Raw genomic sequence first — 57,671 nt, 5'->3', positions numbered from 1 at the left:
AAGTTAAACTATCGGACTAAAGCCGCATTCGGCTTTGATCCTTTTGACTATAAAGCGCTGTATTCTTTTGGAAGAATCCCGAAGTGTCTCCGCAGTAAGAACGACATATCCAGCCGTGACATCATCCCTGCCTGTTGAATGATTCATTAGCCGTTTAAGCTTGTAGCTTCCCACATCTAAGCTTTCAGCTGTTGTAGCGAATGTTCTTCTAAGATCATGAAAGTCACAGCTTGTACATGATAGCTTCTTAACTTTTGCCACAACCTTCTTCGGCTCTTGTATTCTTCCGTATTCATTTTTCGCTGCAAATACATACTCTGAACTTCGATCCTGTTGTTTTAAAACTCGATTAACATATTTGGTTATCGGAAGCTCTAACGGCGTCCCATTCTTGGTTTCATGGATAGTAATTATTTTCGACGCCAAATCCACATCACTCCACTTCAGCCTAAATATTTCCCCTCTTCGCAAGCCTGTTAGAAGTGCGAAAAACATTGCATTACAGATTGATTTCCCTGTAAGGGTTTCAGAATTTCTTATCTTTTTCATCGCCAAGTAGAATTTTGAAAACTCACTTGGTCTAAGGTGTGTCTGTCTACGACGGACATTATTCCACTGCTTTCGATGGGACAGGATGCCCACGGGATTCTCAGGAAAGATTGGACTGCCATCTTGGTAGCAATATTCATATTTGGCAAAATTAAACAAGGCTCGAAGAACACGCATCGTAAGATCCGCCTGAGCTTTTGACTTAATGCTAGAGTGAATCATGACCACCTCTTGCCTACCAATTTCTTTTAGTGGTCTTTTCATGTGTTTCTTCAAGTGGTTTCTCATCACACCGTCATATCCGTTCAAGGTAGTTGCCTTTAAAGGCTTCTGGTCCTTGTACGCTTGATACACACTGTCTAGAGTCAATTGAGACATCTCTTTGACACGCCTTTCTTCGTTGAAGTTAATACCAATGCTCAAATCAGATAGGTGCTTCAAGGCTATACTACGGGCCCTTGCCGGAGATACATTAGGGTACTTTCCAATTGTAATTCGAACTGGCCTTCCATTGGACACACGCTTAAATACGGAGAAGCTCCTAACGCCACTCATTGAAACACGAAGTCTTAGCTCTGGAATTTTTAGATCTCTATACTCAACCCTACCCTTGAGAAGAGGCAGAGCTTCTATCGCTTGTTTAGTGAAAGTGAACTGCCGCTCCATGTGTGCTCCGGGGTTACAGCGGGGTTACAAAGTAAAATGACTGTACATTACCTAAAGCAACAAGGGACTATATAAAGTTCTTTTAAAGCAATAAGTTAATTAAACAGTCTGATTTAGCGATCACCCGGATTATATGTTCAGATATTACTCATAATCGATAGGTCCGCGGTTCAAGTCCGCGAGGGCCCACCATCCTTCCCTAAAACTTAAGCAAACGTGCTAAAGCACTCGACTCGCCTTCCATAAACCCCTGATAGGTCCGCGGTTCAAGTCCGCGAGGGCCCACCATTCTCCTCTTAAATTCAAATAAACGTGCGAACGCACTCGTCTCGCTCTTCATAAACCCAAGATAGCTCCGCAGTTCAAGTCCGCGAGGGCATTTATGCCCATGGGTGCACTATCCTCCCTCAAACTTCAACAAACGTGCTAAAACACTCGTCTCGCTCTTCATAAACCCAAGATAGCTCCGCAGTTCAAGTCCGCGAGGGCCTTTATGCCCTGCGGAAAACAGGGGTCAGAACCCTTGGGTTCTGACCCCGATTCGGAGCCAATAAAACTTCAGCATTTACAGGGCTTTCCGAATAGAATAGCTCTAAAAAATAAACTGGAATCACAATGGAAGACCTCGCACTAAAAATACTCTTGGCTCTCAATGCCCTCTGGTTTTTCGGTGGGTTTCACACCTTTGATATTCGAGGGCGAATCTTCGCCAAAATAGTCGTACCCAAAGAGCATAGAGACACCCCCGTAATGGAAACACTGATCATGTCGGGGAAGTTTGTCGGAGGATTTAATTTAGCCTTTATGGCTCTTAATCTACTACTGATATTCAATACGGAATTGTTTGATAGGGCAGCGCAATGGTCAGTTTTACTATGCACCATGTCGATAGCTCACGGGACTCAGTTCGCACACAATGTGCCTGTAGTTATTCAAAATCGACGCGGAGAAGGTGTTTGGCAGGTAAAAGGCTTGATGCTTTTTATTTTCCTTACTGACTTCACCCTAATGATATTGAACGCCGCCATGGCTTTGTATTATCTAATTTAAGACTCTAGCTGTGTCATCGATCCAATAGCCTTTTTATTAAAGGCTATTGGCTTTTCGATCCTTGAAGTAGCGAATAATATCATTGGATTCATACAGCCATTTTGTCGGCTCGCCTTTACGCTCAATACGCAAACAAGGTACTTGCCCTTTACCACCACCACGAGTCAACTCTTGCTTTACCTTGCCAGATAAACCAACGTCCTTCATCGCTACTTTCATGTCCAAGTTTTTAAGGGCTTTTCTGGTTTTAACGCAAAACGGGCAAAGCAAACTTTGGTACAGCGTTAAGCCTTCTATTTTTGTAGATCTAGCCATCAAGTTGATCTCCATAATTTAAAACGCTGACATTTTTGGCAAGTTTCATCTATAAATCATCACAAATTGTTCAAGACCACTAACAATATAGCCATATCCTTAGCAGCCTTAATTATAGGGATAACTTAAGTCAGATACCTCTAGAGCCCAGGAGATAATCAATAGTAAATAAAAGACGAGGCGCCACCGCGATCACAATCTCTTGATGGGAATGATTTGCATTAACATGTCATTTGGGATATGTTATATCATACTATTGATATCCACGGTTTGATCCTCATGAAAAAGCACATACACCCCCAATACGATTACGTCATTTTTCGCGATACAAGTTGCGGACAGGATTTCAAGATTCGCTCAACGTGTACATCTAGCCAAACCATTGAGTGGGAAGACGGAAAGACTTACCCATTGATACACCTAGATATCTCTAGCGCATCCCACCCCGTGTATACCGGAGAACAACGCCAAGCCAAAGCTGAGGGGCGTATCGCTCAATTCAATAGCCGCTTTAAAAAGCGTAGCTTGAAATCTAAACAAGAGTAGAAAGCAACAAGGTAAGTGCAATGCAAGTATTGAGCTCATTGAAATCGGCCAAGCTACGCCATAAAGACTGCCAGGTCGTTCGGCGCAGAGGCCGTCTTTATGTTATCTGCAAGTCCAACCCTCGCTTCAAGGCCCACCAGAGAACAGTAAAGAACAAACACTAACTTTCCTCACCCGGGTCTGTTCTCTAGGCCCTTTTTAATGCTTAGTGAGTTTTTATCCCTGCATGAATAGCTGGCAAGCACATGCACCCAACAGCCGACTCGCGTAAACTGTTTAAAACACTAATATTTGAATTAGAACATGCTAAACAGCCACTTTGATAAGCAACTCGTCGATGCAGAAATACTGCGCTTGATAGCAGGGCAATCTAGGCGGGTTCCCTACCCAATCATCTTGGCCATGGCCTTAATTGCAAGTTTTGCTTGGCAATATATGGCGGCTGAGCTTGTTATTTCCTGGCTATTCTTTTCAGGTTTATGCTTGCTGGTTCGTGCCTTGGTACTTCCAAAGATTGCCTCATACCAAAACGTACAAAAGGCCAATGAGATAGCCATCATGCTCAGTGCTGTGAACGGCATCGCACACGGTAGCTCATGCCTATTCTTCCCCTACTTTTCAGTGTTAGAACAGGCTATTCAGACAATGATCCTGTTAGGAATCTCTGCTGGAGCCGTGGCTACAACTTTTGGCAAACGCGATATATTTATTGCTTATCTACTGCCCAGCTTGCTACCCATCAGCATTATGTGGGCTCTGCGCCCGCATCCTGAAAACCTATTCGCTGGCTATATAGTTTCAGTGCTTTGCTTGATGTTCGGGGTAATTCTACTGAGCTTAGCAAAAGACATGTTTAAGAGCTTCAGCTCAGCTTTTATCGCGCAACAAGAGCAGGCCAAGCTCAACAAAAAACTGCAAGCGAGCCTAACGAGTGAAGCCTCTGCAAATCGGGCTAAAACCCAATTTTTGGCCGCAGCCAGCCATGACTTGAGACAACCACTACATACCGTATCTATCTTTTGCGCTGCCCTTGAGATGCAAAATGAGCAAGAGTCCAACAAAGAAATCATTGAACATATGAATGGCGCTGTAAGCACTCTTAGCAAACAATTAGATGCTCTATTGGATATTTCCAAACTAGACGCTGGCATTACTAAGCCGCAGCTTAAGCAAGTAAATATTAATGCGCTATTCTCGGAACTCGAAAGAGAGTTTAAGCCTGTTGCAAAAGACAAAGGCATCGAAGTTGAATTCATAATAGATAAATCTATAGACATTATGAACGATGAAGTGCTGCTTATCCGAATACTGCAAAACTTGATTGCCAATGCCATTAAGTACAGCGACGAAGGCACTGTTCAGGTTGCATTAATCGAATCTGACAACCTGTGCATTTGCGTTTCTGATAATGGCCTTGGCATCCCTAAAGAAGAGCAGGAAAGAGTATTTGAAGAGTTCTACCAACTACACAACAGTGAACGCGATAGCAGCAAAGGCCTGGGCCTAGGCCTCGCTATTGTAAAAAGGCTTTGCTCTTTGTTAAATATTGATCTGCGACTAGAGTCATCAACTCGTGGAACACAGTTTTATCTACACTTTCCACAACAGGTCGGGCTAAAACCAGAACGCGGCTCAATGATAGAGCAGCCACCAAGTGATGATTTGACGAGAGATATAAAAATTTTATTGATCGATGATAATGTTCAGGTTTCTCGAGCGACTCAGCTGCTTTTAGAAAACATGGGCTTTAACGTTGCTCTCGCTGAAAATAAACAGCAAGCTCTTGAGCATTGGGAGCAACAGAGTATCGATTTTGTGATAGCTGACTTACGCTTGCGCCAACAAGAAACCGGCATCAATATTATTCAAGAGTTACGCCAGAAGAACAGCAATTTGCCCGCCCTCTTGGTCAGTGGCGACACCGCCCCGGAGCGCTTACAGCAAGCCAAAGATGCCGATATTAAGCTTTTACATAAACCACTAGCCAGTAACAGCTTACAAAAAGAAATGATAGAGGAGCTGCAACGCAATAAAAATTAAAACTAAGCCGGTGACATTGAAAATTCTTTCGCCGGAATTAATGCCAGTGCCGCTGTTGCGTATACCGCTTCAGTTCGATTATCAACTCCAAGCGCTTTATAACAGGCGAACAAATGGGATTTAACCGTTCCCTCGGCAATATCTAACTCGCGAGCAATGACTTTATTCGCTTTACCTTGAACAGCTTTCATTAAAACCGCCAATTGGCGGCTAGAAAGATCTGACAAGATCTCTTCTCGCTTAGCTTGGCTCTCTTCATTCCACTGCTTAAGCTCATATTGCCCTAAAACACCGGGGGGCAAATATACCCCTTGTGCCAACACTAATTTAAGGGCCGCCACCAATTCTTGCGGGGATGAGGCTTTTGGAATGTAGCCTGCTGCCCCCTCGGCAATAGCATTGCGAATAACAGAGGCCTGATCTTCGCTTGAGATGAGCACTACAGGGCAGTCAAAATGCTCTCTGACAATATTCAAAGCGCTTAAGCCATCTTGACCAGGCAAGTAATAGTCCAACAAAACAATATCAATTTCGTCAGCATCAAATAACAAAATTGCCTCATCACAGCTACCCGACTCTAGGAACTGTGTATTGAGTTTTAGCCCAGCCAGCAAGTACTTCAAACCACTGCGGAACAAGTGATGATCATCGATGATCAGTACACGCACTTTGACAACCTCTCTGCACACAAACATTTTTCAGCCCTAATGGGAGCTGCAAGAGATTAGAATAAATTGAAACGCCAAATAAGGCTATGATGGCCAGCGAAATTTATTACAAAAATCAGTAATATTCCTGAGTTTTTTATATAAAAATCAGCCTACAGCCGGATTTCTGAAGAGGATTGTTAAAAGCGGGCCTGCTTAGGAGTTAACAATCAAAAGTGAAAAGAATGGCCCCCGTGGAAGGAGAAGGGGCCATTTTGAATTACGCTACTGATTGTAGGTAATTCTGAATACCCATACGATCAATAAGACCCAGCTGCTGACGCAACCAATACTCGTGATCGACTTCAGTATCATCTAGCATCTGCAACAAGGTATCACGCGTTACATAGTCCTTAACAGACTCGCAATGGGCCATTGCTTCTTTCAATTCATTACCCACATGAATCTCGAGGTCCAAGTCACTTTGCAACATAGCCGGGACATCTTGGCCGATGTTCATTGGCGATCGCTTGGCCATATTGGGTACGCCACCTAGGAATAGAATACGGCGAATCAATAAATCCGCATGGCCTAGTTCATCATCACGCTCATGACCGATTCGCTCATACAATTTGGTCAAGCCCCAATCTTCATACATGCGGGAGTGGATAAAGTACTGATCTACAGCCGTAAGCTCATATTCAAGCAGTTTATTCAGCCATTCAATAACTTTGTTATCACCTTGCATAGCGCAAACCTCAGAAAATTTAATTCAGCCCAACAATCATAGCGCCAAAGGAAAACCGCGTCCAGTTTTCCTTATAAATCAATCACTTAGAATTGATTATTAGGCGCATTCAAGAGTGTGTCGTATTCGCTTTCCGGTTTCGACAAATCGATTTATCGCTGCAGTAACTCACATACCGTATTCGTTCCCTCTACAGCGACCACCTTTACTTCGGCCTGATCAAACAAGCTGGCATCGGGTACTATTCCCCACAAGGTATCTCCAATTTTTACCTTTGCGGCTTCTCCGGCTGGCATCAATACAACTCCGTGTGCGCCTAACAAATTGTCCATACGATTATTTAAGTTTTGGTGGTCTGACTGAAAATCCAATACGCCGCGCATTTTTGTCACCGCTAAAAAACTAAAAGCGACAGAACTCACCGAGTAAATAGTAAGAGCTAATTGCCAACTCATCTCTGGCATCAAGATATGAATTAGGCCCGTAAACAAAGCACCTGCTGCTGCACCAAGAAAAAAACCTCCTGGCAAGGCTATTTCCGCAATAAGTAATACGGCGGCTAATGTGAGCCAGTGGTAGAAATTCATATCGGCTATAAATTGGATCGCTTCCATGGTATTACCTCTAATATTTAAGTTTGTTTCTTTGGGAGGCGAAGGGCTCTTTAAAAGAACCCTTTTCAGCTATTTAACTTCTAGGCGACCGTTTTGCTGCTATCTATCAGGTCTTTGATTCCAGCCACTGATCCGATAACGCTTGAGGCTTCTAATGGCATCATGATGACTTTGGAGTTATCCGCACTGGCGATCTCACCTAAGGCATCGACATATTTTTGGGCTACGAAGTAGTTAATCGCCTTCGCATCACCTTCAGCGATAGCGGCACTCACCATTTGGGTCGCCTTCGCTTCAGCCTCAGCCTCACGCTCACGCGCTTCAGCCTCTAAGAAAGCAGACTGACGCTCACCTTCAGCTTTTAAAATCTGTGAACGCTTTTCACCTTCAGCTACATTAATCGCCGCCTCACGCTCACCTTCAGCCAATAGGATTTGAGCTCGTTTTTCACGCTCAGCTTTCATCTGGTTGGCCATCGAATCAATTAGATCTCTCGGCGGAGTAATATCTTTAATCTCGATTCGGTTTACTTTAATGCCCCAGGGGTTAGTCGCTTCATCTACCTTAGTTAAGAGGGCCGTATTAATCGTATCCCTGTTTGAAAGCATGGCATCTAGCTCCATTGAACCCAAGACCGCACGAATATTGGTCATTACCAGATTCTGCATCGCGCGCTCTAGGTTATTCACCTCATACGAAGCTTTTACTGGATCCAACACCTGATAAAAACAAACAGCGTCGGTGGTCACCATGGCGTTATCTGCCGAAATCACTTCCTGAGGCTGCACATCAAGCACCTGCTCCATAACAATTTGCTTGTGGCCAATATTGTCCACTAGCGGGATGATCAACTTCAAACCTGGTTTCAAAGTCCGGGTATATTTCCCAAAACGCTCCACCGTCCATTCCTCACCTTGGGGAACCTGTCGAACCCCTTTAAAGATAAGAACGACACCAAAAGCCACAACAGCCCACACAAACACATTCACATCAAACATAACATTCACCTGTTATTAATCTTTTTTGTTACATATTCTTAACGCAAAATGAATATTATGAGAAAAATAATTTAAAAGCAATTATTGTTACGTATAATTAACAAATATTGGCGCGTAGAACAGCAAACCACTCAAAGAGCGATCAAATAATGAGCAAGATATTCAATAGCCCAGAGATGACCGAAACAATTCGACGCTACTTTGCCATGGAAAAGAATGTGCGCGGTTTGGATTACCGAGAATTGAGCCGCCGACTAGCAGAAGCCGGAGTTGAGCAATCAGAAGGAAACTTGAGAGTTAAAATGACCACTGGAAAGTTAGGCACGCCGCTGTTTTTGCATCTATTGATGGCAATGGGGGTCAAACAGTTAGATATGGAGCAAATAGACACTATTTACCAACAGGTGTGCACTGACCTAGCTGATAATTAGTCATACGGCTTTTAACAGTAAGCTTCGAAATAAGGCGCGAATTAGGGCCAATGGCGCCTAATTAACTTTTATTAACCTTCGGCGATTAGACTTTTTATTTATAAACGAAATTAAAAATAGAAAATAAAGTTATTCTGGGCCTAATTTATAGGTCAATTCCGACCATTCTCTGTCAATTTCTACCTTTTTCATTAACCCTAACTATACTCATCAATAATTAATGGTGATAACAGGAAATAGCTCGTATTCACTGCCTTATGCTTTTATTACACTGATTGCATTGCAGTACCACCTGTAATAGTCATCTCACGATGAACTCGCTACATAAATATAATAATTGCGGAGGAAATCCCACGTGTTGATACACAATCACGCCCGTAAAAAGTTGCTGCCATTGGCAGTTTCAATGATTACCCTTGGCCTTTCTCAAACCGGCATAGCACAGGACCAGCAGTCTGCCGGCGAAATTGAAGAGGTTATGGTTACTGGTTCCTATATTAAAAGCAGCCCAGGGGACGCCGTTGTTCCCGTTCAAGTCATGGGCCGCGAAGATTTAGATGCTATTGGAGCCACCACAGTTGCTGATGTTATTGCTAAATTAGCGATCAGCTCTGGCTCTGAAAACCAATCAGATTCATTCACCCAAGGCTCGACCCAGGGTACCTCAAACGTCAACTTACGCGGCCTTGGCTTAAGCTCTACGCTGGTCTTGATTAACGGCCGTCGCCAAACCATTTCCGGCTCACTAACCAACGACGGCAGTGTGTTTGTTGATACCAGTACGATTCCTGCAGAAGCTTTGGAACGTGTTGAAGTATTAAAGGAAGGTGCAGCATCGACTTATGGTTCTGATGCTATTGCGGGCGTTGTGAACTTCATTCTCCGCAAAGATTTTGAAGGCTTGGAGGTAAATCTAGGCTATCAAACCACTCAAGATGACGACCAAGAAGATAGAGATGTCGGCTTTATCTGGGGCGGCGGTAACGATAAAACTCATGTGACCATCTCTGGCCACTTTTTGGATCGTACACCGCTCAGTGTTGCTGATCGGCCAGAGCTGGCTGATAACGCCATCAGTAGCTTGGGTACGACCTTCTTACCTGTAGCACCGGTGACGGTACCTGATGGCCCTTATGCTGGCAGCTATAGCCCATTTGAAAACGTGCCATTGGCGGGTTGTACGGATACCGCAGGAGGCGTATTAATTCCTCAGCCTAGCGGTCAACGTTGCGGTTTCCACTATGGTCCACGCTTTAACTTGGTTAATACAGAGCATCGTCGCCAGCTGTATACCAATTTAACGCATGAGTTTGACAACGGTATGGAGTTGTTTGCCGAAGCTGGCTGGGCTAACAATAATGTGGAAGACAACCCACAGTCACCGAGTTACCCTTATCTATCTTTCCCGGTAATTTTACCGAATCATCCTGGTAACCCATTTGGTGCTCCAGTTGTATGGCTAGGCCGCCCTCTTGGTGCAGGTTTCCCATCACCTAATGCACCGCGCGAGAATGACAACCGTCGTTTCTCGGTCAATCTAACTGGTGAGTTCGATAATGGCTGGTCATTCGATACCGCGTTGACCTACTCCCAGAACAAATACCGTCAAATTCAGCCAGATACTATTCAGTCTCGCTTAAATGCCGCTTTAGCTGGCCAAGGGGGGGCAACTGGAGATCAATACTTTGACCCATTTAACCCAGCCAATAACAGCCAAGAGTTGATCGACTATCTGTCTTACGATACCGATACTCAACGTACTACAGACTTGATGGTATGGGATGCTGTTGTTGCCGGTGAAATGTTTGAAATGTCTGGCGGAACAGCCGGTTTCGCTTTCGGTGTTCAAGCCCGCCAAGAGAAATATGAAGTTGAAACCGATGATCTTTACGAAATCACGTTTGACGCAAATGGTAACCCAATCCCAGTTGACCTAATCTTCTTGGGTGGTGTTTCTGAGGTTAAAACGGATCGCAGCAGCTACGCAGTATTTGCGGAAACCAAACTTCCAGTCACCGAAGATCTAGAAGTCACCGCTGCCTTGCGTTACGAAAAACTTGATAACGATAACAGTCTTGATCCTAAGATCGCCATGCGCTGGCAATTGAGCGATCAGTGGATTGCCAGGGCTTCTGTTTCTACGTCTTTCCGTGAGCCATCACTGTCTCAGTTAAACGCTACCGCGGTAAGCTTGCAGGGTATCCAAGACTTTAACCCAGACGGAACGCCTAAAGGTGGTGTTGCCTTTATCCGAGTTGCCTCGCAAGGCGCGGCTGATCTGACCCCTGAAGAGTCCACCAACTACAACTTGGGTATAATCTTCCAGCCTACTGACGATCTAGAGCTGAAGCTAGATTACTGGCGTGTAGACTATGAAGATCTAATTACCCAGCAAAGTGCTCAAGGTATTGTTATTGCTAACCCGAATGATTCAAATATCGTTCGCACGCCTAATGGTCAGCTGATTGGTATCAACACTCGTTACTTCAACTCATCTAATGTAGAAGTTGATGGTTTAGATTTTGAAACCACTTGGAGCTTGGGTGATGCCTGGTCTGTTAAAGCTAACTTGTCACACTTCTTAAACTACGACCTTACCCTGGCTGATGGCCGTACCGTAGAAGCCGCAGGTTTCTTTAACCACGACAACTTCGCGCGCTCTCTACCTGAAACTAAGGCGAATATGATCGTAAGCTGGATTGATGAAGATCAGCGTGCCAACCTGGTGCTGAACTACATCTCAAGCTATGAAACCACTCGCGAAGTTCCAGCAGGTGAAAGTCAAAATATTGATTCTTATGTAACGCTAGATGCGAACTACAGCATTAACTTGCCGCTGGGCTTTACTGACGATTCTGAAACCACATTAACCTTTGGTATCAAGAACTTGTTAGATGAAGAGCCACCACGCGTATACGATGCAGCGAACTATAGTTACGATCCGAAGCAGCATAGCCCGCTAGGCCGTACCTTATACGCCAAGGCTAAGTTCCGCTTCTAATACTCTTGTAGTTTTTACATCGATCTCCCTTGAAAGCGGCCAATTGGCCGCTTTTTTTAGCATTACAATCTCTGAGATTCCCTCACTCTAGACTTCTGCCAAGATTGCCAAACATAACTTATAGCAATCTTACAACCGTTTATCGAAAGCAGTGCTATAATTGTCTTTTTAGGCTAAGCACTGGCATAACCGTGAAACCTACCAAGACCAAAGCGGAAATTCGCACGGAGATAGAAGACCAGATTGAACAATTTCTCCGCCATGGAGGAGAGGTGGCCAGCTATCAGAAAGGTGCAAGTGGCTTAGCGGATGGTGCCGGCATCCAAAATAGCTTTAGCCCACGGCAAGTTCAGAGCCGAACACCTGTGGTTGATGTAGTCAAAGCCATCGATTCTCGCCGGCAACCCCAAAAGGCCCCCGCCGCAAGGCGCAGACCTAAGAAAATTTTATTGAAAGATGACTTTGGAGACCCAATTCGCTGGGTTTGGCAAGACAGCAAAGCTTAAAACCGTTAATAGACAGCCTTTCCCCACTGCTTCCTACCCCTCCTTCTAAAACTCGAAATAATCATCAACTCTTAAATAATTACCCATTCATAAGTGCGGATATTATCCCTGCTATTTATTCACATTCTCGTTCTTTGCGACTGATTTTCATTAATTGCTCCCTTTTCTCTTCTCGAATTGAACAAAGCAGCCGATACTCAATCTTAAGATATAACTAAGCGACAAGCCTCTGCTCAGAGCTACACTGCTCTTAAATACTAAACTCGAAAAGCTGTGCACTTCAGTTTGCATACAAAGTTAGCTCATTAGAGTACGGCGCAATATACGCTCGCTAGCTGCAGAAAACAGCCCATCCAATGCTGTCTGGAAATACAAATATGATACAAGGCTTTGCCACACTAAGATGCTTACTGGTAGATGATGACCCTGGAACGCTACTCATACTGAAGCGCCAGCTCGTTGCCTTAGGCATTTTCCAATTAGATGTGTGTAACAATTCTTGTGCCGCGCTAAAGAAATTACAGCCTGATAGTGAATACGACATTGTGTTTTCGGATTTAAATATGCCTGGCGTTGATGGCATTGAGCTCATCCGACATATTTATCAACTGAAGCTTTCTTGTGCATTAGTATTAGTCAGCGGCGAAGACCCTAGAATTATCAACAGCATCAGCCATCTCGCCAGAGAACAAGGCTTACAGTTCCTTGGCGCTATCGAAAAGCCCTTTGAGCAAGAAGATGTAGAAAAGTTGTTATATAAATTCAATGTGAATTTTGAACTAGAACTTGAAAAAGACAGGCCTAACGTTAGCATTTCAGAAATCAGGCAGGCTATTTTAAACAAAGAAATCGAAGCCTATTTTCAACCGCAAATATGCGTAAAAACAGGCCGGCTTATTGGAACTGAAGCCTTAGCTCACTGGCGACACCCAAGTAAAGGCCTTATCACAGCTGATCACTTTATTCCCCTGGCCGAACGCCATGGCCTTATCCAGCTCATTGGCCATTACATTCTTGATTTTTGTTGCATTCAGTTAAAACAATGGCAAGCCAACGGTATCGATATAACCCTATCCATTAATATTTCTCCACTGCACTTAAACAGACTGGATTTGCCCGATGTTTTATGCAGTATGGCTAAATTTCACGGCATTCAACCGCAAAAATTGATTATTGAATTAACAGAAGCCAGCATGCTGGAAGACCTAAGCACCAGCATCGATATTCTATCTAGGTTACGCCTGCGTGGATTTCAATTATCGATTGACGATTATGGTACCGGACACTCTTCTTTAGATAAGCTGCAACAGATACCGTTTAACGAGTTAAAGATTGACCGCAGCTTCATCAAATATGCCAGCGACAATGAAGCCAGTCGAAGAATACTTGAAGCTACGGTAGACCTCGCTAAAAAACTGCATTTGAAATGCGTCGCTGAGGGTGTGGAGTTTGAATCCGATTGGGAGATGGTGAGTAGCTTACAGTGCGATATTGCCCAGGGCTTCTTTATATCACGCCCAATGCCAGCGGCAGATTTTTTACCTTGGGTAAAGAACCAGCAGGCAAGCCATATCGCATTAGGCGCCTAAAAGAATCACACCAAACCTGCATCGATAGCAATCCAGTAACTGATGCCACTCAATACCGTTAACACTAAAATTACCATCGCCAGCAAGCGCAAGGGTTTAAAGGGCTCTCGTTCTACGCTATTCACGCCTGAAGACACAAACTTATCAACCTTTGCTTGATCTTCAGGGCTTAACTTCGGCTCATCGTTATTATTCATATTTGGCCTACATCCGTTAAAATCTGCTGATTATCTTAACACCAATTTATAATCTATCCACATAGGCGCATGATCGGAAAATCTTGGCTCGCGCTGTATATGCCAATCATAAGCTTTCTTAGCGATATTAGGTGTTACCACATGGTAGTCCAGGCGCCAGCCGACATCCTTAGCGAAAGCCTGTCCTCGGTTGGACCACCAGGTATAAACCTCTTCATCGGTTAATTGGCGAAACACATCCACCCAACCAAATTCATCATAGATTTTATCTAGCCAGGCACGTTCTTCCGGCAAAAAGCCCGAATTCTTACGATTGCCCCGCCAGTTTTTAAGGTCAATTTCCTTGTGGCAAATATTCCAATCGGCACAGATAATATATTTCTCACCACAGGCCATCATTTCTTGTAGTCGCGCTTCAAATAGATCCAAAAAACGATATTTCTTTTCTTGGGCTGCTTCTGAACTAGAACCTGACGGCATGTACAAAGAGATCACAGTGACATTTCTAAAACGTGCTTCAATCCAGCGCCCCTCGTTATCGGCAGGGTCCCATCCTAAGCCACGAGTAACTTCACGGGGTTTTACCTTTGAATAAATGGCCACGCCGCTATAGCCCTTTTTCTCAGCATCAAATAAATAGCGGTGATAACCTTCTGGGAAAAAGATCTCATCATCTAGCTGATGTTCCTGAGCCTTAGTTTCCTGCACACAAAGCACATCAACATCTTGCTCGGCAAACCATTCAAAAAAGCCCTTGCGCGATGCCGCACGAATACCATTGGCATTAAAACTCATAATCCGCATGGCGGCACTCCTTAAAAATACGGCTTAAAATTAGAGGCCAGATTAAAACAAATTGCTTGCCAGTTGAAAATAGTCAGTTAAGAATAGCCAGTTGACAGTAGCCGCTTGAAAAGCAAAAAACCGGCACAAGGCCGGCTCTTAGGGAAGCTCTATCCGATTAAACAACAGAGCGGGATATAGTTAGGAAGCTAGACTTAGGCATTGCGCTCCAACAAAATCGCAATACCCTGACCACCACCGATACACATAGTACATACCGCATAACGACCATTGGTACGCTCAAGCTCATAAATCGCTTTTACCGCCATGATAGCGCCGGTTGCACCAACAGGGTGGCCCAAGCTAATACCTGAACCATTTGGATTTACTTTTTCAGAGTCCAAATTCAAGGCATTGGATACCGACAGAGCCTGTGCTGCAAAGGCTTCATTAGATTCCCAGAAGTCGATCTCATCCTTACTTACACCGGTTTTTTCCAGTAGCTGCTCAACCGCAGGAATTGGACCCGTACCCATTATGGCAGGCTCCACACCGGCAACCGCATATCCTTTAATGGTCGCCCAAGCTTTTAAGCCCTTCTCTTCAGCGGCGGCCTTTTCCATCAATACCAAAGCCGCAGCACCGTCATTCAAGCCTGAAGCATTACCCGCGGTTACCGTGCCGTCTTTTTTAAAGGCTGGACGCAAACCTTGCATGCCCTCAACAGAAGCATCACCGCGTACGTGCTCATCCTGTGCAAACACCGATGGACGACGCTTATTCTTGCCTTCTACTGGCAAGATTTGTGATTCGAAGTAGCCGGCATCGATAGCGCGCTGGGCACGTTGATGACTGCTTACCGCCAACTCATCTTGCTGCTCTCGCGTAATCTCAAAACGCTCGGCAACATTCTCTGCGGTAACACCCATGTGATAACCATTCATTGGGCAGCTTAGAACGCCGATCATTGGGTCATACATTTCACCATTACCCATGCGCTGACCAAAACGAGCACTTGGCAACCAGTATGGAATATTACTCATGGATTCAGCGCCACCGGCAACGGCTGCATCACAATCACCCAATAGAATCGCTTGCACGGCAGATACAATGGCCTGCAAACCCGAGCCACATAGACGGTTTACGTTGTAGGCAGGGGTAGTTTGATCCAAACCTGCATTCAAAGCCGCAGCGCGACTCATATACATATCACGACGATCGCCCGCCACAACGGTACCAAATACACAGTGGCCGATATCCGCTTTATCGGCGCCCGAACGCTCTAGAGCTTCTTCGGTTACAATGCTGGCAAGCTCTACTGCTTTAAAATCCTTTAGGCTGCCACCAAAACTACCAACGGCGGTGCGCACGCCACTTAAAATAACAACTTCTCTTTGACTCATTGTCTGCCTCAACTTTCTGGCTGATGTGTAAATATAATGTGTTGTCTTAACTGGAGTTTATACAAGGTACGCTTGCCACCCCAGAAAAGAAAAAAGCCCCTTGCGGGGCTTTTACTAAATAAATATCGCTTAAAACAACTCGGCGGCCAAGCTCATTACCGGCTCACTACCCGCCGCAATATTTTGCTTATGGGTATTGGCCTGTGGCAACAAACGCGCGTAGAAGAAACGCGCTACCGCAAGTTTGCCATCGTAGTATTCATCACTGCCCTGCTTTGCCATCGCCGCTTTCGCCATACGTGCCCACATATAGGCATGAGCTACATGACCAAACTGGTGCAAATAGTCATAAGCAGAAGAACCAATTGTAGCTGGATCATTCGCAGCGTTTTCCAATACCCACTGGGTGGATTCTTGCAAGCCCGCCAAGGCGCTCTCCAAAGCTGGAATAAACTCAGACATATTGTCATCACAACTGGCGATAAACTCATTGATATCTGCGGCAAATAATTCGACAAACTTGCCACCGTTGGCAGCTACCTTACGGCCCATCAAATCCATCGCCTGCACACCATTAGTGCCTTCATAGATTTGACAGATACGCACATCACGAACTAGTTGCTCTTGGCCCCACTCGCGCAGATAACCATGGCCACCAAAAACTTGCTGGCCCAGTACCGTACAATCAAGTGCCTTATCGGTAACAAAAGCTTTGGTAACTGGGGTTAACAAGGCCATCATATCAGCGCCTAGTTTCTTCTCATCACCTTCAGCAAACTTGGATTTGTCCAACCACATAGCGGTGTAATGGTTTAAGGCACGTGAGCCTTCGGTGTAAGCACGCATGGTTAGCAACATGCGGCGCACATCTGGGTGCACAATAATTGGATCAGCGGCTTTTTCTGGCGCTACGACACCATTTGGAGAGCGGCTTTGCAAACGCTCGCGGGCGTATTCAATCGCCGATTGCCAAGAACGCTCTGCGGCACCTAAGCCCTGGATACCAACCACCAAACGCTCGTAGTTCATCATGGTAAACATACAGGCCAAACCTTGGTTAGGCTCACCCACTAACCAGCCTTTGGCGTCGTCAAAGTTCATCACGCAAGTCGCCGAACCTTTAATGCCCATTTTCTTTTCAATGGAGCCACAGCTAACGCCATTGCGCTCGCCAAGGGAGCCATCGTCATTAACCATGATCTTCGGCACCAAAAACAAAGAAATGCCTTTCGGTCCTTTCGGTGCATCCGGTAGGCGTGCCAACACCAAGTGAATGATGTTTTCAGCCATATCGTGCTCACCCCAAGTAATAAAGATCTTACTACCATTAATGGTGTAGCTTCCGTCGCCATTTTCTTTGGCGCTGCTGCGGATAATCCCCAAGTCGGTACCAGCATGAGGTTCGGTCAAATCCATCGCCCCAGCCCATTGTCCCGAGTACATATTTGGCAGGTATTTTTCTTTTAGCTCTTCGCTGGCATGAGCGTCGATTGATAAGCAGGCGCCTGCTGTTAGCATTGGGGCCAAACCAAAAGAAATTGAAGCACCTTGCAACATCTCTTCAACATGGGCTGTCAGGGTTTTAGGCATACCCATACCACCGTACTCAGGGTTACCACCTAAGCCATTCCAACCGCCTTCACAGAAGGTCGCATAAGCTTCTTTAAAGCCATCTGGCGCGGTAACCTCACCATCGTCCCAACGAGAGCCCTGCTCATCCGATTCACGATTCAGCGGGCCCACCACTTCGCCAGCGATCTTAGCGGCTTCTTCCATAATGGCATCGGCGGTATCCACATCCACGGCGCCCGCCAAACCAGGCAATTCTGCCCATAGTTTCTCGGTTTCAAATACTTCTTTTAGCACAAAGTGCATATCTTTTAAGGGAGCTTGATACTCGGCCATGGTGCTTCTCTCACAATGATTATCAGGTATTTATAGACCAATTTAGCCCCAAGACAATACAGCCAAGCGACAGGGACAAAATAGTCATTCAAACAGGTGTTTGAAATTAACCAGATCCCCTTTGAAAGTCAATGACGGTAGTCATTACATTTTGTGCCTGAATTAACCGCCGAAAACCAAACCAATCTATAAAAACTAAAATAGTCCTTATTATTCAATAGCTTACAAACAGAAGACAGCTCACCTAAGTGAACTTAAAAACTTAAGCACCAGCTGGAAGCAAACAACTTGTCGCAAATTTGTTTAAGCGTCGGTTCAAAAGCTATTTGGGGCCTTTAGGAAAACTACCTGTCAGCTAGCCTATATAGCCTTTAGTTTAAAAAGCTTCATGACTTAGACTTTAGCATTAGAAACACCATCTTTAGCTAGCAATAGCACCCCAATCAACTAAGATATATTTAGGCATTTAGGCGCCAACGGCCTAGTCTGCCATTCTAAAAGCGGGGTGTGTTATGGCTTTGTCCAAACGCTGTTTTCGAGTGGATCCGCCCAAGTCATTAGACATTGGAAAGTGGCAGGTAACCGTCGACTTAATATCTAGGATCTACCACACATCCTGTGGGGTAATCGTACAGTTTAAAGGGAATGAGTTTTCAACCATCGTGACCAGTAGTAATCACGATAACTTTCTCTCGCCAGAAGATAGCTGGTCTTGGGAGATAAAGAGCTTTTGCCGCAGAGTGGTAGAAACTCGTGAACAACTCTATGTGAACGATGCCTTGGCTGGTGATGAGTGGACTGATGCCCCACCCGTATGCCAAGGTCCGGTGAGATCCTATCTCGGTTTCCCGATATTTTGGCCTGACGGCCGTGTCTTTGGAACTATCTGTTCGATTGATACCAAAAGCACCAACTACGAAATCAGTTTTATCGAACTTATGCAGCAGCTGCGTGATTTAATCTCTGGTGAGCTACAACACCTGTCAGACATTGAACAATTGCAAAAAGTCGCCACTACTGACGCACTCACAGGTCTATACAATATAAGAGGCCTTAGTAGTCTTGGCGAGAAACGCATCAACGACCAGCAGCGCTTTCATTTAGATCTCGCGGTTATCTATCTCGACATCGACAACTTAAAGCAACTCAATGACAAATATGGTCATGAACAAGGCGATATATGTATAAAAGCGCTCGCCAAATCGTTAAAACTAAGCTTTCGTAAAACCGATATCATTGCTCGTGTAGGGGGCGATGAGTTTGTTGTTTTAGCCCTATGCAACAAAGGGTCTGATATTGAATTACAGCAAAGCTGCGAAGATGTCAACCAGAATTTTTCTGAAAACTTCGCTTCACAATATAGTGACAGCATCAAACTATCGGTGAGTTATGGCATTAAGATATACGACACTATTCAGAGCCTACCCCTTAAAGACATGATTAGCGAAGCAGATAGACTGATGTATGCCCACAAAAACAGAAAAAAGCTGGCCTTGAAGTAAACTAAGTCAGCGGGTTTTATATAAGGCCTAGGCTTGAAAGGTATGTAACGCAGCCAACACCTCTAACCAACAGCTACGGCTGAGGCCTGACCACTTACCCTGATCGAATATCTCGGATATTTGAAACTATTCCCAGCTTTAGCAATCATAATTCCATCCATAAATTCAGCTTAGCGAGCCCTTTTAGCAAATGAACCATCCTTGGTGTCTACTCCCTGCCGTATTGCTATGCGCTTTGCTCAGTGTGCCGATGCACGCATTTGCGACCTCCCAAAACGGAACCATACCTTTGCTAAATACCAAGGGAGGCTTTAACGGTACTTGGGAGAAAGACTATGCTCGTAGTGATAACTGGGAACGCAGGGTCCGGGAAAAGCTATCAGAGCTACGCCGTCAAGCCGAACAACGTAATCGACGGCCGGAAAGTAGAGGCCAGATTGGCGGCATTAGCGTCATTAGCAACGCAGGGCGCGGCACCAATATAATTGATCTGGCCAGATTTACAGAGATGATTAGTCGCCACCACACCATGAAGATACTGCAGGACGAGAAACAGATTAGTATCGCTAGGGAGGGTGAAGCCAAGCTCATCTGCAGCACAACAGGCGAAAGGCTTGTTACCCAAAATGAATTTGCCGTAGAAACATGTCGCTGGGACGGGAAGCGTTTAATTTTTAGGATCCAGTTGGAAGAAGGTACTACTATCTACCATCGCTTTTTACTGTCACCAGCAGGAAACTCCATTAATTTGTTAACACGTGTATCCCACCCTGGAAGTCCAGCCTTTGAACTCGTGCAGTTTTATGAACGTTTTGACGGTAGCTATGAAGCCTATCAATGCAAACAAACCTTAAGTCGAGGCAAAGTCTGCAATTTAAGACATGATCAAAGCTCTGCAGCTGAGGCGAAAAATAATGATTAAGGCTATGTTTTGCCGCTTATTTTTTGTATTCGCAGCTATCATATCATCGGCCTGCAGCCAGCAGCCGCAGGTAAAACCTATTAATGATACTAACTTGGTTCCTCAAAACACCCAGCTACTACAGAGCCAGCAAGAAGAAGAGCTTGCACGAATTTTGGACGTCAGCATCGAGGTATTTGGACTACAGGCTACGACTGGTGGTAATAGCCAAGTAGAAAAACAAATATTTTCAGAAATAGCCGATATCGAACGCCAATATTTACCTGTATTGCTGCGAAACACCTTAGCAAAAAGTCGTTACTGGGGGGCAGTAAGTGTCGTTCCCAAAGAAGATTTGGCGGCAGAACTTTCAGTTAGCGGCCAGGTATTACAATCCGATGGTAATAGCTTAAGCCTCCATATCATCGCAAAAGATGCTAGTGGAATGATATGGCTGGACAAAAAATATCGGGCCCTAATGCAAGGGGGGCAACAGGCTGTACAAAAAAATAAAGAGCCGAATAAAGAATACAGCCACTTCTCGCAAGCTTGCCTAATACAAGAACTACCCTACCAAGAGCTTTACCATCAAATTGCTAACGACCTTTTAAGCTACCGATTAAGCTTATCAGACAAGGAGTTATTAGACATTCGTCGATTAGCGCAAATAAAGCACGCTCAAGACTTATCGCCTGATGCTTTTAATTCGCTAACTGAAGAGCAAGACGGCCGACTGTTGATCAAACGGCTTCTCGCTCATAACGATCCTATTTTAAAGCAGGTAGAGCGAATGCGAGCACGCCACTATATGTTTATTGAGGCTGTCGATGACCACTACCTAAATCTGCATCAAAAAATGGCTGCTATTTATCAACTATGGCAGCAATATTCTTGTGAGCGAGCTGAGGAGCTTAAACTCAGGGAGCTTACCCAAGGATCAAAAAAGCGAAGGTACAAAGGCGGCTATAGTGCCATAGCAGACAATTATAGACGCTATAAAATCAGTAAAATGTTTGAGCAGGAATGGCAACAACTCGCCAGTAGCTTTAAACAAGAAGTTGACCCCGCCGTGATTGAGCTTAATAACAGAGTCTACACATTGAGCGGAACTGTTGATCAACAACTTGAAGAATGGCGTAGTATTCTACGAGAGTTCTACAGACTACAGGGTTTGCCCTAAGAAAATAAGCAGCAATCTAATTATGTGATTCCGGTAAATGCAAATACTGGGAAGCACTGATAGCCGCATTCTCTTTTCCAGCTAAATTTGGTACAAAGCCTAAATAAGGGGCAGTCATTCTTTGTTTTAGGGTTTCTAGGTTTTCTTCCATGCAGCTCATATTGGGATCTACATGATTGGCCACCCACCCCGCTACCGTTAAGCCGTCTCGCCTAATGGCTTCAATCGTTAGGAGCGCGTGATTGATGCAACCTAGTCGCAATCCAACCACTAAGATAACCGGCAAACTCAGCTCTTTTGCGAGATCTGAGAAATCTTCTCGATCATTAAGAGGAACTCGCCAGCCGCCAGCACCTTCGACTACGGAAAAGTCATGTGGCGTAAACAAAGCACCACGGCAAAAACCAGCTAAGCGGCTAGCATTGAGCCTCACACCAGCCTGCTCGGCAGCGATATGTGGCGCGATTGCTGGCTCAAAGGCATAGGGGTTGATTTGCTCGTAGTCCAGCTCTTCCGACATAGCCTCCTGCAAAATCAAGGCGTCACTATTTCGCAAACCCTCATCACGACTTTCACTACCTGAGGCGACCGGCTTAAGCGCTAAGCTGCGTAAGCCTTCACTATTAGCCTTATGCAGTAAAGCCGATGCAATAAAGGTTTTTCCGGCATCGGTGTCTGTTCCAGTTACAAAAAACGTTTTCTTGGCCATGGTATGTTTGCAATGCTTGTTGAGTTTTCCGGTGTTTTGCTATCGAGTCATAACTAAGCTACAGGCTTCGTTAACTTTAAATAATACACCTGGTAGGTCAATGGCAATTTAGCCCCTTGCTCGCTATCGTAACGATATTCCTCATAGGCCGCTAGAAGTTTAGTGAGGCGTTCGCGTGAAGATAAACCTTCATTCTGGCCAGCATTCATATTCTGCGCCCCTAAGGTTTTCAACTCATAGCGTAGCTGTTTGAAATTATCAAAAGCCAAGTCTATATCAGCCTCTTCGAAACTAAAGCTTAATCCGCTCTTTTTTATTGGAGCGCATAGATCTTTAAGGGCACGAAAGCGATTAACATGCACCTTATCATCGACCTGTCGCCAAGCTTCACGAAGCTGCCATAAACTTCGCGGTCCTAGCGTAGCGATATAGGCAGTCGCCCCTGGTTTCAGTACACGATGGATTTCCTTAAAAAGCTGATCTTCTTGCTGGCACCACTGAATGGCTAAGCTCGAGAATATGCAATCTATACTTTCATTAGCCAGCGGTAGGGACTCAGCATCTGCTGCGATGTATTCCACATTCAGAAGCAAAATTTCTTCTTCACGCTGCCTTGCCTGCTGCTTGGAAAACTGCAACATACCTTCTGCAAGATCTAAGTTAAAAAGCCTCGTAGGGTTATGCTGCAGTACATTGCTTCGACTTTCAGATTTAGACTCCGATTTGCTAAAGCCCTGCTCTAGCAACTTTTGAAAATAAGCGGTACCGGAACCTAGGTCCAGTACCGCTTTTCCCACAAAATGCTCGGCAGGCACTTGAGAGAATAAACGCTGACAAATCTGCCGCTGCAAAGCAGCCACACTGTCGTAGCTTTTGGCAGATTTAGAGAAGCTTTTGGAGATGCGCATCTTATCCAGTCGATACGCAGCCGGGTTTTCTTTTAGGCTAGCCTGAAGCAGTAGTTCCGCCCGAGACTCTCTTGCAATCGAGGCCGGAATATTATGGCTACCCTTAAGCAGGCTTATTTGAATATTATCTTGCTGCAGATCTTCGATAGCCTTTGCTACAGCAACCGGCACAAGAGCATCACTTTCAGCTAGGATAAAATGAATATTTTTGTCTCTCGCCGTCTGCAAAGCGGCACGCGCATCAACTGTTTCGAGCAACTTCAGGCAATTAAGCCATTGTTTCTTACTTCCAGGCGCTGAAAAAAAGTCGTTACTAAAACCAATGGCCTTTAACTGCCGACGCCCCTCAATAATTGATTTTTTAATTTGCGTAGGACTCTGGCTATCATCTTTGTTTTGCAAGGCAACAAATCGGCTCAAACAAGCTTCTGGATTTTCTTCAAAGGAGCGGAGAAAGATCTCAAAGTCATTTGGATTCATTGCTGCCGGCCAATGCTCTTTGGCAACAAAGCAAGGGCCTACACCCAGACAGCTTAGCGATACTACTTTTTCAGAAGGTAATAGGCATTGGGCGAGCAAACCACCTAAGGAGTATGCAATTAAGTGGCAGCGCTTTGGCAGTGTATTTTCCAGCGCACAGAGTAATTCGCTTAGTTCAAACACTTCAGGCTCATCAATATCAGGCCCACTAATATCAGGCGACGAAGTATCAAATCCAGGCAGACTAATACAGTGGACATTAACTTTGCCTAGCATGGGTAATATGGGCTGCCAAATATCAGCCCCCATACCCCAGCCGTGAATGAGCACATAGTCTTCGGCTTGCGCATCATCGGCCCAATAAGATTTGCATTTTAGCTGCTGCAATTCAGCAAACTCTGGGTCCACTTTTAAATTAGGGTTACTCATCATATTCATTATCAACTGCCCTAATTATCCCACTAAGTTGCTCAACTGCTCTGCCAAGACATCCAATAGCCGATCAATATGTTCTAATTCATGATCTGCTGTAATGGTTATACGAAGACGGGCGCTATTAGCAGGCACTGTTGGGGGGCGAATCGCGGGAACATAAATACCTTGCGCCGAGATAGCCTCTGCAACTTTTAGAGCAATTTCAGAGGAGCCCAACAACAAAGGCTGAATCGCGGTACCGGAGGGCATCAGAGGCAAACCTAATTCATTGGCGGCTCCTCGAAAGTAAGCCACCAAACTATGCAATTTGGTACGACGCTCCGGTTCTTTTTGGAGCAGCTCAAGGCCCGCTAAACTTGCAGCAGCGACACTCGCTGGCAATGCTGTGGTATAGATATAGGGGCGCGCAAACTGAATTAGGCCTTCAATAAGCTCTTCACTACCTGCAATAAAAGCACCATAGCTCCCTATTGCCTTACCCAAGGTGCCCATCAAAATAGGCAGCTGTTGCTGATCAAGCCCCCAGTGCTCTGCACTGCCTGCACCGCTTTCCCCCAACACTCCAAAACCATGAGCATCGTCAGCCATTAATAGAGCACCTTCACGCTTAGCAATGCTTGCTAACTCTGCCAAAGGCGCTAAATCACCATCCATGCTATACACCGCATCAACGGCAATGAGTTTGCCTTCGGCATCAGCCCCTTGTAATCGCTGTTTCAAGTGCGCCAAATCATTATGGGCAAAACGGTACAGTCTCGCGCCACTTAATTGAGCACCGTCTAAAAGAGAGGCATGATTCAGGCGATCATGAAAGACCGCATCACCTTTGCGTAGCAATACTTGTTGCACGGCTAAGTTTGCCGCAAAGCCTGAAGAGAATAATAAAGCCCTATCGCGCCCAGTTAAGCGCGCCAAAGATTCCTCTAATTCTCGATGAAGATCGCTATGACCACTCACCAAGTGGGATGCCCCAGCACCAAAACCAAAACGCTTTAAACTCGCACTTGCTCTGTGAGCTAGATCAGGGTGATTAGCCAAGCCCAAGTAATCATTACTACTAAAGTTAAGCAGTGATTTACCGTCAACAGAAATCAAAGCACCTTGCGGTGAAGACAGGCTTTTGCGGCGACGATAGAGCTGTTGCAATGCTCTATCGTGCAAGCCGCCTTTTAAACGCTGCAAAAGAAGGGACATAATATTGCGATATGCTAATCAACAAGGCGCGAAGCAGTTACTTTGCAGCATTATAAAAATGCGCATCATATTTAGCTTCATTTACCGCTTGAAGCAGCTCTTCCTGAACGGTGTCGTCGTCTTTCTCGACTTCTTGCGGCTGCTCTAGGGTTTCAGCATTTATGCCTAAACGAGCAAACAATTTAGCGTCCTTACCTTCACCAGGGTTAGCAGCCGTCAATAATTTATCGCCTAAGAAAATTGAATTGGCGCCCGCCATAAAAGCCATAGCTTGCAACTCATCACTCATTTGCTCACGACCGGCCGATAAACGCACATAGGATTTGGGCATTACAATTCGCGCTACTGCGATCGCTCGTACAAACTCCAATGGATCGATATCGTCCATATTTTCTAGAGGCGTACCTTTGATACGAATCAGCATATTAATTGGAACGGATTCCGGGTGTTCAGGCAGATTCGCTAGATTTTGAATCAAACCGATACGGTCATTTTGCTCTTCGCCCATGCCCAGGATGCCACCACTGCATACTTTCATGCCGGCCGTTCGAACATGATCTAGAGTTTCTAAACGATCCCCATAGCTGCGAGTGGTAATAATGTCACCGTAGTATTCGGGTGAAGTATCCAAATTGTGGTTGTAATAATCTAATCCAGCTTCGGCCAGTTCACCGGCCTGATCTTCACTCAACATCCCAAGCGTCATGCAGGTTTCTAAACCCAAGGCTTTTACCTCACGCACCATCGCCGTCACATGAGGCATATCTTTCTTTTTGGGTGAACGCCAGGCGGCACCCATGCAGAATCGGGTTGCGCCTTTAGCTTTGGCATCTTTCGCTTCGGCTAAGACTTTTTCAACTTGCATCAAGCGCTCTTTTTCCAAGCCGGTGTCATAGCGCGCACTCTGTGGGCAATAGGCACAATCTTCTGGGCAAGCACCTGTTTTAATGGAACAAAGAATACTCACTTGAACCTGATTAGGGTCGAAGTTTTGACGATGCACAAGCTGCGCCTGAAACATAAGCTCGTTAAACGGCAGGTTCATTAGCTGGCTAATTTCCTGTCGGCTCCAGTCGTGGCGTAGCTCGGCGTTAATCATGGTTATTCTCTTTTTGCTGCTTTTCAAAGCGCTTATTCAATGGGAAGCCACAAACCAGTCTTTGGGCTCTAGCCTGTGATCTTAAGACTTAGCATCATAATTACTGAAGCCACATTGTCAACCCAGTTAACACACTCTGGTTAACAATAAGACTTAGGACGCTAAAATTAGGAAGATTGGAAGAATAGGGGGCAATCATGTCTAAGCAGGATTGGGCTGTAAACGCTCTAAACGCGCTCATAGCAAATCGTTGCTTGTTTTGCGGCCACAACGGCGACACTGTGTGTCGAGGCTGTTTTCAAGGTCTTCCCTGGCTAGAACACTGCTGCCAACGTTGCGCCCTACCCATCGGGGCAAAAGAGGGAATATGTGGCCACTGTCAAAAACAGGCACCCCCTTTTCAACACTGCATCAGCCTATGGAGCTATGAATTCCCCATCGATAAAGTCATTCAAGGCTTTAAGTATCAATATAAAAATGCCGCTAAGCGGTTTCTCTGCCTGCAGCTTGCCAAGCTCGTCGCCCAGCATAACAAACATGGAAACAGTAATTTCGATGCCTTACTGCCCGTCCCCAGCCACCCGTTAAAACGACTATTGCGGGGATACAATCAAGCCTATGTCTTGGCTAGGGTAGTCTCGAGGCATTGTTCAATACCTCTAATTCAAGCTGTTAAGAAATCACGCTGGACGGGCAGCCAGCAGGGGCTTGGGAGAAAGGCGCGTCTACAGAATTTAAAGAACAGCTTTCAATTAAACCGCCCCGTGGTGGGTATGAAGCTATTACTGGTAGACGATGTCATTACCACCACAAGCACCGCCAGCGTTATTAGCCATATGTTATTGGACGCAGGAGCAGAATCAGTAAGCGTAGCCAGTCTGGCCAGAACACCACAACACATGACCACTTAAGCCAATGCGGAATTAGACACCCACCCAAGGGCTAGGCGACAATTGCAGTAAGAGATTCAATTCTTAAAACATGGCAGATTTGACCAGTTTTGGCCAAATTAACGAAGTTTTACCGCATTTTGGAAACAAAACATCATTATGAATAAAAATATCGTCATTAGCGGCACCGGCCTATACGCCCCTCCGAACAGCGTAAGCAACGAAGAATTAGTAGAGGCACTTAATGCCCATGCCGATAAATACAATGAAGAAAATGCCGCTGCAATCGAAGCTGGCGAGCTAACAGCTAAAGCCAAATCCAGTGCAGAATTTATCGAAAAAGCCTCCGGTATTAAGAGCCGCTATGTTTATCGCAAAGAAGGTATTTTAGATGTTGATCGCCTCTGCCCAGTTATCCCACTAAAAGCCGAAGACGAAACCAGCGATCAAGCTTTAATGGCTATCGAAGCCGCCAAAGAAGCCATGGCTGCAGCCAATAAAACCGCCGCCGATATTGATGCTGTGATTGTAAGCTGCGCCTACACTCAGCGCTCTTACCCAGCCATTGCTATTGAAGTTCAGACAGCGCTAGGCATAGAAGGATTCGGTTTTGATATGTTGGTAGCCTGCTCGGCAGCGACCTTCGCCTTACAACGAGCCTATGAGATGGTTACCGCAGGTACAGCGCGAGCCGTACTATGTATTAACCCGGAGCTCACTACGCCTCAGATTGATTACTCTGATCGTGATAGCCACTTTATTTTTGGTGATGTCGCCACAGCGACTATTGTTGAAGCCGAAGACACCGCCAATTCCGAAAACTGCTGGGATGTATTAAGCACTAAGGCGTTCACCTCATTTTCTAACAATATTCGCTCAAGCTTCGGGCATGCCGCCCGCGCCAATGATGTTGACCCATTCTGGAAAGAGAACCTATTCCACCAAAATGGCCGTAAGGTATTTAAAGAAGTTTGTCCGATGGCCGCCGAGCACATTAGCGAGCACCTATCACGCCACGACCTAACTTCTGCTGATGTGAAGCGCTGGTGGCTGCACCAAGCCAACATCAATATGAACTTATTGATCAGCAAAAAATTACTTGGCCGCGACGCCTCTTTGGAAGAAGCACCGATTGTATTGGATGAATTCGCCAACACAGCTTCAGCTGGTTCATTAATTGCCTTCCACAAATATTCACAAGATTTGGCCGCTGGCGACCACGGTGTTATTTGTTCATTTGGTGCCGGTTACTCTATCGGAAGCCTGGTTATTCGTAAGCGTTAAGACGCCTAAAACCACACTTTCTCATCAATATGTGGGGCCCTTCGGCCCTGCATAATTCAGTTTCAATTCATCGCCAATTGCTAGCATCTGTTCCACTCTAATTTTAAGGGAGTTATAAAAATGGAACAGTTGAACCATTATTCTCAAGTCGCAATCGAGCTCATCATGAGCTATACCCCTCGCTTACTACTAGCCTTGGCCACACTATTAATAGGTCTTTGGCTAATCGGTATCGTGGTCAAAATCACCCAAGCCGGTTTAAAAAAATCTAATACTGATGAAACGCTGATTAGCTTTATCGGTAATATGATTTCATGGGGCCTCAAGGCACTCTTGGCACTCAGTGTCGCTTCCATGGTCGGTATAGAAACCACTTCATTTATCGCCGTATTGGGTGCAGCTGGCCTAGCTGTAGGCCTAGCTTTGCAAGGCAGTTTAGCGAACTTTGCTGGTGGCGTTTTAATTATTTTGTTCAAGCCTTATAAGGTTGGCGATTTAATTAAAGCCCAAGGTGAACTTGGTGTTGTGAAAGAAATTCAAATCTTCGTTACCGTGCTAGTCACTCTAGATAACAAACAAGTCATCGTTCCTAACGGCGCCATGTCTAATGGCAATGTGGTGAACTTTAGCGGCGAAGGCCAACTACGTGTTGACCTGTCTATTGGTATTTCTTACAACGCCGATATTGCTAAAGCCAAAGAAGTTATTATGAAGGTGATGGAAGATCACCCGAAAGTAATGGACAGCCCAGCACCATTTGTAGGGGTAGATTCCATGGGTGACAGTTCGGTAAATCTTTCAGTGTGGCCTTGGGCGACTCCAGATGATTACTGGGACGTTTACTTCGATATCAATGAGCAAATGAAGATTGCCCTAGATAAAGCTGAAATCAGCATCCCATTCCCACAGCGAGATGTACATTTGTACAATCATCAAGCTTAACGAGTGGAAAATACGAAAAAGCCGGCATTCGCCGGCTTTTTTAATGCTCGATTTTTTGAACTTCTAATCTTTATTCTGAATCTTCAACAACTCATCTTTTAAAATCGCAATCTTCCAATCTCTTTGCTGTTGCTGCTCCGCAAGTTCTAAGGCACGCTTAGCAGCCTGCTCTGCTTCGGGCCATTGCTTTTGAGCTTGGTGCCATTTTGCCATTGCCTGCTGCACGCTATAGTCATTGGCATTTTCTTTAAAGGAAGCTTGTAATAACTCAGCTGATTTATCGTACTCTTTTTCTCGAATCGCCAAAGCCGACAAGTGATTCGCCAAATCAATAAGCGACAAAGGTAAATACTGGGTAGTTTGTAAATACAAAGCGGCTGCCCTTTCAGCTTTTTCATCCTTGGGATATTGATGCATCAAAGCTTTAAATGTGTAGGGCGGAATAGCTTGCTTAATATTAAAGCGTTGTAAATAGTCCTGATAATGCTGACGAATTTGATCAAAGCTAGAATAGGCTGCCAAGTCTTTGTAGGAAATATACCAACCCGAAAATAGCTCTTTTAACGCGTGCCTTATAGCTGGCAAGGTAACTGAATCATGGTTCTCATCACTAAAGTGTTTAAAGTCCCACTTTATGGCTTGTGGACGATGACGATCCAACTGCTCCACCAAACCATAAACTCCCATTCGAGGCTCATTCCCTAGAGATAAAAACAACTTCTTTTCTGGAGCTTTAATTTTCTCTAAATAGTCCTCTACTTTTTCTTCAAGGCGATAATCTTCCCACCACATCATTGGGCTTATCGCTACATAAGCTGAAAAGCTGTCGCTGGAAGTCAGCAGACTGTTGATAACAAATAAGCCGCCAATAGACTGGCCCTGAATAATATCAAAGCCTGAACTGCGGTAAGTATTGTTGATTTCAGTTTTTAATTCATCATCAATAAATTTCAAGAAGTCTTCAGCATCACCACCTTTTCCCAAAGGCAAAGACGGCTGCATATTATTTCGATAGCTTTCAATGCCCTTAGCCGAGATGCCCACCACAATCAATTCAGGAATTAGTGGGTTATTTCCTTTAGCCAAATTCTCAACCATGGCTGAAATGCTTAGAAAGTTATAATCACCATCAATTAAGTACAAAACAGGGTATGTATAATCTGGCTTAGCGTGATAACTTGCTGGCAAGTAAACCTTGTAGTCTCGAGCCTCATCCAAAACTTCCGAGACAATGCTATGGGATTGCATAAACCCAAAGGGAGACCGAAGAGGCATCTCGGCGGCAGTTATCTCAGAGTCTAGTTCAGCAACATTCTCAGTAGCTTTCTCAGCGACTATGCCACCCTCTTGCTCACTGACTTCTGCCGCTTCATTGGCTTGAGACTCAAGCTTCGCCTGGGGGTCTTCTTGGGCGAAAGCGATACTGCTTAACGCTGTCGACAGCAAGATAATAGTCAATTTAGTGATGCGCTTAGCGAGCATGCTACAAACCTCTGAAACCGTTTAAAAATCACTCAGGATTATACGCATAGATTAAGCCGAGAAAAGGGCTTTATAGACATTTCTAGCCGAGTCAAAAGGCCTACTTACAGAAGATCAGCGATTTCAGAGAAAGCGCCCCTTAAAGCGTCCGAAAGCTAGCTGCTTGCTAGCGAATAAATAGCTAAGAAATAGCCAAGAAAATCACGTATGCTTGCAGCTCTACAGAGAGCCAATGCTAGCAGGCTGTTGAAAAACTACCTGCGTTGCCATCGCGTTGTTAAAAACAAGCTCAAAATGCTCATTTATTAAATATAAACTGCGCTTTTTCGCTTGTTTTTGCCTAGCGCTGACTGCCTCGAAAACGTTTTTCAACAGCCTGCTAGAGAGTTTTTATGCAACACCCTTACGACGCCCTTCAGCCTGAAACCGTAATTGACTCCGTCGAGTCCCAGGGCTTAATTTGTGATCTGCGTATCTACCCTCTCAATAGCTATGAAAATCGCGTATACCAAATTGGTATAGAAGACGCCCCAGCCCTAATCGGCAAATTCTATCGCCCTGAGCGCTGGAGCCGCGAGCAGATTCTAGAAGAGCATCGCTTTAGTTCAGAGCTGCGAGACCTCGATCTTTCTGTCGTCGCTCCATGGCAAAACTCAGCTGGCGACACCTTATTTGAGCACGCTGGGTTTATGTTTGCGCTATACCCTCGCCAGGGCGGTCATGCTCCAGAGACTGGGGATCTAGATCAGTTGTTCAGCATAGGCCGAGCTTTAGGGCGAATTCACCAGCTTGGCAAGCAAAGCGATTTTCAATATCGCCCGCGCTTAGATATTAAAAGCTATGGCACAGATAGCCGCCAATTCCTGCTGGATAATAAATTCATCCCCGATGAGTTAATCCCAGCTTATGACAGCTTGAGCTTAGATATTCTGCAAAGAGTGGAAGATGTTTTTGCTCGCAGCAGCGCAAAGTGGATACGTTGTCATGGTGACTGCCATATCGGCAATATTTTGTGGCGCCACGATACTGCACATTTCGTTGATTTTGATGATGCCCGCATGGCCCCAGCGGTTCAGGATTTATGGATGTTGCTCTCTGGCGAGCGCAATCAGCAAACCGAGCAACTTAGCGAGATTCTTGAGGGCTACCGAGAATTTTGTGATTTCGACACCGCTGAAATCCAGTTGATCGAGGCCTTACGCAGCTTACGCCTAATGCAGTATTCGGCCTGGCTAGCTCGTCGCTGGTCCGACCCAGCCTTTCCAAAAGCCTTCCCCTGGTTTAATACTGAGCGCTATTGGGCAGAGCATATCTTATCGCTAAGGGAGCAATTGGCAGCTATGCAAGAGCCTAGCCTGCAAGTGTTTTAGCTCGGTAATGAGTCACCCGAAACTACATTAGACTTTACAAAAATTGATCACCCTATCAGGCGAACTTAGCACTGATAAGATATAGTTGTACTACTAAGTGATTACCAATAGGTGTAGGCGAATGAGTATTAGCGCCCCTAAAAGCCAAAGTGAACATAATGGCCAAGCAATTGACCATCAAGGCGACTTTATTTGGCAAAGCATCCGACAAGAAACTCAGCAACAGGCCCAAAAAGAGCCAATTCTTGCGAGTTTTCTGCATGCCACCATTTTAAATCACGAATCCCTCGAGTGCTCATTGAGCTATCACCTAGCCAACAAATTAGAAAGCCCCGAAGCCTCTGCCTTGTTAATTCGAGAGGTTATTCATCAGGCCTTACGCGATGATGCTAGCATCGGCGCAGCCATGCGTGCCGATATTGCTGCGGTGAAACATCGCGACTCAGCCTGCGACTCCTTATCGATACCCTTTTTATACTACAAAGGCTTTCATGCTTTACAAGCCTTTAGAGTGGCCAACTGGCTTTGGCGCCATGATCGCAAAGCACTAGCACTGTTTTTTCAAAATAGAATTTCGGTCGTGTTTTCGGTAGATATTCACCCAGCGGCGACCATCGGCCAAGGCATTATGCTGGACCACGCCACGGGTATTGTGATTGGTGAAACTGCTGTCGTTGAAGACAATGTCTCCATCATGCAGGCCGTCACACTCGGCGGTACCGGTAAGGTTTCTGGCGACCGTCACCCTAAAGTTAGAGCCGGGGTATTGATTAGCGCCGGTGCAAAAATTATCGGCAATATTGAAATTGGTGAAGGCTCAAAGGTTGGTGCCGGCAGTGTGGTACTAAAAGATGTTGCCCCTCATACGACCGTTGCGGGAGTACCTGCAAAGGTTGTTGGCTGCCCCGACAGTGAACAACCCGCTTTGAATATGAACCACAATCTGAATTGCAATTTGGATGATATTTAAGGCGATCAAACATCGCCCTAAGAAGCCTATTATAAAAAAGCCTAGGCTCGCGACCAAGCAAAGCTCAATACTTCTTCAATATGCTGAGCTTTGCTAAGTTGTAATAACAGTCTATCCACCCCCAGCGCCACCCCTGCACATTCTGGCAAGCCTCTTTCCATAGCCGCCAATAAACGTTCGTCGATGCCAACCTGAGGCAGGCCACTTTGCTGGCGCTGTTGGTTATCAGCCACAAAGCGCTGGCGCTGCTCTTGGGCATCTTGCAACTCCCAATAACCATTGGCCAGCTCCATACCGTTTAAAAACACTTCAAATCGTCGCGCTACTAGCTGCCCATGCTCATTCTGGGCCAGGCGAGCCAATGCCGATTGGCACGCCGGATAATCATAAATAAATAGCAATCCGTTACTTAGCTTAGGCTCTATACATTGGCTGATTAGAATATCTAATGCTGTGCTTTTGTCTTCACAGCGATAATCGCCCATATCCAAGTACTGATCGATGCATTGCTGTAGTTCAGGCAAGCCAGCTTCGTGCGGATCTATCTCTAGGTGCTCGACAAAAACTTCTCGATAGCTGAGGTATTTTACATTTAACTCAGTGGCCGGAAGGCTCAATTGAGCTGCAATCAACCTGGCCGCTTGGCAGACCAACTCAGCTAACTCCGGCATCAATTGATGATCATCCAAGCCCAAGCGATACCATTCCAACATGGTAAACTCGACATTGTGTCGGCGGCCACTTTCACCGGCGCGAAACACTTTTGCCAAGCTATAAATATCCCCAGAGCCTGCGGCCAATAAACGCTTCATGGCGTATTCGGGCGAGCTTTGCAGGTGGTAATTTTTCCCTTGGTGGAGACAAGGTAAGCATTCGATATACGGATCGCTTACGGGGTGCTGAGCGAGTAAGGGCGTTTCAACTTCCAGCACTGAGCGCTCGTGAAAAAACTCCCTTATAAAGCGATTCAGAATTGCTCTAAGACGCAGAGTTTCAAAGTTTGCATTGGGTTGCCAGTCTGCTTCTGTCATTTTTCACCCCATGTTTCGATTCATGTTTCAGCGGTTTTGAAGGCAACTTGCACTCAAGACTTTTAACTATCTAGTTTTAAAACGGCCAAAAGCAAACAGGCCAGCAATTAGCTGGCCTGTTCAATAAGGAATCATGCAAAGAGCAAATTAGTCTTTTGCACGGCCAATGTATTCACCGGTGCGGGTGTCTACACGGATCGTCTCACCTTGAGACAAGAACAAAGGAACCTTAACAACAGCACCAGTAGACAAGGTCGCTGGCTTAGAGCCTCCGTTAGCGGTATCGCCTTTAACACCTGGATCAGTTTCAGTGATTTCTAGTTCAACATGATTTGGCGGAGTAACAGCCAATGGTGAGCCGTTATAAAGAGTTACCGTTACGACATCCTGCTCGCGCAACCACTTAGCAGTCTCACCAACGGCTTTCTCGTCCGCTTGATGCTGCTCATAGCTGGTAGGATCCATGAAATGCCAAAACTCACCATCGGTGTAGAGGTATTCCATATCGTAATCCATTACATCGGCGCCTTCTAAGCTTTCACCTGATTTAAAGGTGCGCTCCCAAACGCGGCCAGTATTTAAGTTACGCAATTTAACGCGGTTAAAGGCCTGACCTTTACCAGGTTTTACGAACTCATTATCCAAAATAGAGCATGGCTCGCCATCGAGCATTACTTTCAGGCCGCCACGAAATTCATTGGTAGAGTAATTTGCCATGGTTGTTTCCAATCTTACGTTCAAGGCTATACTCGATTTGGCCTAGGCCCCTGTCAGTACCTGCTACGCATCAAATTGAATTTAGATACGAGCCCAACAGTTAGATCGAGCGTAAAGCCGGCCATTATACCTAGCATTAACGCTAAGTTCGAGAGCCAGCCACAGAACTGCTACAATAGCCGCTGATATGTTTATAGCCCCCTCATTGCCCCAATAGCGTCTCCGATACCACTTATATGAACACCACCCTTCCACCTATAAAGTTAGTGTCGCCTGAAGACGATGGCCTCAAAGGGGATAGCTCCCAATATGGCTTATCCCAAGGTAGCTGGCAGCAAGAGTTGCAACAGTTGATACGCTGCCCCAGTGAGCTGGCCGAGCTCTTAAACATTAGTTTGGACGAACTCTGTCCTAAGGCTAATGAACAATTCGAGCTACGAGTGACTCGACACTTTGCCGGCTTGATGCAAAAAGCTGATCTGCAAGACCCTTTGTTACTGCAAGTCATGCCAGCCTTGGCCGAAACCCTTGAGCACAGCGCTTATAGCAAAGAGCCTCTAGAAGAGAGTGAGCAGTTTAACCCCCTCCCAGGTGTCATTCATAAGTACAAAGGGCGTCTATTGCTGATGGCCAGCAACCAATGCGCGATTAACTGCCGTTATTGTTTCCGACGCCACTTTCCCTATCAAGATCACCATCTTGGACGCAAACAGTGGCTGGATGCCATTAATTACATTGCCCAAGATAGTAGTCTTAGCGAGGTAATCTTGAGTGGCGGAGACCCTCTAAGCCAAGGTGATAAGCAGCTATCCTGGCTAACAGAGAAGCTTTCACAAATCCCTCACATCAAACGCCTGCGCGTTCATAGCCGCCTACCGGTAGTACTTCCACAACGGGTATGCAGTGAATTATTGGGCTGGATGAACAGCAAACACTTACAAACATCCCTGGTTCTGCACATCAATCACCCCCAGGAGATTTCCCCTCAACTGAAGCAGGCCTGCCTCACTTTAAAAGACGCTGGTGTACGCCTATACAATCAGTCGGTGCTTTTAAAAGGTATCAACGATGATGTCGATATCCTAGCAAGCTTAAGCGAAGCGCTTTATGAGTGCTACATTCAACCCTACTACCTACATCAGCTCGACAAGGTACAAGGTGCCGCGCACTTTCAGGTAGATGATCGGCATGCCCAAGCGCTATATCACCAGCTACGCGCTGAGTTACCGGGCTATCTGGTGCCACTATTAACCCAAGAAATCCCAGGCCAGCCAGCGAAAACTCCCATAATCTAGTCTATTATTGTGATAAGCTTCACACTAAATGCCGAAGATGAGTAGCAGCATATTGAATAGAGGCTGAATATTTGCTGCTACTGAACAATAAATCACCTAAATGTTATTACTCTAAGCTAGAGTTAAGAATGAAGAGTAATGGCTACTAATTAGGAAATAATGAGTTTTCAATGAGCGCTGTTGGAATAGCTATCAAACTGTTTGGGCGGATCAAACTCCCCCCCCAAGACTTGGAGTCGCTAAGCTTTTGCAAAGGCTACCGCCCCCAAGATGTTGCGGCGTGGGCCGATAGCCTACCTGCCACCAGAGTGAACCACACTAGCGTAATCTTATACAAAGCACTACCCGAGGTCGCTAGGTTACAAGCCAAGCCCAATCAGCGCCTAGCTATGTTAGAAAGCCTAAGACCTTATGTGCAACGATGCATTCAAGGTCTTTCACAGAGCTTTCTAAACAAGCCTGTGGTGCTGCCAGAAGATGCCATGAAAGCGGCGATTGTTGCTTTGGCCCTGCAAAAACACATTACCCATGGCTACTGTATCGTCGCTCGTGATATTGCCTGTGACGCTAAGCTCAACGACGGTGACCCGCAAAACCCTCATGCCCAGGCGCTTACTTTAGCTTTACATCGTGCCATTAACGGTCTGAGCATCCAACTTATGAGGAGCTATCAGCTCTATGCCGCTACAACGCCAAGCCTTTGGTTGAGCATGCACAGCTTGTTTCAAGTGGCGCAAAACTCAGCCTTAGACCAATTGCCTGTGGCAGATGAACTACTGAGCCATGTTTCTCAAAGTACCATTCGCGAAGCCTATCAACGAATTATTTTGCTTGCCTGCGCAAACCCCAATAAGTTGCGCCAATTTGATGTTTCAACGGCCTACAAGCTATTGGAGCTCTGGGCATCGCATATACGATTGCGCCCCAACAAAAGCGACGCTGAGTCGGTCTTTGTGGTCAATCCCAATAGCGATAGCCCACCTAGCCCCAAGAGTTTAATCCCTCTTGCCGAGTTAGAAGGCTGCCTGGCTGTCGATATTGCTCCACTGTTATCCACACTAGATAAGCAACTTGGTGGAGAGCTTGAAGGCAATGATGTTCTCACTATTCCTAAAGGAATCAGTACTTCCCTCATTGCGCACTTAACAGAAGCCTGGAGCACCCAATACCATCGTGCTCACGAGCGAGTAAGCTACAAACAAAAGCTAGATGCACTGGTTGGTATGAGTGGCATTCACTTCCACCTCAGCGGCGGTATTCCGTTTGAAAGCTTCGTACTAGGCTCAGGAAAAGTAAATTTAGGACAAGATAATAACCCCTACCTAAAAGATCAAAAGCAAGAAGCCAGCAGTGACGACCCTTGGTCCAACGCCTTTGATGCCGGCGGCAGCGGACGAAACTTTGACCCCTTACTGTTCTCAACCTTAGATATTGAATCTCAGCTTGCAAAGCGCGAGCATGAGCAGGAAAAGAACAAATTTCCCATACACCAGGTCATCAGCGAAGATCGCAGCCAAGGTGGCTATTGTCTAAATTGGCAGCAAGACGTCCCAAAATCCCTAAAATCCGGAGAGCTGATTGCCCTCAGAGAAGGTGATGCCACCGGTTGGACACTCGGCATGATCCGCTGGGTTAGACAAAGTCGCGGCGCCAGCTCTTTTGGTGTGGAACTTTTATCAAGTCTCGCGAGTCCATTTGGAGCCTCTTTAATTCATAAAAGCGGTGATAATGCCGATTATATGAGAGTGTTCTTTCTTCCTGAGCAGAAAAGCATGCGCAAGAAGGCCTGCTTGCTTACGCCTTCTGTGCCGTTTCAAGAGGGGCAAAAGGTGCGCCTAAATCGCCGCGGGGAAGAGAAAACGGTACAACTCACCCGTAAAACGATGGATACCGGCTCAATCAGTCAGTTTGAGTTCAGAACACTTGAGACAGGCTAAACGTAGCCCGCCAAAAATAGAAATGCATCTGTAACGCGGGTTTCACCTTGCAAGTCGATGGGTTAGTATTAGCCTCCCTTAACTTAGGCCAGCCATAGCTATTTACTTGGTTCGCTTGAGGTTTCGGCAAAGTTTGCGTTGTATTTGCCACGAGTTTTAATGGACGATGATGATTTCCGATCAGACACTACGGCTACTCATTCTGAATGACTCAGAAAGCGAGGCAGAACGCCTCATCAGCATGCTGCACAATGCTGGCAAGAATGTCCGTGCCCAGCTGGTCAATGCCGAAACCATGGAAGCACAGTTGCAGGAGCAAAACTGGGAGCTGCTCATTGCCGAAGATAGCTGCGCCGATGTCGATCATTGCATCCAGGTCATTCGCCGACACAATAAAGATGTTCCCGTTATCCTACAAAGCGATCGCGAAGGCAGCCATGTCGCCGTAGAAGGTATGAAACGTGGTGCCTGCGATGTGGTTCAACTAGACCAAGATCAGCACCTACTCTTAGTTATCGACCGCGAAATGGAGAATCGCCGTCAACGGCAGCAACGTGTTCAATCCGACAAAAAGCGCCGGGAAGCCGAACAACGAGCCCACGAGCTATTAGATAGTTCCCGTGATGGCATCGCTTTTATTCAAGATGGCCTGTGCTTATACGTAAACAGCTCTTTCGCCGAGCTATTAAAGTACAGCGATGCCGAAGAGGTTGAGTGCACCCCAGTAATTGACTTGGTTGAAAGCTCTCAGCAAGCCGAAGTGAAGGCTTTTTTGCAGCAGTTCACCCTACAAGGTGGTGAATTTGAGCAGCAGCAATACAAACTAAGATGTATCTGTGCCGACGATAGCGTTCAAGAGCTAACCGTATCCCTCAGCCATGGTCGCTTTGAGGAAGAGCCCTGTATTGAACTGCGAACTCAAAGTAATGTTCAAGATCAAGACTTGGTCGAAGAGATGCAAAAGATTAAGCAGCTCGACCACGGCACTGGCCTGTATAACCGCCAGTTTATGAACAAACACCTCAATAACTTGCTAAATTCAGATACGCCACAGGCTTTTGTGTTGCTGATTGAGGTCGATCACTTTTTTGAACGTGTCCAGCCCAAAGTGGGCCTAAGTGCTAGTGACGATGTTCTTAAGCAAGTCGCTGATATCATCCAGCCTTGCCTAGGTGAAAAAGACATACTGACACGCTACGCTGATGATGCCTTTATGGTATTAAGCCAGTTGCCCACCATGGAAGCCGTGCAGCAATGCTGCCAAAAAATTCTGCAGAGTTGTAACGACAGCATTATTGAAGCCAATCAGAAAACCGTGCAAATCAGCAGCAGCATCGGCATAGCCGTAATCAATGAGAATTCCACCGATAGCGATACCGTTATCGATCAAGCAGCCGAAGCGATTAGTAAGATTCGCAGCGACGCTGAAAACAATAGCAACACCATTAAAGTATTCGAACCAGAGCGCATCGGCTCCAACAAAACCAACGCTGATGATATTCAAACAGCCATTAGCCAAGGGCGTTTCCGCTTATTGTTCCAGCCGGTGATTTCACTGCGAGGTTCAGGTGAGGAGTTTTATGAAGTACTTCTACGAATGCTTGATGAGCAAGGTGAAGAGATATCGCCCGCTCACTTTTTAGATCTTGCAAAGTCTATAGGCAGTGCTGCCAAGCTGGATCGCTGGGTCATCCTCGAATCAATGAAAACACTGGCCAAGCAACGTAGCCAAAATCCAAAAACCAAGCTGATGATTACCGTAAGTGCTGATTCTATCCAAGATCGCACCTTAATTGCTTGGGTAAGTCGAGTTTTACAGGCTGCCAAAATTGGCGCGAATAGCGTGGCTTTTCAAATCAGTGAAAAAGATGCCAATCAAAATTTGAAAGACACGCAAAGCTTTATCAAGGAAGTTCACGCGATTAAAGCAAGCTGCGTTATCACCAACTTTGGCTGCTCATTAAACCCAAGCAACACCATTAAGCACCTGGATACTGAGCTTTATAAAGTTGATGGTTCTTTCGCTTTGGATATCCAAAATAACAATCAGAGCCCAGATGCCCTGATCGCGTTGCTAGAAGAGCTGCATGAGGCTGGGAAAACCAGCTTTATTCCGCAAGTGGAGAATGCCAGCATTTTATCCAGTCTATGGCAGGCTGGTGTGCATTATATTCAGGGGCATTATTTACAAGCGCCTGCTCCAACCATGGAATATGACTTCACAATGGATGGCTAGGGCGTACAGCCCAAGCCATTTAATCCAACTAAATGACCCCAAAAACTAGCTGGGAAGCCCAGTAGTTAGCTATCTTTGCTTTGTGCAAGCAGATATAACACCGCATCCAAACCTAGGGTGCTAATACTAAACTCAGCTTGCTCTCTCACGATTGGCTTGGCTCGATACGCCACACCCATACCCGCCTTCGCCAACATCAAAAGATCATTGGCGCCATCACCAACCGCTATGGTACTGCTCATTGGCACACTGTATTCAGCTGCCAACTGCTCCAGTAGCTCTGCTTTGCGCTGAGCATCAACAATATCGCCAATCGCTTTACCAGTGACCTTGCCATCAACAATATCCAAGCGATTTGCAAATATTTGATCAAAACCAAATCGCTGCTGTAGCTGGCCAGCAAAATAATCAAAACCACCCGAGAAAATAGCCGTTTTAAACCCAAGCTCCTTAAGTCCGGCGATAAGTTCTGGCATACCGGGAGACAATGGGATATTCGCCGCAATATTGGCCAATACCGATTCGTCCAAACCCTGTAGAGTTGCCATACGCTGAATAAAGCTCTCGCGAAAATCCAGCTCGCCACGCATGGCCGCTTCTGTAACAGCAGCTACCTGCTCCCCTACGCCAGCGGCTTTGGCCAGCTCATCAATAACCTCTACCTGTATCAGAGTTGAGTCCATATCAAAGCAAGCCAAAGCACCCTCTTCGCGGATAAAAGGCGCGACACCTTCAGCTAAATAATTGACTTCAATGCCGACTTCAAGGCTAAGATTTTTTAGGGTGGCTATTTTACTGACTTGATCTGGGTTTAAAGGTGCATCAAGCAGTAGCTGCCAAGCTTGGGAAGAAAGCTTATCGATCAACAGCTGCTTAATGTTTAAATCTAATAGGCTCCGCCAAAGCGTTTTTAGAGGCTCAATTTCCAGCTCAGTGGACATGATGATTAATCGGGCCTGATCTGCAGAAGGGCTTTGCTCAGCTTGCGGCAGCGATTGCTGGCTGCCCAGCAGCTCTTGTACTAGATCACAGCGCAGGCTGCTCTGGCTAAGAGAAATTGCGGGAGTACTCATAATGGTGACTTTATATCTATGCTATGGGAAGACGGCATTATAAAGCCCCCGCCTTATAAAGCTCTACTTTTCGAATCGCCATGTTGGCCAAGCGGCCACGCTTGTTTAGAATATCAAACGCTTATAGCCAGCGCAGATTCACTTTTAGGGGCTATAATTGGAACCTTGACTACAATTTCACGACAAAAAGCGTAAGATAACTGTGATTTGCTAGTTAAGAAGCTGCTAGTTGAAAAGAAGTCAAAACAGCTAAACCTATACCGAATTATTAGAGAACGTAATTTACAGCCCATGAAATTGCCCGCCATTCCCAAGCTTTCGGCCTTTTTGCTGGGCGCATTTGTTACGGTCTTGATCTTAAGCTGGGCGAATCAGAACCAGCTTAAGCAACAACAAATCGAGCTGAATCAGCATTACGGCTCAGTACTCGCGCGCAAATTAGCCCAGCAAGCTGAAAACCCAACTCTTACTCGAGATTTGGTTAGCTTGCAGGTTCTAGCCGAAGCCACCAAACAAGAAAAAGGTATCGCCAGCGTTACCTTTCACAGCGTGGACAACAAGCTACTCGCCCAAGCTGGCAAAACCGCCAGACAAAAAGGGGCCGATAAATCCCAGCAAAGTTTTAGCGCGCCAATCAATCTACAAGACTCGGTCGCCGGTTACGTTACCATTGGCTTAAATAGCCAAGAGTTGCTGCAACAACCTCAAGCCTATGGATTACAGCTACTCGCGCTATTATTACTCGCAGCGGCCATTATCAATATTTACCTTGAGCCGCAGCGCCATGAAGCCAAGCAGAATAAAAACAGCCAAGAGCAAGAAAGCCTATTAGTAACTCCCGAAGCTGAAGCGCCGATCTGCGCTTGGCTAGTAGTGCAAAGCGGCAACCTGGCCAGCCTCCAAAAGCAACTGAGCGCCGCGGCTTTACAGGAGCTTTTGGACGAGTTTAATCAGCAATTACAAACCGTGTTAAATTTGTATCAAGGCGAATTGCTGTGGGTGGATGGAGATTCTTTTCATTGTGGCTTTAGGCAGTGCTCAGCCGGCGATAATGACCAAGGGATTTTCAATGCCATTTGCTCAACAAAACTGCTCGTCGAATTAGGAAGCAGCCGCCAAGGTATCAAGCTGCACTTTAAAGCTGCCATTATTCCTCCAGCAGCAGGCGGCTGCTACAGTGAGTTATTCTCGGCCTATCGCGACAGCCAAGAGCAACGCCGCCAACTCGACGCTTTAGGCCATGCCAGCCTTTTGCTAGATAAGCGCCTACTTGAAGACAGGCATGTGCTTGAGCAGCTGGAGTTCACGGAAGATCAACACAATGTCTATATCGATGCGATCAAAGCACCTTATTTAGATCTGCTAAAGGAGCAACTGAAGCACCTGAGAAGCCTGGCTTAGCAAGACTCTCTCAACAAAAAACTCTCTCAACAAAAGCCCCACCAAATAAGGCTGGACAACACAGCGTCACAGAAATGTCATCGAGCTGTCATGTACAGGTCATTTTATGAGCGCAATCTACCCGCAATGAGCACAGGTAGATTGACTATGATTGACATCGAACAAGCGGTTAATAATAAATTTCCAAACTTTTCCCAGCAGCCGGACTTAATCCGCAAGCCCACGCTGTCGCTAATTAAGAAGCTAACCCACTCAGAAGAAATTAATGATTTTCTTGAAGAGCATGGCGATCTACGCGGCTTTGAGTTTATCGATAAGGTCTTCGATTACTTTAATTTCAGTTATTCTGTAAGCTCACGCGATCGCAACAATATCCCATCCCAGGGGCGTGTTGTTATTATCGCCAACCACCCCATCGGCTCTTTAGATGGCTTGGCTATTTTGCGCTTGATTGGTGAAGTCCGTCGAGATGTTAAAATCGTAGCCAACGATATGCTGATGAATTTCAGCCCACTGCACCCGCTTTTTATTGCATTGGACAATATGACTGGCACTGGCACACGCAAAAGCTATCGCGCCATTATGGAAGCCTTAGAGCGCGAGGAAGCGGTTATCATTTTTCCTTCAGGTGAAGTTTCGCGCGCACGCCCAACTGGGGTGAAAGACACTCGCTGGCGATCAGGTTTTTTACACTTTGCTCGTAAAGCAAAAGCGCCCTTATTACCGGTATTTATAGGTGCTAAGAACTCTTTGTTGTTCTACAGCGCCTCTATGCTATTTAAGCCCTTAGGCACCGCGTTGCTAGCGCGAGAGATGTTTAATAAGCAATCCGCCCAAATACAATTTCGGGTGGGCGAGGCAATTCCAGCCAGCGCACTGAACAACGAAAAATTAGGCGATAGAGGCATTATTAAACGCCTGCGTAAGCATCTCTATAAAATAGGCAAGCGACGTCAGCCGATTTTTGTTACTGAAAAAACCATTGCTCACCCAGAAGATCGCCAAGAGTTGCTCGAAGAGTTAAATCAAGCACGCCTACTGGGTGAAACTCGCGATCAAAATCGCATCTTGCTGGCCGATTACAAAAACGGTACTTCTCTTATTAAGGAAATTGGCCGCTTACGTGAAGTGGCTTTTCGTAAAGTTGGCGAGGGTACTGGCGGTAAACGAGACCTGGACAAATACGACAAAAGCTATCGCCATCTTGTACTATGGGACAATAAACGCCTCGAAATCGCTGGCGCTTATCGCATCGGCGAGGCGGGTAAGATTATGGCGGAGCAAGGCGTTGAGGGCTTATACACTAGCTCGCTTTATGAATTCCGTGAAGATTTCACGCCTTATCTTGAGCAAGGTTTGGAGCTAGGCCGCAGCTTTGTAAATCCAGATTATTGGGGTAAGGCCAGTTTGGATTATTTATGGCAGGGCATTGGAGCTTATCTGCGTCATCACCCGAACATTCGTTACTTAATTGGTCCGGTTAGCATGAGTGCGCGTTATCCACGTACGCTAATGGATCAGCTGGTGCACTACTATCAGCACTTTTATGCCGCTAGGGAAAACTGGGCGACGGCCAATCAGCCCTATAAGTTGAGTTTAGAAAGCCAGCAGGAATTAGCGGCCGACTACGACGGTTTAAATAAAGATGAGGCGATGAAGCTACTGCAGGAACGTTTTGTTGAGGCGGGTTATAAAATGCCGGTACTCTTTAAGCAGTACACGGCGCTGTTTGAAGGTGATGGTTTCCAGCTATTAACCTTTAGTGTGGATCCGGATTTTGGTGATTGCTTGGATGGTTTGTTTATTGCCGATTTGAGCAAGTTGAAAGCGGCCAAGCGTAAGCGTTATCTTGGTGATTAACTTAATGTCTTGGAGCTATTAGTTCCACTATTAAATGGGATCGTGCAGACCTGACCGTCTGCCGAGCTTAGTCCTTGCTATGAGGGGGTCGCAAAATGCAGCGTCCATGCTAGCTCAGCATCTCCTCCATGTCGAAGATGCCCCTTCATAGCAAGGGCTAAGCTCAGCATTCTGCTAAAGAAGAAGCTTTAAATTTTTGTAATGAGAATTCAAGCTCGCTTAAGCGTTAGCCAATAATCTTTCTACAACAGCCTGCAAGCCGACAACGTCTTCTTGGGAGAATCGGGATTTAACTGGGGCATCTACATCCAGAACTCCGATTAACTCGCCATCTTTTATCATCGGAATAACCACTTCTGATTCAGAAGCGGCATCACAAGCGATGTGGCCTTCAAAAGCGTGTACATCAGCCACTAGTTGTGGCTCTAGCTCAGCAGCAGCGGTGCCGCAAACACCACGACCAATAGGAATACGCGTGCAGGCGGGCTTGCCTTGAAAAGGCCCTAGAACTAGTTCGTCGCCTTGGCGTAAATAAAAGCCTGCCCAGTTAATCTCTGGTAAATACATCCATAGAACAGCTGCGGTATTGGATAGATTGCAGATCCAATCGCTTTCGCCTTCCAAGAGCCCCGCTAGAGCGCTATCGATATCTTGGTAAATACTGTTCATAACTATCTCCTCGGCTGCATCATGCAGCAATTTAGCAAGGCGCGCAGTCTATACATCTAAACGCACTTCGCCAACATTCATTTGCTTATAAGCATAAACTGCTCAGCAGTATCTCTGCCAATCTAATATGGGGCCTACCAAGTATCGATACAAGGGCGTTTTTTGCCATCTCTTTTTTGCAGTGCTGGCGTAGCCTTTAAGGCTCGGCTAATCCACTGGCGAGATTCCAGCGGGTCGATGACGGCATCAATCTCTAGGTAGCTTGCCATATTTAAAGCTTTGCCCTGCTCGTAAACCTTATCAACCATTTTCTGGAAGACTTGCTGGCGCTTTTGCTCATCTTCAATAGCTGCGAGTTGCTTGGCGGCACCTAAGCGCACGGCACCTTCAATTCCCATGGCGCCAAACTCGCCTGATGGCCAAGCCGCCGTTAACATCGGGTTGTGAAAGCTGCCAGCAGCCATGGCCTGTGCACCCAAACCATAACCTTTGCGAGTCACTAAGGTCAGGTATGGCACAGTGATACTGGAGGCTGTTACAAAGATTCGTGAAATATGGCGAATCGTTGCCTGCGCTTCAGAGTCTGGGCCGACCATAAACCCTGGGGTGTCGCATAGTGAAACAATGGGTAGATCATGGGCATCGCAAAGTTGCATAAAGCGCGCCATTTTGTCGCCGCCTTCAGCATCGATTGCTCCCCCTAAATGCTTAGGGTTATTTGCAATCAAACCCATTGGGCGACCTTCAACTCGAACCAGAGCTGTGATAATACCTTTCGCAAAACCTGCTCTTAGCTCCAATACGCTATCAATATCAGCCAGATGTTCAATTAACTGCCTAACATCGTAAACCTGCATGCGGTTGAGTGGAATATCATGGCGTAACAAACGCTCATCATGGGCCTGCCATTGCTCATAATTACCCTGAAAATAAGACAAGTACTTTTTCGCCGTAGTAACGGCTTCAGCCTCATCCTCGACAATAATATCGAGCACACCATTCGGGCCTAGGACATCAACCGGTCCAACTTCCTCTGGGCTGTATCTCCCTAAGCCACCGCCTTCAATCATTGCAGGGCCACCCATCCCTACTGTAGCGTTTTTGGTTGCGATGGTGACATCACAGACACCAAACAAGGCCGCATTACCCGCAAAACATCGGCCCGCCACAATACCGACGGTTGGTACTAAACCAGAAAGCTCTGCCATCGCCGAAAACGTATGGCAATCGAGGCCAGCAACGCCGGCAAAATCTGTATCAGATGGACGACCACCACCACCTTCAGCAAAGAAAATTGTTGGCAGCTGCCATTGTTTTGCTAAACCTAAAATTCGATCGGTCTTTTTATGGTTCATTAAACCTTGGGTGCCAGCAAATACAGTGTAATCGTAGGACAAGACCATACAACGGGACTTGTCGTCAGAGAACAAATCGCCGTTTACCGAAGCGGTGCCGCCAATCAAGCCATCAGCAGGGCTTTGCTCAATCAGCTCTTCTACCGATTTTATTTTCCGTTGTGCGGCGATCGCCATAGCGCCGTATTCATTAAAACTGCCTGGGTCTATCAAATCATTAATATTCTCGCGGGCACTGCGCATCCCTTTAGCATGGCGCTTTGTAATAGCCGCCTCACGGAATTCATCCAAGGTTTTATTGTGTCGATCAATGACTTCTTGAAGGTCGTCTCGAACAGTATCGAGATCAAGCGCTTCTTCGCTACTGCCTAATTGTTCTAGCTGTTCATCCTTAAAAATACTGATTAATGCTGCATCTTCGTTAACCGCATCACCTTCGGCAACAAACAACTGTTTAACCTCACCAGCGCAAAGCGCTTCGACTGGAAACTCCATTTTCATAGCTTCCAGAATCGCGATCACCTGCCCCTTTTGAACCACATCACCAAGAGACACATTGAGGCTGGAAACAACCGCCGCCGTACTGGCTTTATGTAGCTCGCAGCCTTCTGCTACTTCTACCGCAGCACCTTTAGTATTTGATTTATTTGCTGCCTCGGATTCGATAATAAAACGGCCGCTATTATTGTCCTCTAGCAAGCCCAGCAAATGTTGCTCTACGAACTTAGTATCCACTTCATTATTAATCACCGCAGAGTGCTGACAGAGATTACTAAGCAATGACAAATTATGGCTTACCCCTTGAATATCAAACTCACTAATCGCTCTATTCAACAAACGCAATGCACTTCGATAATCGGCGGCTGTAGCAATTACTTTGGCAATCATTGGGTCATAAGCCGGGCTATAATTGAATCCGACATATGCACAATCATCTACTCGAATAGCTGCGCCTTTAGGAGGCATATATTGTGACAACAAACCTGCACTGGCTTTACTGTTTCCTTCAGCATCCCAAGCTTCTAAATTAACGCGAGCTTGAATGGCAAAATTATTATTGCTGCGCTTAAGGGGGAAGCCCAACTCAGCCAGGGTCTTGCCTTCGGCGAGCGCAATTTGAATGGCAACCAAATCGACATCAAATAATTGCTCGGTTACGGTATGCTCAACCTGAATGCGTGGGTTGACCTCTAAAAAGTAAAAACTATCTGGATTATTGGCATCTACTAGAAATTCAAAAGTACCTAAACCTCGGTAGCCCAACTTCTCGGCAAAATGCACAGCCGCATTATGTATTCGATCTCGCTGACTTTGGCTTAAACTCGGGCTTGGAGCTATCTCGATAATCTTTTGATTACGCCGCTGCAAAGTACACTCTCGCTCAGCCAAATGCGTAGCTTTTTGACCGTCCCCCAGTATTTGCACCTCAATATGTCTTGCCTCAGTCAGCAACTGCTCAACATAAACATCAGCATTTGCAAAGCTAATCTGGGCTTCACGCTGGCAAGCTTCATATGCAGCAGCCAAATCGTCCTGCTGACGCACGGGCCTTATTCCTCGGCCACCACCACCAGCCAGCGCCTTGATCATTACGCCATTGTGCTGATGCTGACTAAAAAACTCAGTTACCTCTACTAGGCTACAGGGCCGATTAATGCCCGCTAACATGGGCATATTGGCTTGCTCAGCTTGTAGGCGCGCACTGGCTTTATCACCTAGTTTTTTTAATAACTCAGAGTCAGGGCCAATAAAACAGAGATCAGCTGCACGACAAGCCTCTGCAAAATCCGCACTTTCTGAGAGAAAGCCATAGCCCGGGTGTATAGCATCAGCCCCTATTGCCTTTGCCGCCGCTATCAACGCTTCAATATTTAGATAGGCCGCCGTACCACGGCCTTTTAGAGCTACAGACTCATCCGCAGCTTTAACATGTAAACATTGGGCATCATCTTCAGCAAAAACGGCCACACTGCTTACCCCCGTTAGATGGCAACTACGGGCAATACGAAGGGCAATTTCAGAGCGGTTGGCTATAAGAATTTTTTTAATGGGCATGCTGAAAATCCATAAGATTGAAAGCGATAAAATTAAGGTTTTACACAAAGTTACACTTAGTGTAATAATTTAACAAGCATTCTTTATATGAATACCCAGCCATAAATCAACACCATCAGACAGAAAGACTATGGGACTTAGAGAAGAAAAAAAACAGGCTACTCGAGAGCATATTCTGGCAATCGCCGAAAGCATGCTAGAAGCACTCGATTTTGAACAGCTTACCATCGATGATTTGGCGCAAGCAGCAGGAATAAGCCGCAAGACCTTCTTTAACTACTTTAATAACAAAAGCGCCATCCTAGAGGCCCTAGCCATCAAGTGGCTAGCCAATAGAAGCTTTTGGGCAGAAGATGAACTTATCGGCAATGCGGAAGATGCACTGGTGCCCACCAATATAGGTGAAATCAGCGACTGGATCGAAAAGCATAAGCGCCTATTAATCATGCTGGAGAAGCACACCCAGGTCTTCAGCTATACCGAGCAAGGTAATAATCAAGAACTCGATTTATTCGCCCCAGGCCGAAGCTACCGTATTGAGCGGATTGAGAAGGCCCAATTACAGGGGCTCATACGTAATGATATTCCCGCCTGGCAGATCAGCCGCATGTACGATTGTTTACGCCTCGATAGCGTACGATACTGGTTACAACAGACAGACAATAGCGCCCAATTTAGCAGCTACTATCAAGCCTTAAAGTCGGCCTTATTACAGGGCGTCAGCCGCAAATAACTCCTTTTTAGATGCCCCTTAGCGCAAACGTTTATACACTGCCGCTATATTTGTTAGCGCTCACAAACAATAAAAACCATACATCTCAATAGCTTAGAAAATAGCTGAAAATTACAGGCACGCAAGCTCGCTTTACCTTTACGTTAACGTCAACTTTATTTATAGTGTTCAATACTTGAATGAAGAGCAAAGCCGGAATATGGAACAGAAGAATAAAACCTACAGCATCTCAGAGCTGGCTAAAGAGTTCGATATCACCACCCGCGCCATTCGTTTTTATGAAGACAAAGGGCTTCTAAACCCTACAAGAAAGGGGCAAACACGAATCTACACCCCTGCTGACCGCACCAAGCTCAAATTGATACTGCGCGGTAAGAGACTGGGGCTAACCCTAGATGAAAGCCGAGACATTATCGGCATGTACAACCCAGGCCAAAGCAATGAAGACCAGCTCAACACATTGCTCGCCAAGATACGCGAACGCAAGAATTACCTGGAACAGCAACTGCACGATATCGAAGTGATGATGCTAGACCTGCAAGAATCTGAAAACCGAGCGCTTGAAGCACTAGAGGCGTTAGCCTCTAAACAACAAGCATAAGCACAAAATAACTGACTAATATCTGCCTTTTTACGGAGCTTTGATATGAACGTTTCATACCCTACCCTAAACTTTGACCTAGGCCAGGACGTGGATATGCTGCGCGATGCGGTATACCAATTTGTTCAAGCCGAACTGGCCCCGCGTGCTCAGGATATCGACGAGAAAAACGAATTCCCAATGGATATGTGGCGCAAATTTGGTGACATGGGCCTATTGGGTATGACCGTAGCCGAAGAATACGGCGGCACCAATATGGGTTACCTGGCCCACGTGATCGCGATGGAAGAGATCTCCCGCGCCAGTGCCTCAGTTGGCCTATCTTATGGCGCCCACTCTAACCTTTGTGTAAACCAAATCCACAAAAACGGTACCCACGAACAAAAGCTAAAGTATCTACCAAAGCTATGTTCTGGTGAGCACATTGGTGCCCTAGCCATGTCTGAGCCCAATGCCGGCTCTGATGTCGTCAGCATGAAACTGCGTGCTGAAAAGAAAGGCGATAAATACGTATTAAACGGCAACAAAATGTGGATCACCAACGGCCCTGACGCTCACACTTACGTGATCTACGCCAAAACCGATATGGAAGCCCACAGCCGCGGTATTACAGCATTTATTGTAGAGCGTGACTTCCCTGGCTTCTCTCGCCATCAAAAGCTGGACAAACTAGGCATGCGCGGCTCCAATACTTGTGAGTTGGTTTTCCAAGACTGTGAAGTACCAGAAGAAAATATCCTAGGCCAACTCAACAAAGGCGCCGCCGTATTGATGAGCGGTCTAGATTACGAACGTACCGTTCTTTCTGGTGGCCCGGTTGGCATCATGCAAGCTTGTATGGACGAGGTTGTCCCTTATATCCACGATCGCAAGCAGTTCGGCCAATCCATTGGTGAATTCCAATTAATGCAAGGCAAAGTTGCCGACATGTACGCCGACTTGAACGCCAGCCGTGCCTACCTATACGCCGTAGCCAAAGCCTGTGACCGTGGCGAAGAATCCCGTAAAGATGCCGCCGCCGTTATTCTATACACCGCCGAAAAAGCCACGCAAATGGCACTGCAAGCGATCCAAACCTTGGGCGGCAACGGTTACATCAACGAATTCCCAACAGGTCGTTTACTACGTGATGCTAAGTTGTATGAGATTGGTGCGGGTACTTCAGAAGTGAGAAGGATGTTGATCGGAAGAGAACTCTTCAACGAAACCAAATAGAGAAATGCGCTTTTTGCGCGATAGCTGCGTTGCACCATTTAGTGAGTTAGAAAAATCACTATTTTGGGAATCACACTCTATCTAAATGTATGGTGTGACTTTTTGAATGTAGGACTTGTGTGCTGTATGCGTTTTCAAAATCCTCACTGCAAGGACGCAGTGGGGAAGCTATAGGAACATATTTACGTGTTTTTGAAGACGCATACAGCACACAAAGCCGGTAACAAGCAGAGAAAAATTACTTTAAAAGAACACTAAAAGAGGATTGTTGTTACTGTTGTGCTTTCAAAATCCTCACTGCAGGAATGCAGTGGGGAAACTATAGGGACATATTTACGTGTTTTTGAAAGCACAACAGTAACAGCAAGCCGGCCGACAGGCACGTAACCGACAAGAAAACAGAACAAAATTTAAAAAAGAACACTGAACGAGGGTTGTTGTCATGCTAGGGGGTTCAAAACCCTCACTGCAGGGATGCAGTGGGGGAGCTACATGGATGTATTTACACGATTTTGAAACCCCTGGCGTGACAACAAACCGCAAAGCAGGCACAAAAGCAAAACTCTAAAATATAAAGAATACAAAGGAAGCCCGATGAGCTACCAGTCATCCTTAGCAGCAAATAGTTTTAACAACAAAACCGTATTGGTCACCGGTGGCGGTTCCGGTATCGGCCGTTGTATTGCCCATGAACTGGCTTCACTAGGCGCCAAAGTACTTTTACTTGGACGCAGTATCGACAAACTGCAAACCGTAAAAGACGAAATAATTAGTGATGGTGGCCAAGCCGATTATGGCAGCGTCGATATTCGTGACGAAGCTGGAGTCGTCGAAGTCATTCAAGGCTTCGTAGAAAACCACGGCCCTATTCACGGCTTAGTAAACAACGCCGGCGGCCAATTCCCAGCAGAGCTAAAAGACATCAGCGCCAATGGTTTTCTAGCGGTAGTACGCAACAACCTAGTCGGCGGTTTTATTGTCGCTCGCGAAGTTTTTAAACAAAGCATGCAAGAACATGGCGGCAGCGTAGTGAATATTACCGCCGACTATTTTGGCGGCATGCCATTAATGGGCCACAGTGGCGCCGCAAGAGCCGGCATGGAAAACCTCAGCCAAACCCAAGCCATCGAATGGGCCAATAGCGGTGTACGTGTTAATAGCGTCGCTCCAGGATATATCGCCTCATCAGGCATGGACAGCTATGAAGACCCAGACATGATTGCCCGCATCCCCAAATTCGGCCAGGCCGTACCTACTGGGCGTATGGGCACCGAATCTGAAATCAGCTCAGCCGTATGTTTCTTATTGAGCGATGGCGCGGCCTATATCAATGGCGCCACCATTCCAGTAGATGGCGGCAGCTCATTGTGCCTAAGCTCACCACTTTACGAAATAAAAGTGGCCGACAAAAACAACCAAGCATTCGAAGGGTTTCACCGTGGTGAGACACCCCAGATATTGAAAGACAACGCAACAAAATAGAATTTGAAACAATAAACCAACAGGAAGCGAGACTTCGCTATGGCTAAAATTCAATCCAAGCTAAACACCCGCGCGGCGGATTTCCAAGAAAACGCCGAGCATATGCAAACTCAAGTGGACGACTTGCAAGGCAAGCTCGATACCATCAAACAAGGTGGTGGCGAACGCTCCCAGCAACGTCACGTCAGCCGTGGTAAATTACTACCCCGCGATCGCGTGAAAAACCTGTTGGACCCAGGCTCACCGTTTTTAGAGCTATCCCAGCTCGCGGGCTATGAAGTTTATGAAGATAATGTCCCAGCGGCAGGCATTATTACCGGCATCGGCCGAGTCAGTGGTCAAGAGTGCATGATCATTGCCAATGACGCGACCGTAAAAGGTGGCAGTTACTATCCGCTGACCGTAAAAAAACATTTGCGCGCACAAACCATTGCTGAGCAAAACCATCTACCATGTATATCTTTGGTGGACTCCGGTGGTGCTAACCTACCTCGTCAAGATGATGTATTTCCAGACCGCGAACATTTTGGTCGCATCTTCTTTAACCAAGCCAATATGTCTTCAAAGAACATTCCGCAAATCGCGGCGGTAATGGGTTCTTGTACAGCTGGTGGTGCTTATGTACCGGCCATGGCCGATGAATCTATCATCGTGAAAGAACAAGGCACTATTTTCCTCGGTGGCCCACCGCTGGTTAAAGCGGCAACTGGTGAAATCGTAAGCGCTGAAGATTTAGGTGGTGCTGATGTTCACTGCCGCACTTCGGGCGTAGCCGATCACTATGCACAAAATGATCACCATGCTTTGCAACTAGCTCGCCAAGCGGTTGACCGCTTAAATCGCAAGAAGCCATTGAATATGGATATTCAAGACAGCGTTGAGCCGGCTTACGACAGCAAAGAAATATATGGCGTTATCCCGAAAGATTCTCGCAAGCCTTATGATGTCCGTGAAGTTATCGCGCGCATTGTTGATGGCTCTGAATTCGATGAATTTAAAGCACTATATGGCACCACATTAGTGTGCGGTTTTGCGCGTATCTTTGGTTATCCAGTGGGTATCGTCGCTAACAATGGTATTTTATTTGGTGAGTCTGCACAAAAAGGCGCCCACTTTGTAGAGCTTTGTGCACAGCGCAAAATACCACTGGTGTTCCTACAGAATATTACCGGCTTTATGGTTGGCCAGCAGTACGAAGCGGGCGGCATCGCCAAACACGGCGCCAAGATGGTTACCGCGGTAGCCTGTGCCCAAGTACCTAAGTTTACTGTACTTATTGGTGGTTCTTTTGGTGCCGGTAACTACGGCATGTGTGGCCGCGCTTATGATCCTCGCTTCTTATTTATGTGGCCAAATGCACGCATCTCAGTAATGGGTGGTGAACAAGCGGCCGGCGTTCTTTCGACTATTAAGCGTGACCAGTTTGAAGCTAAGAACGAAAACTGGAGCGAAGAAGACGAGGCTAAGTTTAAACAGCCCATCATCGATGAGTACGATCGCCAAGGTCACCCTTATTATGCCTCCGCTCGCTTGTGGGATGATGGCGTAATAGATCCAGCCGATACTCGTATGGTATTGGGCCTTAGTATTTCTGCCAGCTTGAATCGTGAAATCGACGATACCAAGTTCGGCATCTTCCGCATGTAAGGGGTCATCATGAGCGAATCAATTGAAAAGACCTTAAACATCAGCACCGATGCTCGTGGTGTTCGCACCATCAGCTTAGGACGCCCAGACATTCACAATGCCTTCGATGACAGCGTGATTGCCGAGCTTAGCGGAGCCTTCGCCGATGCAGACCAAGACGATAAAGTGCGCATCGTTGTACTGGCCGCCGAAGGCAAGAGTTTCTCAGCAGGCGCCAACCTTGGCTGGATGAAACGCATGGCGACTTACAGTTATGAGGAAAATCTAACTGACGCTAATGCGCTGGCCGAAATGCTGCGCCGCTTAAACTTTATGAGCAAGCCCACCATTGCCCGCGTACAAGGCGCAGCTTTTGGTGGTGCCGTTGGCCTAGTAGCTTGTTGCGATATGGCGGTAGCCAGCGAGCGCGCCAGCTTCTGCTTAAGCGAAGTGAAAATCGGTTTAATCCCAGCCACCATCAGCCCCTATGTGATTGCCGCTATGGGACAGCGCGCTGCGCGACGCTACTTTCTTACTGCCGAACGCTTTAAGGCCCAAGAAGCTCAAGCACTGGGCTTGGTTAGCGAAGTGGTTGAAGAAGCGCAATTGGATGAAGCATTAGAAAATTTAATCGGCGCCCTACTTGGCAATAGCCCACAAGCTGTCGCCCAGGCTAAGAAGCTAGTCGCCGATGTTGCAGAACGTGAAATTAATAGCGCATTGATTGCTGATACCAGCGAGCGTATCGCCGCTATTCGTGTGTCAGAAGAAGGCCAAGAAGGTTTGACTGCCTTTTTGGAAAAACGTCAAGCCAACTGGATTCAATAAGCGGGAAGATTATTATGTTTAACAAAATTTTAATTGCTAACCGCGGTGAGATTGCCTGCCGGGTAATAAAAACAGCTAAGAAAATGGGCGTACGCACCGTTGCGGTCTATTCCGATGCCGATGCTCATGCTCTTCATGTCGCCATGGCCGATGAAGCCATTCATATCGGTGCGGCGCCTTCTCGCGAATCTTACTTGTTAGGCGATAAAGTTATTGAAGCAGCCATCAAAACTGGCGCTCAAGCTATTCACCCAGGCTATGGCTTTCTTTCTGAGAATGCCGATTTCTGCCGTAAATGTGCGGATAATAATATCGTTTTTATCGGCCCACCGATTGGCGCCATTGAGGCTATGGGTTCTAAATCTGCCGCAAAGCAGATTATGGAAAAAGCCGGTGTACCATTGGTGCCAGGTTATCATGGTGAAGATCAAAGCCGCGACATCATTAAAAAAGCAGCTGACGATATGGGCTACCCCGTGCTATTGAAAGCCGCTGCCGGTGGCGGTGGTAAAGGCATGCGTCAGGTGTGGAGCGAAGATGAATTTGATGAAGGCTTAGATGCTGCTAAGCGTGAATCCATGAACGCTTTCGGCGATGATCATATGCTGGTAGAAAAATACCTAACCCAGCCTCGTCACGTTGAAATTCAAGTCTTCTGTGACACACATGGTCAAGGTGTTTACCTGTTTGAGCGTGACTGCTCAGTTCAGCGTCGCCATCAAAAAGTTATTGAAGAAGCACCCGCCCCAGGCATGACCGAGGCGCTGCGCCAACAAATGGGTGAAGCCGCGTTAAAAGCCGCCCAAGCGATTAACTATGAAGGTGCGGGTACAGTTGAGTTTTTGCTCGATACCGATGGTTCTTTCTACTTCATGGAAATGAATACTCGCCTTCAGGTAGAACACCCTGTAACGGAATATATTACCGGCCAAGACTTGGTTGAGTGGCAGCTGCGTGTTGCTTCTGGTGAGCACTTGCCACTGCTTCAGGATGAGCTAAGCATTAGCGGTCATGCTTTTGAGGCCCGTGTTTATGCTGAAGATCCTGATAATGAGTTTTTACCCGCTACCGGTGTTTTAGAGTTTTTACAGGCACCGGAAGAAAGCGAAAACGTTCGTGTCGATACTGGTGTTCGTCAAGGCGATGAGGTTAGTGTTTATTACGATCCTATGATCGCCAAGCTGATTGTTTGGGACGAAAACCGTGATAAGGCGCTGGCTCGCATGAGCAAGGCTTTAAAGGAATACCGTATCAGTGGCTTAACCACAAACTTGGATTTTCTTTATAACTTGTCTAACGCACCTGCCTTTAAAGAAGCAGACTTGGATACCGGTTTTATCGAAAAGCATCATGGGGATATTTTCCATGATGACGAGAAGGCTTTAAGTGATGAGTTACCTCTGGCAGCCTTGTTTGTACTGCTGCAGCAAGCTGAAGAAGCCGACGCCCGCGCCAATGCTTGCGGTGATCACACTTCACCTTGGCACTGCAGTGGTAACTGGCGCTTGAACGAGCCCCATATTCAAACCGTTACTCTGCTACATCATGAACAGGAATGCCCTGTGGATGTTGAGGTTCAACAGCGCAATGGTCAGACCACCTATTTGATTGATATGGGCGGTGAAACGATTAGTGCTCAAGGCAAGCTGGATGGCAGCGAGTTGCGTGCAGATTTAAACGGCCATCGTTTAAGCGCTACGGTTGCAGCCCATGATGATGGCTTTAGTTTGTACACCAGTAAGGGTGCAGTAAGCTTTAAGATATCCAAGCCTGATATGGGCGAAGATCAAGATACCGGTGGTGAAGGCGGTTTAACGGCGCCAATGAACGGTACGATGGTGACGCATTTGGTGGCTGCTGGTGATGCGGTGAAGAAGGAAGATGCGCTATTGGTAATGGAGGCGATGAAGATGGAGCATACGATTCGTGCGCCAGCCGATGGTGTGGTGAATAGTTTCTTTTTCCAGCCGGGTGAGTTGGTTGATGGTGGTGCCTTGCTGCTAGACTTTGCCGCCAATGAAGAATAGCTATTAGCCAAAATATTCCGTGATGTAGGATTTATGTGACACTTTAGCTTTCAAAACCCTCACTGCAGGGATGCAGTGGGGGAGCTACAGGGATGTATTTACGCGATTTTGAAAGCTAAAGTGGCACATAAAGCCGATAGAAATATACCGTAGTTAGTTTTATCAAGTGCCTTCGAGCCGGAATAGCTTAGGAGAG

48 protein-coding genes are annotated in these 57,671 nt (G+C 46.2%); 28 read left to right on the top strand and 20 right to left on the bottom strand.

Annotation, left to right across the window (positions count from 1 at the left end):
* Positions 1-3 precede the first annotated feature (3 nt).
* On the bottom strand, positions 4-1,215 hold the full coding sequence (locus Q1A08_RS13900) for an integrase family protein (RefSeq protein WP_299773920.1): 1,212 nt from the start codon (positions 1,213-1,215) through the stop codon (positions 4-6).
* Between the two features lie 615 nt (positions 1,216-1,830).
* Here Q1A08_RS13900 and Q1A08_RS13895 point away from each other — a divergent pair.
* On the top strand, positions 1,831-2,265 hold the full coding sequence (locus Q1A08_RS13895) for a hypothetical protein (RefSeq protein WP_299773918.1): 435 nt from the start codon (positions 1,831-1,833) through the stop codon (positions 2,263-2,265).
* A 36-nt stretch (positions 2,266-2,301) separates the two neighbouring features.
* On the opposite strand, the gene Q1A08_RS13890 is transcribed toward Q1A08_RS13895, so the two are convergent.
* Entirely contained in the window at positions 2,302-2,580 is a 279-nt protein-coding gene (locus Q1A08_RS13890) for a glutathione S-transferase N-terminal domain-containing protein (protein ID WP_299773916.1), read from the bottom strand.
* Positions 2,581-2,859: 279 nt separating this feature from the next.
* Between Q1A08_RS13890 and Q1A08_RS13885 the strand changes: the two genes are divergently transcribed.
* From Q1A08_RS13885 to Q1A08_RS13875, 3 genes are all read left to right on the top strand, one after another.
* Positions 2,860-3,126, top strand: coding sequence for a type B 50S ribosomal protein L31 (locus Q1A08_RS13885; RefSeq protein WP_299773914.1), 267 nt, complete (start codon positions 2,860-2,862; stop codon positions 3,124-3,126).
* 20 nt (positions 3,127-3,146) lie between these two features.
* Positions 3,147-3,290, top strand: a complete 144-nt coding sequence (gene ykgO, locus Q1A08_RS13880) for a type B 50S ribosomal protein L36 (RefSeq protein ID WP_299773912.1) — start codon at positions 3,147-3,149, stop codon at positions 3,288-3,290.
* Positions 3,291-3,429: 139 nt separating this feature from the next.
* On the top strand, positions 3,430-5,166 hold the full coding sequence (locus Q1A08_RS13875; protein ID WP_299773910.1) for a hybrid sensor histidine kinase/response regulator: 1,737 nt from the start codon (positions 3,430-3,432) through the stop codon (positions 5,164-5,166).
* Between the two features lie 2 nt (positions 5,167-5,168).
* On the opposite strand, the gene Q1A08_RS13870 is transcribed toward Q1A08_RS13875, so the two are convergent.
* The 4 genes from Q1A08_RS13870 to Q1A08_RS13855 form a co-directional block, all read right to left on the bottom strand.
* Positions 5,169-5,834, bottom strand: coding sequence for a response regulator transcription factor (locus Q1A08_RS13870; RefSeq protein ID WP_299773907.1), 666 nt, complete (start codon positions 5,832-5,834; stop codon positions 5,169-5,171).
* Between the two features lie 259 nt (positions 5,835-6,093).
* Entirely contained in the window at positions 6,094-6,561 is a 468-nt protein-coding gene (gene bfr, locus Q1A08_RS13865; RefSeq protein WP_299773905.1) for a bacterioferritin, read from the bottom strand.
* Positions 6,562-6,713: 152 nt separating this feature from the next.
* The gene (locus tag Q1A08_RS13860) at positions 6,714-7,175 is read right to left on the bottom strand and encodes an NfeD family protein (RefSeq protein ID WP_299773903.1); all 462 of its coding nucleotides are present in this window, start codon (positions 7,173-7,175) and stop codon (positions 6,714-6,716) included.
* Between the two features lie 80 nt (positions 7,176-7,255).
* Positions 7,256-8,173, bottom strand: coding sequence for an SPFH domain-containing protein (locus tag Q1A08_RS13855; protein WP_299773901.1), 918 nt, complete (start codon positions 8,171-8,173; stop codon positions 7,256-7,258).
* Between the two features lie 149 nt (positions 8,174-8,322).
* On the opposite strand from Q1A08_RS13855, the gene Q1A08_RS13850 reads away from it, so the two are divergent.
* From Q1A08_RS13850 to Q1A08_RS13835, 4 genes are all read left to right on the top strand, one after another.
* The gene (locus Q1A08_RS13850) at positions 8,323-8,604 is read left to right on the top strand and encodes a DUF6471 domain-containing protein (RefSeq protein ID WP_299773899.1); all 282 of its coding nucleotides are present in this window, start codon (positions 8,323-8,325) and stop codon (positions 8,602-8,604) included.
* A 355-nt stretch (positions 8,605-8,959) separates the two neighbouring features.
* A complete protein-coding gene (locus tag Q1A08_RS13845) occupies positions 8,960-11,605 on the top strand; it encodes a TonB-dependent receptor (protein ID WP_299773897.1) in 2,646 nt (881 codons plus the stop codon).
* A 191-nt stretch (positions 11,606-11,796) separates the two neighbouring features.
* Positions 11,797-12,111, top strand: a complete 315-nt coding sequence (locus Q1A08_RS13840; protein WP_299773895.1) for a hypothetical protein — start codon at positions 11,797-11,799, stop codon at positions 12,109-12,111.
* 377 nt (positions 12,112-12,488) lie between these two features.
* Positions 12,489-13,700 carry an EAL domain-containing response regulator gene (locus tag Q1A08_RS13835; protein WP_299773893.1) on the top strand — a complete coding sequence of 404 codons (1,212 nt, stop codon included), beginning with the start codon at positions 12,489-12,491 and terminating at the stop codon, positions 13,698-13,700.
* 5 nt (positions 13,701-13,705) lie between these two features.
* Here Q1A08_RS13835 and Q1A08_RS13830 read toward each other — a convergent pair whose 3' ends face one another.
* The 4 genes from Q1A08_RS13830 to Q1A08_RS13815 form a co-directional block, all read right to left on the bottom strand.
* Entirely contained in the window at positions 13,706-13,897 is a 192-nt protein-coding gene (locus tag Q1A08_RS13830; protein WP_299773891.1) for a DUF3094 family protein, read from the bottom strand.
* A 30-nt stretch (positions 13,898-13,927) separates the two neighbouring features.
* Complete coding sequence (locus tag Q1A08_RS13825) at positions 13,928-14,701, bottom strand: exodeoxyribonuclease III (protein ID WP_299773889.1); 774 nt, start codon at positions 14,699-14,701, stop codon at positions 13,928-13,930.
* Between the two features lie 194 nt (positions 14,702-14,895).
* Positions 14,896-16,083, bottom strand: a complete 1,188-nt coding sequence (gene bktB, locus Q1A08_RS13820; protein WP_299773887.1) for a beta-ketothiolase BktB — start codon at positions 16,081-16,083, stop codon at positions 14,896-14,898.
* A 129-nt stretch (positions 16,084-16,212) separates the two neighbouring features.
* Complete coding sequence (locus Q1A08_RS13815) at positions 16,213-17,988, bottom strand: acyl-CoA dehydrogenase C-terminal domain-containing protein (protein ID WP_299773885.1); 1,776 nt, start codon at positions 17,986-17,988, stop codon at positions 16,213-16,215.
* 512 nt (positions 17,989-18,500) lie between these two features.
* Between Q1A08_RS13815 and Q1A08_RS13810 the strand changes: the two genes are divergently transcribed.
* From Q1A08_RS13810 to Q1A08_RS13800, 3 genes are all read left to right on the top strand, one after another.
* Complete coding sequence (locus Q1A08_RS13810) at positions 18,501-19,490, top strand: diguanylate cyclase (protein WP_299773883.1); 990 nt, start codon at positions 18,501-18,503, stop codon at positions 19,488-19,490.
* 190 nt (positions 19,491-19,680) lie between these two features.
* Positions 19,681-20,412: a hypothetical protein gene (locus tag Q1A08_RS13805; protein WP_299773881.1), complete on the top strand. Its 732-nt coding sequence runs from the start codon at positions 19,681-19,683 to the stop codon at positions 20,410-20,412.
* Positions 20,405-21,571 (top strand): hypothetical protein, encoded by a 1,167-nt coding sequence (locus Q1A08_RS13800; protein ID WP_299773879.1) that lies wholly within the window; start codon positions 20,405-20,407, stop codon positions 21,569-21,571. The genes Q1A08_RS13805 and Q1A08_RS13800 overlap by 8 nt, the downstream gene beginning before the upstream one ends.
* A gap of 16 nt (positions 21,572-21,587) precedes the next feature.
* Here the strand turns inward: Q1A08_RS13800 and bioD are convergent, their stop codons facing one another.
* The 4 genes from bioD to bioB are packed head-to-tail and all read right to left on the bottom strand — an operon-like array spanning position 21,588 to position 26,396.
* A complete protein-coding gene (gene bioD / locus Q1A08_RS13795) occupies positions 21,588-22,280 on the bottom strand; it encodes a dethiobiotin synthase (RefSeq protein WP_299773877.1) in 693 nt (230 codons plus the stop codon).
* Between the two features lie 53 nt (positions 22,281-22,333).
* Complete coding sequence (locus Q1A08_RS13790) at positions 22,334-24,106, bottom strand: alpha/beta fold hydrolase (protein WP_299773875.1); 1,773 nt, start codon at positions 24,104-24,106, stop codon at positions 22,334-22,336.
* A 15-nt stretch (positions 24,107-24,121) separates the two neighbouring features.
* Positions 24,122-25,297, bottom strand: coding sequence for an 8-amino-7-oxononanoate synthase (bioF, locus tag Q1A08_RS13785; protein WP_299773873.1), 1,176 nt, complete (start codon positions 25,295-25,297; stop codon positions 24,122-24,124).
* 37 nt (positions 25,298-25,334) lie between these two features.
* Entirely contained in the window at positions 25,335-26,396 is a 1,062-nt protein-coding gene (gene bioB / locus Q1A08_RS13780; protein ID WP_299773872.1) for a biotin synthase BioB, read from the bottom strand.
* A 197-nt stretch (positions 26,397-26,593) separates the two neighbouring features.
* On the opposite strand from bioB, the gene Q1A08_RS13775 reads away from it, so the two are divergent.
* The 3 genes from Q1A08_RS13775 (at position 26,594) to Q1A08_RS13765 (ending at position 29,512) form a co-directional block, all read left to right on the top strand.
* Complete coding sequence (locus Q1A08_RS13775; protein ID WP_299773870.1) at positions 26,594-27,307, top strand: ComF family protein; 714 nt, start codon at positions 26,594-26,596, stop codon at positions 27,305-27,307.
* A 138-nt stretch (positions 27,308-27,445) separates the two neighbouring features.
* Positions 27,446-28,570, top strand: a complete 1,125-nt coding sequence (locus Q1A08_RS13770; RefSeq protein ID WP_299773868.1) for a beta-ketoacyl-ACP synthase III — start codon at positions 27,446-27,448, stop codon at positions 28,568-28,570.
* Between the two features lie 120 nt (positions 28,571-28,690).
* The gene (locus Q1A08_RS13765) at positions 28,691-29,512 is read left to right on the top strand and encodes a mechanosensitive ion channel family protein (RefSeq protein WP_299773866.1); all 822 of its coding nucleotides are present in this window, start codon (positions 28,691-28,693) and stop codon (positions 29,510-29,512) included.
* Positions 29,513-29,575: 63 nt separating this feature from the next.
* Here Q1A08_RS13765 and Q1A08_RS13760 read toward each other — a convergent pair whose 3' ends face one another.
* On the bottom strand, positions 29,576-30,994 hold the full coding sequence (locus Q1A08_RS13760) for an alpha/beta hydrolase-fold protein (RefSeq protein ID WP_299773864.1): 1,419 nt from the start codon (positions 30,992-30,994) through the stop codon (positions 29,576-29,578).
* A gap of 392 nt (positions 30,995-31,386) precedes the next feature.
* On the opposite strand from Q1A08_RS13760, the gene Q1A08_RS13755 reads away from it, so the two are divergent.
* Positions 31,387-32,364 carry a serine/threonine protein kinase gene (locus tag Q1A08_RS13755; RefSeq protein ID WP_299773861.1) on the top strand — a complete coding sequence of 326 codons (978 nt, stop codon included), beginning with the start codon at positions 31,387-31,389 and terminating at the stop codon, positions 32,362-32,364.
* 121 nt (positions 32,365-32,485) lie between these two features.
* The gene (gene cysE, locus Q1A08_RS13750) at positions 32,486-33,334 is read left to right on the top strand and encodes a serine O-acetyltransferase (protein WP_299773859.1); all 849 of its coding nucleotides are present in this window, start codon (positions 32,486-32,488) and stop codon (positions 33,332-33,334) included.
* A 41-nt stretch (positions 33,335-33,375) separates the two neighbouring features.
* Here the strand turns inward: cysE and epmA are convergent, their stop codons facing one another.
* A complete protein-coding gene (gene epmA, locus Q1A08_RS13745) occupies positions 33,376-34,365 on the bottom strand; it encodes an EF-P lysine aminoacylase EpmA (RefSeq protein ID WP_299773857.1) in 990 nt (329 codons plus the stop codon).
* Positions 34,366-34,512: 147 nt separating this feature from the next.
* A complete protein-coding gene (gene efp, locus Q1A08_RS13740) occupies positions 34,513-35,082 on the bottom strand; it encodes an elongation factor P (RefSeq protein ID WP_299773855.1) in 570 nt (189 codons plus the stop codon).
* A 236-nt stretch (positions 35,083-35,318) separates the two neighbouring features.
* Here efp and epmB point away from each other — a divergent pair, with 236 nt between their 5' ends.
* From epmB to Q1A08_RS13725, 3 genes are all read left to right on the top strand, one after another.
* Positions 35,319-36,377 carry an EF-P beta-lysylation protein EpmB gene (epmB, locus tag Q1A08_RS13735; RefSeq protein WP_299773853.1) on the top strand — a complete coding sequence of 353 codons (1,059 nt, stop codon included), beginning with the start codon at positions 35,319-35,321 and terminating at the stop codon, positions 36,375-36,377.
* Between the two features lie 170 nt (positions 36,378-36,547).
* Entirely contained in the window at positions 36,548-38,314 is a 1,767-nt protein-coding gene (locus Q1A08_RS13730) for a hypothetical protein (RefSeq protein WP_299773851.1), read from the top strand.
* Between the two features lie 166 nt (positions 38,315-38,480).
* Positions 38,481-40,550: an EAL domain-containing protein gene (locus tag Q1A08_RS13725; RefSeq protein ID WP_299773848.1), complete on the top strand. Its 2,070-nt coding sequence runs from the start codon at positions 38,481-38,483 to the stop codon at positions 40,548-40,550.
* A 65-nt stretch (positions 40,551-40,615) separates the two neighbouring features.
* On the opposite strand, the gene serB is transcribed toward Q1A08_RS13725, so the two are convergent.
* Positions 40,616-41,623 carry a phosphoserine phosphatase SerB gene (gene serB, locus Q1A08_RS13720; RefSeq protein WP_299773846.1) on the bottom strand — a complete coding sequence of 336 codons (1,008 nt, stop codon included), beginning with the start codon at positions 41,621-41,623 and terminating at the stop codon, positions 40,616-40,618.
* Positions 41,624-41,830: 207 nt separating this feature from the next.
* Between serB and Q1A08_RS13715 the strand changes: the two genes are divergently transcribed.
* On the top strand, positions 41,831-43,024 hold the full coding sequence (locus Q1A08_RS13715) for a hypothetical protein (protein WP_299773844.1): 1,194 nt from the start codon (positions 41,831-41,833) through the stop codon (positions 43,022-43,024).
* Between the two features lie 147 nt (positions 43,025-43,171).
* A complete protein-coding gene (locus tag Q1A08_RS13710) occupies positions 43,172-44,884 on the top strand; it encodes a lysophospholipid acyltransferase family protein (protein ID WP_299773842.1) in 1,713 nt (570 codons plus the stop codon).
* Between the two features lie 219 nt (positions 44,885-45,103).
* On the opposite strand, the gene Q1A08_RS13705 is transcribed toward Q1A08_RS13710, so the two are convergent.
* Together Q1A08_RS13705 and Q1A08_RS13700 are read right to left on the bottom strand one after the other, a co-directional pair.
* Positions 45,104-45,553, bottom strand: coding sequence for a GAF domain-containing protein (locus Q1A08_RS13705; protein ID WP_299773839.1), 450 nt, complete (start codon positions 45,551-45,553; stop codon positions 45,104-45,106).
* A 134-nt stretch (positions 45,554-45,687) separates the two neighbouring features.
* Entirely contained in the window at positions 45,688-48,963 is a 3,276-nt protein-coding gene (locus Q1A08_RS13700) for a carboxyl transferase domain-containing protein (RefSeq protein WP_299773837.1), read from the bottom strand.
* Positions 48,964-49,093: 130 nt separating this feature from the next.
* On the opposite strand from Q1A08_RS13700, the gene Q1A08_RS13695 reads away from it, so the two are divergent.
* The 7 genes from Q1A08_RS13695 to Q1A08_RS13665 all read left to right on the top strand — a co-directional run bounded on the left by Q1A08_RS13695 (position 49,094) and on the right by Q1A08_RS13665 (position 57,475).
* On the top strand, positions 49,094-49,696 hold the full coding sequence (locus Q1A08_RS13695; RefSeq protein ID WP_299773835.1) for a TetR/AcrR family transcriptional regulator: 603 nt from the start codon (positions 49,094-49,096) through the stop codon (positions 49,694-49,696).
* Positions 49,697-49,895: 199 nt separating this feature from the next.
* A complete protein-coding gene (locus Q1A08_RS13690; RefSeq protein WP_299773833.1) occupies positions 49,896-50,297 on the top strand; it encodes a MerR family DNA-binding transcriptional regulator in 402 nt (133 codons plus the stop codon).
* Between the two features lie 45 nt (positions 50,298-50,342).
* The gene (locus Q1A08_RS13685; protein WP_299773831.1) at positions 50,343-51,512 is read left to right on the top strand and encodes an isovaleryl-CoA dehydrogenase; all 1,170 of its coding nucleotides are present in this window, start codon (positions 50,343-50,345) and stop codon (positions 51,510-51,512) included.
* Positions 51,513-52,106: 594 nt separating this feature from the next.
* Positions 52,107-52,994 carry an SDR family oxidoreductase gene (locus Q1A08_RS13680; RefSeq protein WP_299773829.1) on the top strand — a complete coding sequence of 296 codons (888 nt, stop codon included), beginning with the start codon at positions 52,107-52,109 and terminating at the stop codon, positions 52,992-52,994.
* A 39-nt stretch (positions 52,995-53,033) separates the two neighbouring features.
* Entirely contained in the window at positions 53,034-54,641 is a 1,608-nt protein-coding gene (locus tag Q1A08_RS13675; RefSeq protein WP_299773827.1) for a carboxyl transferase domain-containing protein, read from the top strand.
* Positions 54,642-54,650: 9 nt separating this feature from the next.
* Positions 54,651-55,448 carry an enoyl-CoA hydratase/isomerase family protein gene (locus Q1A08_RS13670; protein WP_299773825.1) on the top strand — a complete coding sequence of 266 codons (798 nt, stop codon included), beginning with the start codon at positions 54,651-54,653 and terminating at the stop codon, positions 55,446-55,448.
* 14 nt (positions 55,449-55,462) lie between these two features.
* Positions 55,463-57,475, top strand: coding sequence for an acetyl/propionyl/methylcrotonyl-CoA carboxylase subunit alpha (locus tag Q1A08_RS13665; protein ID WP_299773824.1), 2,013 nt, complete (start codon positions 55,463-55,465; stop codon positions 57,473-57,475).
* Positions 57,476-57,671: the final 196 nt, after the last annotated feature.

This window comes from uncultured Pseudoteredinibacter sp. (genome assembly GCF_947500695.1).
In the GTDB taxonomy this organism is placed as follows: Bacteria; Pseudomonadota; Gammaproteobacteria; order Pseudomonadales; family Cellvibrionaceae; genus Pseudoteredinibacter.
This window is presented reverse-complemented; position numbering and strand designations above follow the sequence as displayed.

Bases quoted from the DNA above. Each gene is read 5' to 3' on its own strand.
- Q1A08_RS13900 (WP_299773920.1), bottom strand. From the start codon at position 1,215: ATGGAGCGGCAGTTCACTTTCACTAAACAAGCGATAGAAGCTCTGCCT.
- Q1A08_RS13895 (WP_299773918.1), top strand. From the start codon at position 1,831: ATGGAAGACCTCGCACTAAAAATACTCTTGGCTCTCAATGCCCTCTGG.
- Q1A08_RS13890 (WP_299773916.1), bottom strand. From the start codon at position 2,580: ATGGCTAGATCTACAAAAATAGAAGGCTTAACGCTGTACCAAAGTTTG.
- Q1A08_RS13885 (WP_299773914.1), top strand. From the start codon at position 2,860: ATGAAAAAGCACATACACCCCCAATACGATTACGTCATTTTTCGCGAT.
- ykgO (WP_299773912.1), top strand. From the start codon at position 3,147: ATGCAAGTATTGAGCTCATTGAAATCGGCCAAGCTACGCCATAAAGAC.
- Q1A08_RS13875 (WP_299773910.1), top strand. From the start codon at position 3,430: ATGCTAAACAGCCACTTTGATAAGCAACTCGTCGATGCAGAAATACTG.
- bfr (WP_299773905.1), bottom strand. From the start codon at position 6,561: ATGCAAGGTGATAACAAAGTTATTGAATGGCTGAATAAACTGCTTGAA.
- Q1A08_RS13860 (WP_299773903.1), bottom strand. From the start codon at position 7,175: ATGGAAGCGATCCAATTTATAGCCGATATGAATTTCTACCACTGGCTC.
- Q1A08_RS13855 (WP_299773901.1), bottom strand. From the start codon at position 8,173: ATGTTTGATGTGAATGTGTTTGTGTGGGCTGTTGTGGCTTTTGGTGTC.
- Q1A08_RS13850 (WP_299773899.1), top strand. From the start codon at position 8,323: ATGAGCAAGATATTCAATAGCCCAGAGATGACCGAAACAATTCGACGC.
- Q1A08_RS13835 (WP_299773893.1), top strand. From the start codon at position 12,489: ATGATACAAGGCTTTGCCACACTAAGATGCTTACTGGTAGATGATGAC.
- Q1A08_RS13830 (WP_299773891.1), bottom strand. From the start codon at position 13,897: ATGAATAATAACGATGAGCCGAAGTTAAGCCCTGAAGATCAAGCAAAG.
- Q1A08_RS13825 (WP_299773889.1), bottom strand. From the start codon at position 14,701: ATGCGGATTATGAGTTTTAATGCCAATGGTATTCGTGCGGCATCGCGC.
- bktB (WP_299773887.1), bottom strand. From the start codon at position 16,083: ATGAGTCAAAGAGAAGTTGTTATTTTAAGTGGCGTGCGCACCGCCGTT.
- Q1A08_RS13815 (WP_299773885.1), bottom strand. From the start codon at position 17,988: ATGGCCGAGTATCAAGCTCCCTTAAAAGATATGCACTTTGTGCTAAAA.
- Q1A08_RS13810 (WP_299773883.1), top strand. From the start codon at position 18,501: ATGGCTTTGTCCAAACGCTGTTTTCGAGTGGATCCGCCCAAGTCATTA.
- Q1A08_RS13805 (WP_299773881.1), top strand. From the start codon at position 19,681: ATGAACCATCCTTGGTGTCTACTCCCTGCCGTATTGCTATGCGCTTTG.
- Q1A08_RS13800 (WP_299773879.1), top strand. From the start codon at position 20,405: ATGATTAAGGCTATGTTTTGCCGCTTATTTTTTGTATTCGCAGCTATC.
- bioD (WP_299773877.1), bottom strand. From the start codon at position 22,280: ATGGCCAAGAAAACGTTTTTTGTAACTGGAACAGACACCGATGCCGGA.
- Q1A08_RS13790 (WP_299773875.1), bottom strand. From the start codon at position 24,106: ATGAATATGATGAGTAACCCTAATTTAAAAGTGGACCCAGAGTTTGCT.
- bioF (WP_299773873.1), bottom strand. From the start codon at position 25,297: ATGTCCCTTCTTTTGCAGCGTTTAAAAGGCGGCTTGCACGATAGAGCA.
- bioB (WP_299773872.1), bottom strand. From the start codon at position 26,396: ATGATTAACGCCGAGCTACGCCACGACTGGAGCCGACAGGAAATTAGC.
- Q1A08_RS13775 (WP_299773870.1), top strand. From the start codon at position 26,594: ATGTCTAAGCAGGATTGGGCTGTAAACGCTCTAAACGCGCTCATAGCA.
- Q1A08_RS13770 (WP_299773868.1), top strand. From the start codon at position 27,446: ATGAATAAAAATATCGTCATTAGCGGCACCGGCCTATACGCCCCTCCG.
- Q1A08_RS13765 (WP_299773866.1), top strand. From the start codon at position 28,691: ATGGAACAGTTGAACCATTATTCTCAAGTCGCAATCGAGCTCATCATG.
- Q1A08_RS13760 (WP_299773864.1), bottom strand. From the start codon at position 30,994: ATGCTCGCTAAGCGCATCACTAAATTGACTATTATCTTGCTGTCGACA.
- Q1A08_RS13755 (WP_299773861.1), top strand. From the start codon at position 31,387: ATGCAACACCCTTACGACGCCCTTCAGCCTGAAACCGTAATTGACTCC.
- cysE (WP_299773859.1), top strand. From the start codon at position 32,486: ATGAGTATTAGCGCCCCTAAAAGCCAAAGTGAACATAATGGCCAAGCA.
- epmA (WP_299773857.1), bottom strand. From the start codon at position 34,365: ATGACAGAAGCAGACTGGCAACCCAATGCAAACTTTGAAACTCTGCGT.
- efp (WP_299773855.1), bottom strand. From the start codon at position 35,082: ATGGCAAATTACTCTACCAATGAATTTCGTGGCGGCCTGAAAGTAATG.
- epmB (WP_299773853.1), top strand. From the start codon at position 35,319: ATGAACACCACCCTTCCACCTATAAAGTTAGTGTCGCCTGAAGACGAT.
- Q1A08_RS13730 (WP_299773851.1), top strand. From the start codon at position 36,548: ATGAGCGCTGTTGGAATAGCTATCAAACTGTTTGGGCGGATCAAACTC.
- Q1A08_RS13725 (WP_299773848.1), top strand. From the start codon at position 38,481: ATGATGATTTCCGATCAGACACTACGGCTACTCATTCTGAATGACTCA.
- serB (WP_299773846.1), bottom strand. From the start codon at position 41,623: ATGAGTACTCCCGCAATTTCTCTTAGCCAGAGCAGCCTGCGCTGTGAT.
- Q1A08_RS13710 (WP_299773842.1), top strand. From the start codon at position 43,172: ATGATTGACATCGAACAAGCGGTTAATAATAAATTTCCAAACTTTTCC.
- Q1A08_RS13705 (WP_299773839.1), bottom strand. From the start codon at position 45,553: ATGAACAGTATTTACCAAGATATCGATAGCGCTCTAGCGGGGCTCTTG.
- Q1A08_RS13700 (WP_299773837.1), bottom strand. From the start codon at position 48,963: ATGCCCATTAAAAAAATTCTTATAGCCAACCGCTCTGAAATTGCCCTT.
- Q1A08_RS13695 (WP_299773835.1), top strand. From the start codon at position 49,094: ATGGGACTTAGAGAAGAAAAAAAACAGGCTACTCGAGAGCATATTCTG.
- Q1A08_RS13690 (WP_299773833.1), top strand. From the start codon at position 49,896: ATGGAACAGAAGAATAAAACCTACAGCATCTCAGAGCTGGCTAAAGAG.
- Q1A08_RS13685 (WP_299773831.1), top strand. From the start codon at position 50,343: ATGAACGTTTCATACCCTACCCTAAACTTTGACCTAGGCCAGGACGTG.
- Q1A08_RS13680 (WP_299773829.1), top strand. From the start codon at position 52,107: ATGAGCTACCAGTCATCCTTAGCAGCAAATAGTTTTAACAACAAAACC.
- Q1A08_RS13675 (WP_299773827.1), top strand. From the start codon at position 53,034: ATGGCTAAAATTCAATCCAAGCTAAACACCCGCGCGGCGGATTTCCAA.
- Q1A08_RS13670 (WP_299773825.1), top strand. From the start codon at position 54,651: ATGAGCGAATCAATTGAAAAGACCTTAAACATCAGCACCGATGCTCGT.
- Q1A08_RS13665 (WP_299773824.1), top strand. From the start codon at position 55,463: ATGTTTAACAAAATTTTAATTGCTAACCGCGGTGAGATTGCCTGCCGG.